This window comes from Sphingobacterium sp. UBA1897 (assembly GCF_002337775.1).
Lineage (GTDB): Bacteria > Bacteroidota > Bacteroidia > Sphingobacteriales > Sphingobacteriaceae > Sphingobacterium > Sphingobacterium siyangense.
The window spans coordinates 54,016-111,686 of the sequence record NZ_DDGR01000001.1; the positions used below are offsets into that span (position 1 = coordinate 54,016).

The 57,671-nt window shown below is 39.4% G+C and carries 41 protein-coding genes (1 of these 41 running past the window's edge); 29 read left to right on the top strand and 12 right to left on the bottom strand.

The window, feature by feature from the left end; translation table 11 throughout:
• Positions 1 to 556 precede the first annotated feature (556 nt).
• The 25 genes from B4N43_RS00165 (at position 557) to B4N43_RS00285 (ending at position 43,079) form a co-directional block, all read left to right on the top strand.
• On the top strand, positions 557 to 3,490 hold the full coding sequence (locus B4N43_RS00165; RefSeq protein WP_286732203.1) for a SusC/RagA family TonB-linked outer membrane protein: 2,934 nt from the start codon (positions 557 to 559) through the stop codon (positions 3,488 to 3,490).
• A gap of 10 nt (positions 3,491 to 3,500) precedes the next feature.
• Positions 3,501 to 5,015: a RagB/SusD family nutrient uptake outer membrane protein gene (locus B4N43_RS00170; protein ID WP_286732205.1), complete on the top strand. Its 1,515-nt coding sequence runs from the start codon at positions 3,501 to 3,503 to the stop codon at positions 5,013 to 5,015.
• 11 nt (positions 5,016 to 5,026) lie between these two features.
• Positions 5,027 to 6,133, top strand: a complete 1,107-nt coding sequence (locus tag B4N43_RS00175) for a fasciclin domain-containing protein (RefSeq protein WP_286732208.1) — start codon at positions 5,027 to 5,029, stop codon at positions 6,131 to 6,133.
• Positions 6,134 to 6,154: 21 nt separating this feature from the next.
• Positions 6,155 to 7,264 (top strand): DUF5007 domain-containing protein, encoded by a 1,110-nt coding sequence (locus B4N43_RS00180; protein WP_286732210.1) that lies wholly within the window; start codon positions 6,155 to 6,157, stop codon positions 7,262 to 7,264.
• A 41-nt stretch (positions 7,265 to 7,305) separates the two neighbouring features.
• A complete protein-coding gene (locus B4N43_RS00185) occupies positions 7,306 to 10,434 on the top strand; it encodes a SusC/RagA family TonB-linked outer membrane protein (protein WP_286732212.1) in 3,129 nt (1,042 codons plus the stop codon).
• A gap of 12 nt (positions 10,435 to 10,446) precedes the next feature.
• Positions 10,447 to 11,994 carry a RagB/SusD family nutrient uptake outer membrane protein gene (locus B4N43_RS00190; RefSeq protein ID WP_120333020.1) on the top strand — a complete coding sequence of 516 codons (1,548 nt, stop codon included), beginning with the start codon at positions 10,447 to 10,449 and terminating at the stop codon, positions 11,992 to 11,994.
• Positions 11,995 to 12,005: 11 nt separating this feature from the next.
• Complete coding sequence (locus B4N43_RS00195; RefSeq protein WP_201666718.1) at positions 12,006 to 12,767, top strand: fasciclin domain-containing protein; 762 nt, start codon at positions 12,006 to 12,008, stop codon at positions 12,765 to 12,767.
• Positions 12,768 to 12,803: 36 nt separating this feature from the next.
• Complete coding sequence (locus B4N43_RS00200; protein WP_286732218.1) at positions 12,804 to 14,420, top strand: DUF5008 domain-containing protein; 1,617 nt, start codon at positions 12,804 to 12,806, stop codon at positions 14,418 to 14,420.
• Between the two features lie 16 nt (positions 14,421 to 14,436).
• Positions 14,437 to 16,173, top strand: a complete 1,737-nt coding sequence (locus B4N43_RS00205; protein WP_286732219.1) for an alkaline phosphatase family protein — start codon at positions 14,437 to 14,439, stop codon at positions 16,171 to 16,173.
• A 16-nt stretch (positions 16,174 to 16,189) separates the two neighbouring features.
• Complete coding sequence (locus B4N43_RS00210; protein WP_120333024.1) at positions 16,190 to 17,560, top strand: discoidin domain-containing protein; 1,371 nt, start codon at positions 16,190 to 16,192, stop codon at positions 17,558 to 17,560.
• 36 nt (positions 17,561 to 17,596) lie between these two features.
• Complete coding sequence (locus tag B4N43_RS00215; protein WP_286732222.1) at positions 17,597 to 18,646, top strand: PKD domain-containing protein; 1,050 nt, start codon at positions 17,597 to 17,599, stop codon at positions 18,644 to 18,646.
• Between the two features lie 257 nt (positions 18,647 to 18,903).
• Complete coding sequence (locus B4N43_RS00220; protein ID WP_286732223.1) at positions 18,904 to 21,201, top strand: GH92 family glycosyl hydrolase; 2,298 nt, start codon at positions 18,904 to 18,906, stop codon at positions 21,199 to 21,201.
• 225 nt (positions 21,202 to 21,426) lie between these two features.
• Complete coding sequence (locus B4N43_RS00225; RefSeq protein WP_070561742.1) at positions 21,427 to 21,789, top strand: hypothetical protein; 363 nt, start codon at positions 21,427 to 21,429, stop codon at positions 21,787 to 21,789.
• A 184-nt stretch (positions 21,790 to 21,973) separates the two neighbouring features.
• A complete protein-coding gene (locus B4N43_RS00230) occupies positions 21,974 to 23,080 on the top strand; it encodes an efflux RND transporter periplasmic adaptor subunit (RefSeq protein WP_088159977.1) in 1,107 nt (368 codons plus the stop codon).
• Between the two features lie 13 nt (positions 23,081 to 23,093).
• Entirely contained in the window at positions 23,094 to 27,644 is a 4,551-nt protein-coding gene (locus B4N43_RS00235; RefSeq protein ID WP_088159978.1) for an efflux RND transporter permease subunit, read from the top strand.
• Between the two features lie 164 nt (positions 27,645 to 27,808).
• On the top strand, positions 27,809 to 29,437 hold the full coding sequence (locus B4N43_RS00240) for a DUF6377 domain-containing protein (RefSeq protein ID WP_088159979.1): 1,629 nt from the start codon (positions 27,809 to 27,811) through the stop codon (positions 29,435 to 29,437).
• Positions 29,438 to 29,726: 289 nt separating this feature from the next.
• Entirely contained in the window at positions 29,727 to 32,672 is a 2,946-nt protein-coding gene (locus B4N43_RS00245) for a SusC/RagA family TonB-linked outer membrane protein (protein ID WP_244294339.1), read from the top strand.
• 11 nt (positions 32,673 to 32,683) lie between these two features.
• A complete protein-coding gene (locus B4N43_RS00250) occupies positions 32,684 to 34,201 on the top strand; it encodes a RagB/SusD family nutrient uptake outer membrane protein (protein WP_286732228.1) in 1,518 nt (505 codons plus the stop codon).
• Between the two features lie 79 nt (positions 34,202 to 34,280).
• Positions 34,281 to 35,753: a glycoside hydrolase family 30 protein gene (locus B4N43_RS00255; RefSeq protein ID WP_232475660.1), complete on the top strand. Its 1,473-nt coding sequence runs from the start codon at positions 34,281 to 34,283 to the stop codon at positions 35,751 to 35,753.
• Positions 35,754 to 35,810: 57 nt separating this feature from the next.
• A complete protein-coding gene (locus tag B4N43_RS00260; RefSeq protein WP_286732230.1) occupies positions 35,811 to 37,148 on the top strand; it encodes a DUF5125 domain-containing protein in 1,338 nt (445 codons plus the stop codon).
• 197 nt (positions 37,149 to 37,345) lie between these two features.
• Positions 37,346 to 37,723 carry a hypothetical protein gene (locus tag B4N43_RS00265; protein ID WP_075990767.1) on the top strand — a complete coding sequence of 126 codons (378 nt, stop codon included), beginning with the start codon at positions 37,346 to 37,348 and terminating at the stop codon, positions 37,721 to 37,723.
• 438 nt (positions 37,724 to 38,161) lie between these two features.
• Positions 38,162 to 39,043, top strand: a complete 882-nt coding sequence (locus B4N43_RS00270; protein WP_286732231.1) for a hypothetical protein — start codon at positions 38,162 to 38,164, stop codon at positions 39,041 to 39,043.
• Between the two features lie 5 nt (positions 39,044 to 39,048).
• Positions 39,049 to 41,037: a TonB-dependent receptor plug domain-containing protein gene (locus B4N43_RS00275; protein WP_286732232.1), complete on the top strand. Its 1,989-nt coding sequence runs from the start codon at positions 39,049 to 39,051 to the stop codon at positions 41,035 to 41,037.
• A 22-nt stretch (positions 41,038 to 41,059) separates the two neighbouring features.
• Positions 41,060 to 41,908: an MbnP family protein gene (locus B4N43_RS00280; protein ID WP_286732233.1), complete on the top strand. Its 849-nt coding sequence runs from the start codon at positions 41,060 to 41,062 to the stop codon at positions 41,906 to 41,908.
• Positions 41,909 to 42,056: 148 nt separating this feature from the next.
• Positions 42,057 to 43,079, top strand: coding sequence for a cytochrome-c peroxidase (locus B4N43_RS00285; RefSeq protein WP_286732235.1), 1,023 nt, complete (start codon positions 42,057 to 42,059; stop codon positions 43,077 to 43,079).
• A gap of 7 nt (positions 43,080 to 43,086) precedes the next feature.
• On the opposite strand, the gene folP is transcribed toward B4N43_RS00285, so the two are convergent.
• Genes folP through B4N43_RS00305 form a run of 4 tightly spaced genes read right to left on the bottom strand, consistent with a single transcriptional unit; the run spans position 43,087 to position 45,864 of the window.
• Complete coding sequence (folP, locus tag B4N43_RS00290) at positions 43,087 to 43,929, bottom strand: dihydropteroate synthase (protein ID WP_286732236.1); 843 nt, start codon at positions 43,927 to 43,929, stop codon at positions 43,087 to 43,089.
• A gap of 32 nt (positions 43,930 to 43,961) precedes the next feature.
• The gene (locus B4N43_RS00295; protein ID WP_286732237.1) at positions 43,962 to 44,441 is read right to left on the bottom strand and encodes a DUF4920 domain-containing protein; all 480 of its coding nucleotides are present in this window, start codon (positions 44,439 to 44,441) and stop codon (positions 43,962 to 43,964) included.
• Position 44,442: 1 nt separating this feature from the next.
• On the bottom strand, positions 44,443 to 45,021 hold the full coding sequence (locus tag B4N43_RS00300) for an L-threonylcarbamoyladenylate synthase (protein WP_088159989.1): 579 nt from the start codon (positions 45,019 to 45,021) through the stop codon (positions 44,443 to 44,445).
• 24 nt (positions 45,022 to 45,045) lie between these two features.
• The gene (locus B4N43_RS00305; RefSeq protein WP_075990775.1) at positions 45,046 to 45,864 is read right to left on the bottom strand and encodes a 2,3,4,5-tetrahydropyridine-2,6-dicarboxylate N-succinyltransferase; all 819 of its coding nucleotides are present in this window, start codon (positions 45,862 to 45,864) and stop codon (positions 45,046 to 45,048) included.
• Between the two features lie 399 nt (positions 45,865 to 46,263).
• Between B4N43_RS00305 and B4N43_RS00310 the strand changes: the two genes are divergently transcribed.
• Together B4N43_RS00310 and B4N43_RS00315 are read left to right on the top strand one after the other, a co-directional pair.
• Positions 46,264 to 46,674: an RNA-binding S4 domain-containing protein gene (locus tag B4N43_RS00310; RefSeq protein WP_088159990.1), complete on the top strand. Its 411-nt coding sequence runs from the start codon at positions 46,264 to 46,266 to the stop codon at positions 46,672 to 46,674.
• Positions 46,631 to 47,716 (top strand): isoaspartyl peptidase/L-asparaginase family protein, encoded by a 1,086-nt coding sequence (locus tag B4N43_RS00315; RefSeq protein ID WP_286732240.1) that lies wholly within the window; start codon positions 46,631 to 46,633, stop codon positions 47,714 to 47,716. The genes B4N43_RS00310 and B4N43_RS00315 overlap by 44 nt, the downstream gene beginning before the upstream one ends.
• Positions 47,717 to 47,837: 121 nt before the next feature.
• Here B4N43_RS00315 and ytxJ read toward each other — a convergent pair whose 3' ends face one another.
• From ytxJ to B4N43_RS00340, 5 genes are all read right to left on the bottom strand, one after another.
• Positions 47,838 to 48,176 carry a bacillithiol system redox-active protein YtxJ gene (ytxJ, locus tag B4N43_RS00320; protein WP_198386024.1) on the bottom strand — a complete coding sequence of 113 codons (339 nt, stop codon included), beginning with the start codon at positions 48,174 to 48,176 and terminating at the stop codon, positions 47,838 to 47,840.
• A 1-nt stretch (position 48,177) separates the two neighbouring features.
• On the bottom strand, positions 48,178 to 48,918 hold the full coding sequence (locus B4N43_RS00325) for a hypothetical protein (protein ID WP_201666682.1): 741 nt from the start codon (positions 48,916 to 48,918) through the stop codon (positions 48,178 to 48,180).
• A 287-nt stretch (positions 48,919 to 49,205) separates the two neighbouring features.
• A complete protein-coding gene (gene ribH / locus B4N43_RS00330) occupies positions 49,206 to 49,694 on the bottom strand; it encodes a 6,7-dimethyl-8-ribityllumazine synthase (RefSeq protein ID WP_075990779.1) in 489 nt (162 codons plus the stop codon).
• 88 nt (positions 49,695 to 49,782) lie between these two features.
• The gene (locus B4N43_RS00335) at positions 49,783 to 50,454 is read right to left on the bottom strand and encodes a tetratricopeptide repeat protein (protein ID WP_088159993.1); all 672 of its coding nucleotides are present in this window, start codon (positions 50,452 to 50,454) and stop codon (positions 49,783 to 49,785) included.
• A gap of 78 nt (positions 50,455 to 50,532) precedes the next feature.
• Complete coding sequence (locus B4N43_RS00340) at positions 50,533 to 52,458, bottom strand: polysaccharide biosynthesis protein (RefSeq protein ID WP_286732408.1); 1,926 nt, start codon at positions 52,456 to 52,458, stop codon at positions 50,533 to 50,535.
• Between the two features lie 133 nt (positions 52,459 to 52,591).
• Here B4N43_RS00340 and B4N43_RS00345 point away from each other — a divergent pair, with 133 nt between their 5' ends.
• Together B4N43_RS00345 and B4N43_RS00350 are read left to right on the top strand one after the other, a co-directional pair.
• A complete protein-coding gene (locus B4N43_RS00345) occupies positions 52,592 to 53,803 on the top strand; it encodes an alanine dehydrogenase (protein ID WP_286732249.1) in 1,212 nt (403 codons plus the stop codon).
• Positions 53,804 to 53,882: 79 nt separating this feature from the next.
• Positions 53,883 to 54,734, top strand: coding sequence for an alpha/beta hydrolase (locus B4N43_RS00350; protein WP_286732252.1), 852 nt, complete (start codon positions 53,883 to 53,885; stop codon positions 54,732 to 54,734).
• A gap of 9 nt (positions 54,735 to 54,743) precedes the next feature.
• Here B4N43_RS00350 and B4N43_RS00355 read toward each other — a convergent pair whose 3' ends face one another.
• The 3 genes in view from B4N43_RS00355 to B4N43_RS00365 are tightly spaced (at most 16 nt apart) and all read right to left on the bottom strand, a layout consistent with a single transcriptional unit that may run on beyond the window.
• The gene (locus tag B4N43_RS00355; RefSeq protein WP_286732254.1) at positions 54,744 to 55,790 is read right to left on the bottom strand and encodes an ABC transporter ATP-binding protein; all 1,047 of its coding nucleotides are present in this window, start codon (positions 55,788 to 55,790) and stop codon (positions 54,744 to 54,746) included.
• A gap of 16 nt (positions 55,791 to 55,806) precedes the next feature.
• On the bottom strand, positions 55,807 to 56,217 hold the full coding sequence (gene tsaE / locus B4N43_RS00360) for a tRNA (adenosine(37)-N6)-threonylcarbamoyltransferase complex ATPase subunit type 1 TsaE (RefSeq protein WP_286732256.1): 411 nt from the start codon (positions 56,215 to 56,217) through the stop codon (positions 55,807 to 55,809).
• Between the two features lie 12 nt (positions 56,218 to 56,229).
• Positions 56,230 to 57,671, bottom strand: the 3' portion of a protein-coding gene (locus B4N43_RS00365; protein ID WP_075990785.1) for a bifunctional response regulator/alkaline phosphatase family protein. Its footprint extends 112 nt past the window's final position; the window shows 1,442 of its 1,554 coding nt (coding positions 113-1,554); the start codon falls outside the window, past its right edge — the gene reads right to left on this strand; the stop codon is at positions 56,230 to 56,232.

Consider the following 57,671-nt stretch of genomic DNA (forward strand, 5'->3'; position numbering starts at 1 on the left):
TTTTCTTTTTATGTCTTGACCCTGAAGGGATAATTCTATCAGCTTGGTATTCAATTAATAGCTAGGTTATCAATTCGTTTATAGTTGTCAATCGGCGAGAAAGTTACAATTGGAAAAAAAATTAATTCAGTGTAGTATTTTAGCAAAATCATATTTTTTCTACGTAAAAAACCAGTTTTTAAGCCATAAATTGCTTAATGTTAATAACTAAACCAGTTTAGCAAATAAAGAAAATTTCACTGATAATTTTTTTTTCTCATTTTTCTATATATCTTCAATATAACCAAGAGAGATTAGTGCTGACCAATTAAGCAAACCGAATCGTTTTGACATTTCATTATGTTGTGTTATGCTAAAACGTTTTTATATTTTAAACTTAAAACCTTAAATTATGATGTTAATCCTATTTGATACTGCATAATATCAATTTTGGATGGGAATCGACCAATTTTCCTATCCCGAAAAATCAATGAATTATCATCTCTTTTTTGAGGTGATTTTAACCAGTTATAGTAGAAAAGTAAAAATAACCTAATTATATATCATTCATATGCACATGATAAAAAAAAGGTATTTGGATAGGCTTATTCTTTTAGGGTGGTCCTGTGCCTGTTATTCTTTTGCTTTTGGTCAAGATAAGGTGTTATCACCATCCGATAGTCTTAAGCTTCAGATTGGAACTTCAAAATTGGATTCAATATTTCAGATTAAGACTAGCCAAGTAAATCCAATAGAAATAAAAAAACAGGCGTTATTACCTTACTCTTCCTTAGCACAATACCTAAAAGGAAATAATACTGGGCTTTATGTAACTGAACCCTCCGGGGAATCGGGTACCAAGCAGCCAATGTATTTTCGTGGTATTTCGAGGCCATTGTTCTCTGATATCGACGTATTTCAGAATCAGCCATTAGTTGTTGTGGACGAAGTTCCTTTGGTTGGAGAACACCCCTTTGCTTATGCCGTTCAAACCTATAACCTAGAGCGTATTGGCCCAGCTACCAATTTATTAGCGAATATTAATATAGATATGGTTAAGTCTATTGAAGTATTAAAAGATGTTGCCGCGATTGCGATGTATGGTCCTAACGCTGCAAACGGAGCTATAGTTGTTCGTACGAAAGAGTATAAAGCGGATAAAAGCAACCGGATAGCGGTCAATATGTATACAGGTTTGGCCGAGCGTCCACATGTCACAACAATTAATGGTGAATACGAAAATAAATTCAGAAAGCAGTTTTATGATCTGTATACCTCCAATGGCAAATATAATGACGGCGATTCATACCCTGTGTATTTAAGCGACTCGCTCAACATGAATTATTTTGGAAAATCCGATTGGACGGACTCTTATTACAATAGTGGTTTAGTTTACAATTTGAATGCAAATTTATCAGGTGGTGGGCCACGTGCAAATTTTCAATTTGCAGCGGGCTCAACACAGGATAAAGGCGTGGCTGATCAGGTTAAATTGAATAAATATTATGCTTTGTTTGGGTTGAATATGCGGCCGATGACTTGGCTGACGTTCTCCATGCAGGCAAATATAGTTCGGCTCGATCGTAATCGTAACCTGAATCTGCGGGATAGGTTTGCCCAGTTAGCCTATTTTCCGGATCTGTCGGCCCCCTTGTCGCCCAATAAGGAGGTCTATAATGAGTATTTAAGTTATTATAAAAAAGGTTTTGATAACAACAAGACGAACGTTGTTCAGGGGTACGGAAAGCTGCAGTTTGATTTTGGAAATTTTCATTTTCTTTCGACAGGAATGCTCGATTATAATGAGGGCTATAGGGACCAATTCTATCATAGTAAGCTGTTGGAATCCAATAATTTTGCTTCTAACTACTATGGCTATAATCAGCGGGCTGTATTTGACAATAAGGCTTTTTATGATTGGAATATTAATGAAAAGAATAAGGTAAATCTATTGGTCGGCAATAGTTTGCAATGGGATACCTATCGCTACAACTATGCTTATGCTTATAAGGGCGTGAATGATTTCATTAAGGTGAATCTGTTGGAAGATGATGCGCTTAAATCAAATTATCTCGAAGCTACTGCATATCCTAAGGCACTTATATTTAAGTTTTTAGATCGAATTCGTCATAACCTGGTCTCATTTTATGGAAAAGCGACCTATAACTATGGCGATAAGGTTGAGACGTCGCTCTTACTGCGTTCTGATGGATCTTCCAATGCACAACCGGATGCTCGCTGGATTTTTACGCCTTCAATGTCTATAAATTGGAATATCAAGAATAGTTATTTTAATACCAATACTAGTCTGAAAGACCTTACTGCTCGTTTCAGTGTTGGACGTATTGGCTTGAACAATGTGTTTGATGATTTTGCACAAGGTCCCAATTATGTCGCTCAAATGGGCTTTACGGGTAATCAGCTTATCGCTGGTTATAATGCGATTGCAGGGTTGGTAAGACCCTATGAGTCGGGATGGGTTGGGTACAATATTCCTTGGGCCTACATAGACCAAGGCAATCTGGGCCTGGATTATGCCACTCAGAAGAAAAATTTTCATGTTTCACTTGATGTCTATGTGAAACAGACAAAAAACCAGTTGATTAACATCCCATCTTACAGCGAATATGGCTATAAATCAAGCTATGCAGCAGGAATGAATGTGCAGAATATAGGTGCTGAATTGACTGTTGGGCTTGATCCGGTTCAATCCGATAATTTTAAATGGTCTACGGCGCTGAATGTATCCCATAATCAAAATAAATTAAAGGCATTGCCTAATGGTCTAGATCGACTCGTGATAGGGAATAATCTTTTGGAGGTCGGCAAGCCATTAGACCAGTATTGGCTACTTGCTAATGAAGGTATTTACAGGACTGATGCAGAGGTCCCTCAGGGAATGACCTACAATGCGATCCAGTTACGTGCGGGTGATCCGATTTGGACAGATCGAAATGGCGACAATACGATCAATGATGAGGATCGGAAATTGCAAGGCCATCGGTTACCTGCTGTATTTGGTAATTGGTATAACAATTTTGTGTTTGGAAAATGGGACCTGGGGATCAATATGTACTACAATATTGGTCGACAACTCATTAACCAAGAAATGGCCAATCGGTTTGATTTTATCAATAATGAAGGGGCGAAAAATCTAGATGCTATCAAAGAGATTACGTATTGGGAAAAAAGGGGTGATTACAGTAAATATCCACTATATAACCCCTGGAGTACTGTTATAGCTTATCAGGCCGATCAAGATCTTTTCTTAGAGAATGCTTCATTTGTTAAAATAAGAGCGATCACTTTGGGCTATAACTTAACTTCTCTTTTGGCGGGACGAACTCAGGCCATTAAAAACGCGTATGCCTATGTGTCTGCTAACAATGTTGCTACGATTACATCTTATAGTGGTGTTGATCCTGAGATCGTAGATTATACAGGTTATGATATTGGGTCAAAGATGAGGATCCCACGAATTTATACGCTAGGAATAAAAGTTGACTTTTAAACGTAAAGAAATGAAAAGATATCACCTCATACTGAGTGTTTTATTACTTTTCTTATTGCTTCTGGGAGGCTGTAAGAAAATGCTGGATATAGACTCCTCTCGTACGGTCAAGGAAGAGAACATGTGGAATACTTTGGAGGATACGCGTGCAGGTTTGATGGGAATTTATGGTTTAACCAAAGCGGCTTTGGACGACAATAATGCTTATTGGCTTTATGGAGAAGTTCGGTCAGGAGATTTCGAAAGCCCTAATCGGCAGGATCTCAAAGCAATTATTAAGAATGACCTCAAAGCGAATTATGAATCGCTGAATGCATTATCGAATTGGAGAAGGTGGTTTGCGGTAGTTAATGCCGCTAATATTTTTATGGAGCGTGCATCGGGAGTAAGAGAAAAAGACATGCGCTACACCGAAAATAATTTGGTAGTAGATGTTGCTCAGGCTCGATTTCTACGTGCTTACGCTTATTTTAATATGGTCCGTATTTGGGGGGATGTACCCCTAATACTAACTTCCCATGACGGAAATTTTGAGAATAAGCCCAAGGAAGATCGGTTAAAACTGTATGCTTGGATTGAAAAAGAAATGTATGATGCCGCGCAATTATTGCCTTATTCCTATAGTACCGGTGATGAACAGCAAATTGGCAACTATTACAATGAGGCCTCTTCACGATGGAATGGTGCTTTGGTTAGGAAACTTTCTGTCTATGCTATTCTCGCACATTTGGCGGCATGGCAAGCCAATTATGCTGATGCGGCTTCTTATTCACAATTTGTGATGGATAATTATAGTAAAGGAGGTGCCTATTATTTGTCTACTTCGTTTTTAACGGAGGGCAATGGATTTTTCTTTGAGAAACGGTCCGAGCAGATGTTCTCATTTCCTTACATATGGGCCCATGTGGAGGCATCGTTTACAGGGCATATTGAAGAATTGACACTGGCTGCTCCTGTTGTCAACAAGTCGGTGCCAGATATTTATATGCCTAAAGAAACGATTTTAAAAACTTTTAATGAGAAGAAGGATCAGCGCTTTAGTATTGATACATTAGGTAGCCCCACTACTGAAGTGTATTTCAGAAACTTCAATGGTAAGTATCCAATCTTTAGTAAAATCAAGTGTATCATGGGAGGTTCTTCCGATCCTACTTTTCGCATTTTTACCAGTGCGACAGTGCTCACTCGTTTGGAAGATATTACGCTTTTGCGGGCGGAATCTTTAGCCGTGTTGGGTGAAAAATCTACGGCCATTGAACTTCTAAATGAGATTAGGGAACGAAGGGGGCTTAAAGTTTATAGTGAAACGACAAATGGAGATCTGGTAGATGCCATTTTTTTAGAACGAAAGAGAGAATTGATGGGTGAAGGGCACCGCTGGTATGATATGATTCGGCGGGAGAAGATAAAACATGATAATCCTCAGTTGGCACAGTTGATAGCCAATGATGGAATCTATTGGCCAATTGCTCGAGAGATTCTAACACAAAATAAGTTGATAGAACAAAATGCTTATTGGAAGTAAAGGAGTTAATTATGAGAAATAACCTATTTGTACGTGGTGTATATGCACTCTTAATGACAGCCCTGCTGTATGCTTGTGCCAAGGATAAAGGCTATTATTCGCCCATATCCCAGGAGCCGGTGTTTAAAGGCAATTTATATAGCTACCTTAAAAGTAAACCTGGTGTGTATGACTCTTTGGTTAAGGTCATCGATAGAATCGGTCTCCAAAAGAAACTGGAAGATAGTACAGTAACACTGTTTGCGCTAACGAATGCCAATTTTCAATTGGCTATTCAAAACCTGAATAATACATTGAGTGTGTCTGACAAGCCTGCACAATACCTGAATTCGGTCAAGTATGAAATACTGGATTCTTTGTTATGCCAATATATTATCCAAGGAAAAATTGCGAGTGATTCCCTTAATAGTCAGGATGGAAAGGATGTATTGGGAATTCGCTATGGCTATCCAATGCATATTGGGCTGAATAAACAACCTTCATCTGGCTATATGAATGGCGGCCCTACGATTGTTGACCTGTCCGATACAAGAAGATCTGTTTTCAATCGTAACTGGGTAACGACTGAAACCAGTTCGTTAAATATCCAGACAGATAATGCCGTTGTTCATGTGTTGAACCCAGACCATGTATTTGGATTTAACAAATTTGTTAGTCAGATCATTTACATCCCACCGCCAGAAAATCTTTTCATAAAATTCAAAGGACAGGGCTCTGCATCGAAAGAAACTTCAGGTGGGCCCAATGCAGTAGAAGCATCAAAATATGTATTCGATGGTAATCCAGAAACAAAATTCTTTTTATCAAGTCCTGGGCAGTTCTATCTGCAATGGGATTTTCCTGTCGAAGTACTTGCCAACAGTTACACACTCCGCTCAGCTAATGATATTCAAGACCGAGATCCAACAGACTGGACTTTACAGGGACTTGATGGAGAAAGTGGGAAATGGATCTTATTGGACTCTCGACAAGGGGAGGAGTTTGACGAGAGGTTTCAATTGCGCGTATTCTTTTTTACAAATACGAAGACGTACAAAGCTTATCGTTTGAATATTGCACGTATGTACGGTGGTAACGATTTCCAGCTGGCAGATTGGACAATGAATCGTAATCAATAACCAATTTAAGAATGTATGGACATGAAAATTGCTAGAAAATTTAACACAATAAATAAGACATGCAACTTGGGACTGCTCATCTTGATGTGCGTCGGCTTAAATGGATGTAAAAAGCTTTACAATTTACCTGATGAAAAGGAATTTTTAAGTGTCAACTTGACTTACGACGGAAAATCTTTTTATCCCATCTTGGGAAGAACCTCACTGATGGGGAATATTAATACCGATCATTCGACCACACCGCTACGATTTGAGATTGTTAATCCCCGTTATGGTGATGGACGCCCCTACAAGGACCTTTTCGAAGTAAAACCTGTCTATCGGTGGATATCCCGCTACGATGGTACTGAAAAGAACCTGGAAGAAATTGAGGCCAAGCGCCAGTTGGTGTATCGACCTCTTTTTGAGGTAGATTCTACAGGTAGCTTTATTTTGTGGAATTCTTCGACAAACGAGCTGATCGAGCCGCGCTCAAAAGACAGTATAGATCTGGTGCAGAATATACGATATTTTGATCTAAAGGTCTCCAATTCGGGTGGGTCTACAGTGATCAAGGATTTTATGATCCTGCCATGGCGTGTTCAGGACTATGAACCTTATTCGGATAAAAATCCATATAATGGCGAAACTGCACCTGATCCAAATGACCCTAAAAATCCAAACAAGAAAAGCTATATATGGCCTTCCTACATGAATGGGGTGTATGGGGAATCTTCCAATCAGTTATTACGCACGGATGATCAGTTTAAAGATCTGGTTGTCTATATCCGCAGATTTACTGGAGGAAATGGACATAATTTGCGCTTTGTCTTTTTGAATAAAAATGGAGAACCGATAAATCCGGATAGTTTTAATGAAACAAAGTGGAATGAACTGGTACATGGTTTCAACATGAAAAAAACGTCTGCTTATGTGCAATATGATGTAGCTTATCCAATTCCCTTAACAAGTTTCCCAACAAAGTATAGCAATGGGAACAGTGCAAAGGTCGATTTTTCCTATTCCAGAAAGGGATTTGGCGGCGGTTTAATTACGGCCAATTTTGGGTTGAATTTTAAAATTTTTACCAAAGGAGATTGGGAGATTGTTTTCCATTTTCAAAGGGAGAATCCACGTTTTGATAATGAATAATTGAAAAAGTTATGCAATTTAAGATATTTTATAACAGCTGCATGCTGTTGATATTGTGTGTGTTTCTTTCTACAAAGGTTTTTGCGCAGACGGTCATTATGTCTGGTAAGGTAACAGATAATAAAGGGAGGCCGCTGGCGGGTGTAACAGTACGTTTTGGCAAATCTGGAAAGGAAGCAACTTCGACAAATTCCTCGGGGGCATTTAGCTTAACAACGGCAACCGGAACTTCCGTTGCCTTTAGATTAATTGGTTATGATGGAACTACGATGACTGTGAAGGCCGACAGAAATGTAGTCGTTCAATTGAAGGAGATCGATAATCAAATGGATGAAGTTGTTGTTAGGGGGTATGTGAAGCGTCCAAGAGAGACAACTACAGGGTCCTCGACTAAGATCAGTGGAAAAGAAATTCAAGATATTCCATCGGCGAATGTAGAAAATTTGCTTCAAGGCAAGGTCGCAGGGTTAAATATACAGGTAAATACCGGAGCACCGGGATTTAGAGGATCCACACAGATCCGTGGACTTTCGACAATCAGTGTGACAGGTAGCGGTGATCAGTCATTTCTGACCCCCACCTCACCGTTATATGTGATCGATGGCGTACCAATGGATGCGGATAGAGCCAATGAACTTGGATTAAGCCAGCAGGGGCCAGGAATCAGTCCATTGTCATTAATTCCTCCTGAGGATATAGAAAGTATAGAGGTGCTTAAAGATGCGCAGGCTACATCGCTATATGGATCGTTGGCTGCCTATGGTGTGATCATTATCAATACGAAACGTGGTAATTCTGAGGTTCCCAGAGTAAGGTATACGGGAAATTTCTTCCTGAAAACCCCACCCCAGTTACGTCCAACTTTGGGAGGAAATCTAGAACGCCGTTTAAAACTATTGCAGATCTACGGAAATGCGTTGTCGCAGGATGACCTGGACCGAATTTCACAAACACCCATGTTATCGGATAGTTTGAACGCTTATTATAATAATTCAACCAATTGGCAGGACCTATTTTATGCGACAACCTACAACCAAACGCATAATGTCGCAATTGATGGTGGGAACCAGAAGTTAAACTATAAGGCGAACCTGAATTATTATAATGAAAATGGTATCATCAAAAATACGGGTTTTGATCGCTATATGACCAATATGCGATTTGAATATTATCCCAACGAGAAATTTAAGTTTACAGCGCAGATAAGTGCTTCACTTGGCTCAAAAAGTAAGGGGAACGGGTTAGGTATTTTACAATCTGGTGTGGCAACAAACGGGATGGCATCAACGTTGTTGCCTGGTCCGTCTTTTTATCTGGCATCCTCAGGATATAATTCAGCATTGAAGACCCGAAATGATAATTCGTCTAAATCGATCAAGCCTTTCATTGAAGCATCTTATGAAATTATTCCGGGTTTGCGGGCAACAACAACAATGAGTTATGAGTCTACTTCCGATAATGAAAACACGTTTACACCGGCGGCAGCAAATGGTCAATTTGCACAAGTTTATGCTTATTATGGTCGATACAATTCATTGTATAATAGGAACTCTATCAATTATAGTCACACGTTTAATGAAAAGCATACCGTATTTTTCAATCTATTCAATGAGATTCGGACCTTGGAAAAACAAGCGAATGCAACCTTACAGGCCCGTACACCAAATGATCAATTTGAAGGACCGCTTGGATTTGATGGCTATTTTTCCAAAGGAGGAGGATTATTGCGCCGTGGATTCGGAAAAGAAAGAGGATTATCTTTTGCAATCGCTGGGACTTACGATTACATGAAGAAGTATGTGGTAGACCTCTCTTACAGAATGGATGGGTCGTCACAGAATGGATTTGGAAACCTGTATACCAAAAATCCTGCTGTTGGTCTTCGATGGAATGCCTATCATGAGAATTTCTTGAGAGATGTGGACTGGATTAATTTGCTCTCCATTCGAACCAGCTGGGGGGTGAATGTTATGCCGAATAGTACCTTGGAGCGCGTTTACGGAAAATACGATATTGCAGGAAGCTATAATGATAAGATAGGCATCGGAATCAATTATGAGCAAATTCCAAATCCTGATCTAAAACCGACAACAACAAGCCAGTATAACTTAGGTTTGGACCTCGCTTTCTTTCAAAATAGATTTGAATTGACTTATGATACGTATTATAAGAAAGTAAACAATATTCTATTTGAAGAACTACTTTCTTCGTCGCTCGGCTTTGAAAAGGTAAATAGCAACTCGGCTGCCATTGCCAATTATGGACATGAGTTATCTGTTATGTTAAGGCCTTTGACCGAAGGTCGTTTTACCATGTCCATAGGGGTAAACGGAGCCTATAACCGAGATGTTTTGTTAAAACTACCTGAGCACTATGGTGGGCAATTTGTTCGTTGGGAAAATAATGACAAATATAAGCAACACGTTGTTTTTAGAGTGGGAACCTCAACGATGTCCAACTACATGTTATTAAATAGAGGCGTATACAGCACAGATGCAGATGTACCGGTTGATCCAGCGACTGGACGACGTTATCGAATGGCCAATGGTACAGAATTTCAGGCGGGTGATCCCATTTTTGCAGATTTAGATGGTAACTATGTTTTAGATGAAAATGACTATGCCCGCACCGGGAATTCTCAACCATTGATTACTGGCGGTATGCAATTTAATTTTAATTACAATCATGAAACTCTCGGATCATTTGGTTTGAACTTATATGCGTCCTATACGGCAAAACGCACCATCTTGAACAATGCACTTGCCGAGCGACTGCAATTGATGAGCGATCCCTATGGTGATAGAGCAGTGGTTCCATTAGATGATGTTAATATGTGGATGAAACCCGGCGATATTGCGAAGTATCCTTATGCTTACGATTTCAGAAGATACTCAAGTGTTAACCCGTTTCGGATGGATCAAGATCTTTGGGCTGAAGATGGGTCTTATTTTAAGTTAAATAGTGTTACGCTGTCTTACATGTTTACAAAAAATGCTATCAGAAGATATGGACTTGAGCGTCTACGGGTATATGTTTCGGCTGAAAATATAAACACATTCTCCAGGTACAGTGGACCTAATCCCGAAAATGTAAGCACGATGGGTAGGGATGCTTCTGGTGGTTACCCTGTACCTAGGCAATATAATGTTGGTGTCAATATTGATTTCTAATCGAGCTGTATTATGAAAATAAAAAGAAATATAGGAAGAATAGCGTTTGTCATATGTCTATGTACAACCGTAATGATGGGCTGTAAGAAATTTCTGACGGTGGAGCCGATCGACAGGCTTACGGGCAACAATTTCTATCAGTCAAAGGAGGATGTAGAAGCAAATATAGCACGTATCTACAGTCAATTTTTTGAAAAACTGAACGAGTCATGGGTAATCGGTGCCATTGGCGAGGCGAGGTCGGGAGAAATTTTTCCCTCCCCTACAGCTGGAACGGATCGCATGATACTTCGCGACTTAGGAACAAATAACATGAATGCCGTGTATAACAATACACTGAGTGGCGGTCGTTCCCAAGGTTATGCCATGTATAAGGTTTCTATTTGGGATACTTATTATAAGGTAATTCAGAGTTGTAATATTTTAATCTCCAAATTGGAAGAGGGAATTCCAGGCTTATCTGCTTCGGATAAAGATCGCTATAAAGCTGAAGCCACTTTTATGCGTTGTTTAAGTTACTTTTGGATGGTTCGTCTATATGGCGATGTGGTTTATTATACCGATGCATACTTCGCAAAGCAACTTCCACGCGAGGATATGGTTTCTGTAATTAGCAAAAGTATTGCCGACTTAGAATCTGTTAAAGATATTATGCCATGGACTTTTGGGGAGTCATCACAGCGCGGGGCCCGAGCAAGCCGGGGAAGCATTATCGCTTTGTTGATGCACATGAAGATGTGGAATGCGAATTTTGATTCTTCAAATGCAACGAAGTATTATGAAAGTGTGGCTAGCTTAGGTAAAGAGTTGCGTGCTAGTGGCGTTCACCATCTGTACAAACTAACCCCCGAGGAGTGGGCTAAAGTCTCAAAAGGACGTACGGAGGAGTCGCTGTTCGAATTCTACCGGACGATCAATTACGATGATCAGAACAATGCATATGCGCCTTTATGGGATCATTTTTTACGTTGGCCATATAAGTTTCCTCGTTATAACCAGCAATTCAGCATTGCTTATTATTCCTCCATTTTCATGTACAGGATTTATCCGCTAAATGGTCCTGCAGATAAGCGAAAAGAGCTTTGGTATGAGGATATGTATGCGAATGATGGATTATTTGTTTTGAAGAAATTTGCAGCCAATGTCTTTGCGTCGGGAAATGAAGACTCTAATCCGGATAATACATTTATGATATTTCGTTATGCTGATGCGCTGCTATTAGAAGCGGAGGCGCTAGCTAATTTAGGTGCTGCACGTGAGGCTGAGGCAATCACAGTACTTAATATTGTTCGGGATCGGGCTGAAGCCCCTCGCTATGCTGGTGGTGGTACAGATCTTAAGAATTTTATTTTCGAAGAGCGTTGTCGTGAATTGATTGGAGAAGGGGCAAGATACTTTGATCTGATCCGGACCCGAAGAATACTAAATCCACAATGGACCATGAATCCCATGACAATTGATCAGTATAACCGTCGTGCGTGGACTTGGCCTTTGGATGCTTCAGCTAAAAATTTTAATTCAAAAATCGTGTTGAACGATTATTGGACAGGAGGAAATTAAATCAGTTTATTATGAGACAAGCTAAGATTATAGGATATGCCTTCATAACGATGTTACTGTTTGGCCTGGGATCATGCAAAAAGGATGCATATTACAAAGATGGCGGATTGGCGCAGGCAAAATTTGATGGCTCCATTATAGATTACCTGGATTCAAAACCAAGGGAATTTGATTCGATCGCCAAAATTATTAGGCTGGCAGGTCTGGAAGAAGATTTTAAGACCAAGGAATTTACTTTTTTTGCACCGAGGGATGAAAATATAAAGAGGTTGATTGGTCGAGCGAAATCAAATTCCAGTATCGATCAGTCAAGTGTTAATTGGTTACTTTATAATTTAGGGCGAGATACCATCAAAACATTGGCAGATGTAGATAGTGCGATTTGGCGTAAGTATTTACTGCGTTATATGTTTAATGGAAAACGAAAATTAATGGACTATCCCCAGATCGATTTTGATTTACTAAATGTCTATAAAGGACAAAATTACACCTCATTTGCAAATACAGTTTCCAATATTGGAGTTGTCTATAACGATGCAATAAATGATTCTGATAAAAACAATATCACCCGGTTGAAATATATGGGGTACCGACAATTGTATATCTCCTATATTCCAGATATCAGTAGGCCAAATGAATGGCGGTCATGTCCGGTCGCTTCATCAGATATTCAACCGGATAATGGCGTTGTTCATGTAATCGATTATACCAAAGCTCAGTTTGGGTTCAATCAGAGCGATATTCTATGGGATATATTAGAAAGTAAGCGTTAATAACAATAACCAGTTGTAGTTTAAATTATGAAAGTTATGTACAATACGATTTGGAAATTTACAGCCCTGTTGTTTGTTATTGCTCTTTTTTTGGGATGCAATAAGAATAATAAGATGTTTTCAGCTCCTTATGAGGAAGGGCTACCGCCTTTGGATATAGAAATCAATCCAACCGATAAAATGCAACCAGAATCGGGTAAAACGGGAGTTGAGACCATCATGCGGATTAAGGGGTTAGATAAATATAAAGATAAAGCTATCATCCGATTTAACGGCGAGAAAGCACAGATTGTCGAGTTAACAGCAGATTACGTAAAGCTTAAGGTTCCGCCTTTTGCTAGTACGGGAGTGCTTTCTGTTGCAATTGACGATATTGTATTTTTTGGACCACAATTTACGGTTTTAGGAAATGTATCTATAGATCCAACTTTTCAAGTGGGGGTAGGAACAAATAATACCGTGTCTGATGTTCTTTTTTTGGAAGATGGTAAAATGATCTTTACAGGGTCCTTTACAAATTATAATAATAAAGGATCGATCCGGCCAATTAATCGTCTCGTCAGAACTTTTGCAGATGGAACGTATGATGCAAGCTTTCGTATAGGTACTGGCGCCAATAATTCGCTAAATAGCATCTTAAAATTGGGGAATTACTATTTTTTGGCAGGTTCTTTTTCGGGGTATGGGCAGCGTAATTCAGATATCAGCAATCTGACACGAATTTATACAACAGGAGCTATCGATACAATGGGCATTAAACCATTCCGACGCCCTGGGCAAACAGATACACTAAAGTATTATCCGACATTTAATGGCGGGTTTGATGGAAATATTGGAAATATTTATGAGTCTGAAGGAAAAATCTTAGCGACAGGAAATTTTAGATATTACATTCATCGCACCTATGATAAACCAAATCGGCTTGAGACAAGAGATACCGTTATTTTGGATAGTACAGAAATCAGGCATATCGCCCGATTGAATCTCGATGGTTCACTGGATAAGTCTTTTAGGTTTGGGACAGATGGCAAAGCAATGGCTGGTGGAAATGGATCTGTAGCAACTGTTTATCATAATAGTGGGGCTTTAAAGGGGAAAATTTTAGCTTATGGTTCTTTCAATAGATTTGATGGACAATCCGCAGGATATATAACACGGTTAAATGCTGATGGAACATTAGATGCTACATTTAACCCTGGTGGAGTTGGAGCGGACTACAATGTGTCTTCGGTTACTTACAATAATGTCACGAATAAATATATGGTTGTTGGAGATTTTAGTAAATACAACGGTGTAGCTGCAATAAAAGTTGTTATGTTGAATGCAAATGGAACAGTGGACCAAAGTTTCCAGGCCAAAACTTTTGAAGGAGGAAGTCCTTTCTATGCGATGCAATTAAATGATGGTTTAGTTGTCGTTTCGGGAGATTTTGCACGCTACAGTAATATTGCCCGAAATGGCTTTATGATCCTGAATTCCAATGGAGAATTGAATGGAGATTATAATACTTCTGGTTATTTCTCTGGCTTTATCAATAAAGTTGTCGAGACAAAAACAGAAGATGGAAAACGCGCATTACTTTTGATGGGCTTTTTTAGCCGATTTAATAATGAAGAAGTACATAATCTGATTCGAATTAAATTGGAACAGTAACTTAAATTTTAAACTGATGAGATCTCAAGCTAATTTTCAAAATATAAGCCGCTGGCTAATGTCTTTGGTCATGTTATCGATGTTCATGTCCTGTAAAGATGAATTCGGTCGCTTGCTGCCGGATAATGAGGGTAAACAAGATACCGTGGACCTGGTGTATGGTAAACCTAAAGTGCTCATGCTCATTGTGGATGGAGCAAGAGGAGAATCGGTTCGAACGGCAAATATTCCAACAATGAACGGTTTGCTCAGCCATTCGATTTATTCATGGGTTTCGTTAAGCGAAGAACATGACGATGCAACTGCTACTGGCGCTGATTTATCCAGTATTATTACCGGGGTAAGCCAAAATAAACATTTGGTCATTGGTGATAATTTTAAGAACAATAATTTTCAGACCTTTCCGACTGTCTATACGAGGGTCGCTTCAAATATGAAAAACCCCGAATTTAAGGTGTATAGCAGTTCTAAACTATTTGTTGATAATCTAACTCCAGTTGCGGTAGCTAAATTGGAGAGTACAGACGAAGAGGTTGTCAATGGTGTTAAGGAGGGATTAAAGCAACCCGAGTTGACAATGCTAACTGCACATTTTACAGCGGTTGATAAAGCGGGAAAGGCTAGTGCCTATGACAATAGCAGTACTTTTTATAAAGCTGCCATAGAAAATTTCGATAAGCAGGTAGGGGAAGTTATTAAAGCGTTGGAGCAACGTCCCGCTTTTAAAAAAGAGAATTGGTTGGTAATCATCACTTCGAGTAAAGGCGGCCCGTTTGAAATTCCTCCCACGCAGAATGACAATACAATCTTTAGCAACCCAAATGTTAATACCTTTACTATTTTCTACTCGCCGAAATATAATTCAAGGTATATCAATAAACCTTATTTGGGCAGTCGCTTTTCGGGAGATTTTTTAAGGTTTAAAGGCGGTATTTACGCAGAGTTGACCGAAGGGGATAATCCTGTTTTTGATCTCGGCGATAATGAGGAGTTTACCATTGAATTAAAAGTTAAGAAGAATAAAGGACCAAATAATACCTATAAATTTCCCAATTATCCATCTTTTATTGGTAAACGAGAGAAATGGGAATCAGGCGCGCCGACAAATGGATGGATTATGGCTTTCAAAGACGATTATTGGATGTTCAATGGTCGCGGTCCGAATGGAAGTGGTGAGGTGAATGGTCCGAAATTGAACAATGCAACATGGAATAATGTAACAATAGTCGGAGCGTTGACAAGCGACGGTAAACGCATAGTGAAAACCTATACAAATGGTCTCCCGGGCAATGAGATGGACATTAGTTCATGGGGTTCAATCAGTAGTCCAGCAAAATTTAGGTTGGGACTGTTAAATGGGGGAAGCAATTGGAATGAAGGCGATTACTACTTGGCGGATGTTCGGTTTTGGAAAGTAGCATTGCCCTTGGCAGTTATTACGCAATATAATTGCCAAGTAGGAGTAAGTGAAGAACATCCCTATTATCCAAATCTTGCAGCAAATTGGCCTATTGTGGGAACTGTTACTGATGGTGTACTTTATGATGATGGCCCCTATGGAAATACATTGAAGATTGGGAATTCCGCCTATGAAATTTCTAAGCTGAATGATTTCCTTTGCGCTCCTTCTGTTGAAACAATAAGTACGCTAGTGCCGAAAAATACCGATATAACTGCCCAGATATTTAGCTGGTTGCAGATCGCTAGACAGGAGAATTGGCAACTAGATGGACGAGTTTGGGTAGACAAATAATCTTAAAAAAGCTAATATGAAAAGACTATTTTATTATATAACGATAATTTTGGGCTGTAGTCAATTTTTGGCTTGTTCAAAAGATAATCTAGAAGTGTTTAATTTACAAGGAGGGGCTCCTGTTCAGGTTATCGCAGAAGGTGAGGGAAAAGATCTGATCAAAACAAATGATTATGTACAAGTTCCGATGAAAGTGAAATTGAGTAGTCCAGCGTCCCAGACTTTTGATGTTGAGCTTCAATTGAATACCGATACAGTTACTAAATTAATCGAATCGGGAACACTAAAAGATGTGGTTACACTTCCGAATTCGGCATTTTCTTTTCCCAATGTAGTGAAGTTTCAATATGGTGCTGATACCACCTCTTTTTTGTTAACGATTTCGCGAACAGAAATTGAACGTGTTTACGGTAAGAAGTTTGCACTGTCGTATAAGTTGTCTAATCCAGGAAAAGGTAATCAGTTGGGAAATCCAAATAGCATAATTGTAACGATGGACTCAAAGGATCTTCTGACTGCGCAAGATATCCATTATCTTTCGATAACAAATTCACCTGGCAATATTATCCTGGCAAGCGATCATAATAATTACAATACAACACCTTCTGGAATTGAAATACCGATCGGTGTTTCGTTAGCATCCTTTCCTAGTAAATTTTTTTATGTTGAAGTGCGAGGAACAACTGATTCAATTTCAAATTGGATAACCAAGAAAAAGGTACCTGTTAACACGATCGGTTTAAAGGAGAATGAATATTCCATTCCTTCACGCGTGCAGGTTTTGGGTAATAAATCTGCAGCGGCGTTCAATATATCAATTCCTTGGGATGTTATAACCAAGAATAAAGATAAGTTTCTCGCTGTAACGGTCTACTTGAAGGATCCTACGCTGCATGTGATCAATCCTCAGAAAAATTATACTACGATTTTAATTGATTGTGCAAAGGTTGTCGAATTCGATGTAACTGGGGAAGCAACTCTAACGGTAAATCGTGATAATAATGGCGGCGCAAATGCAGGTGAGGGAAGTCTCAAGCTGGTGGATGATCTAACGAACACAAAATTCTTGCAGAGCGCATTTACAGGTGATCTGAAGTGCACACTTACATTTACCAGAACGCTGAAGATTGGAGCATATACGCTTACATCTGGAAATGACGCGATAGAACGTGATCCAAAAAGTTGGTTTCTTGAGGGATCATTAGATGGTATAAATTGGGTCACTATTGATACCAGAGTAAATGAAAGTTTCCCAAATAGAATTCAAACAAGAAGATTTAATATCCAAAAACCAGGTAATTATAAATTTTATCGCCTAAATATTACAGAAAACGTGGGAAGTAGTTTATTCCAGTGTTCTGAATGGAGGATGATCGAATTTTTATAGACAGACGGTAACTTATGGTATTACAACGATGAATTTATGAAGATGAAATTAGTAAGATATAACTTTTATATACTTTTACTGGTTACCTTATTAGGTTGCAGTAAAGAAAAGGAAGTGGTTGTTGACAAACCTCAGCTTCCCAATCCCGTTTCTGCTTTTTCTATTAAGCAGGTTGCGAAGGATGACCCATTTACTTTTGAATTTACAAATCAGTCTAAAGATTATACTGAAACGCGATGGAGCTTTGGTGACGATAGCACCTCTTCGAAAACTTCGCCGCAACATACTTTTTTAGGGACGGGTGATTTCACTGTTAGACTTAAAGTGCTCAATGAAAATGGCGATTGGGCTCAACGGGAGGAGGTCATTAAAATTGATGCGGAGAAGCTAATTCGATTCAATGCGACAAAGAACGGAACAGGAAAGTTGATCCTAAGTTATGCTAGTGATATTGCAGTTAAAGGAGTCATTTGGTCAAAGATGACTGATAAAGATAAATATGAGCAAGTTTCTGATAAGGAGAAAGCCGATATTTCGATTGAGGTGGGAAAATTCGAAACCTACCAGCTAAATGTAAAAACTCCTAAAGGATCTCAAATCGTCGTTACCAAGATGCTTACAGATCTAGGCATTATAAAAGACTGGACAAATATTGATAATACCTTTCGAATCTCTCAGGACAACTCGAGCGGCCCTGATGCAGGTGAAGGATCGAAGAAGTTAATAGATGGTGATACCAAGACGAAATTATTTATTGGAGGGTATCAGCCGGGAATGTATTGGCAATTTGTATTCTATCAACCACAAATCATTAATGGTTATACCATAACAACCGGAAATGATTCTCCTGAAAGGGATCCTAAAGATTGGGAAATACAGGCCTCGGAAGATGGTGTGGCCTGGACAACGTTGCACGAAATGAAAGGAATTGGTTTTGGTACTATGCCGGCAGATAGAAATAAATCGGTCAATTTCACCTTTACGAATTCAAAACCTTACACCCATTATCGGTATGTTGTGAAATCAGTCTCCTCTGGATCAAATTTCCAAATGAGCGAATTTAGGCTTTTGGAACTACCTCAGTAGATACTAAAGAACGACATCAGCACGCTAGTTAGCGACAAGAGGGTGATTGGCTCAAAAGTAGCCGTAAGGTATTCGCTTGAAAGAGGAATACTCTACGGCTATTTTTATGTTGGGTAGGGATACGATCTACTCTTTTTTTGTAACCATCTTGTGAAAAAGACCTAGGCAATCGACTATATTTAAATTTCTTACCTATATTTACTAATACGTTTTAGCTTTTTTGCTAATAATTTTAAGCTTAACCAAACGCTTCATTTATGTTTAATATTAAAAAACTAACAGGTAGTATTCTTTTTCTATTCGCGGCGCATGCTGGAATGGCGCAACAAACCTCGCCTGTTGATTTCGTTAACCCTTTGATCGGTACTGAATCGAAGTATGAATTGTCTAATGGCAATACTTATCCTGCGATCGCTCGGCCTTGGGGTATGAATTTTTGGACCCCACAGACTGGAAATATGGGCGATGGCTGGGTATATACTTACACGGCAGATAAAATTAAAGGATTTAAGCAAACCCACCAGCCAAGCCCCTGGAACAATGATTATGGTCAGTTTTCAATCATGCCAATAACAGGCACACCGCAATTTGATCAGGAAAAGCGGGCGAGCTGGTTTTCGCATAAAGCGGAAATTGCAAAACCTTATTATTATAGCGTCTACCTTGCGGATCACGATGTGACAACAGAATTGTCTCCATCACAACGGGCAGCAATCTTTCAGTTCACATTCCCCAAAACAGACAGTGCTTATGTTATTATTGATGCATTTGATAAAGGGTCTTATATTAAAGTAATCCCGCAGGAAAATAAGATTATCGGGTATTCAACAAAAAATAGCGGTGGTGTTCCAGAGAATTTCAAGAATTACTTCGTCATTACTTTCGATAGACCATTTTCTTACAAAGCTGCTGTTAAAAGTGGAGCGATAAGTAAAGACGAATTGGAAATTCAGGATAATCACGCCGGAGCAGTCGTTGGTTTCTCTTCCTTGAAAAGAGGGGAAAAGGTCACCGCCCGTATTGCTTCTTCCTTTATAAGTTTTGAGCAGGCAGAACTTAATTTAAAAGAAGTGAAGTCCAAAACATTTCAACAGGTTGTTGACGAAGGTAAAGCACAGTGGAACGAAATCCTCGGACGTGTACAGGTTGAAGACCATAATATTGACCGGTTACGTACATTTTATTCCAGCCTCTATCGTTCAACACTTTTTCCAAGGGATTTTTCTGAAATTGATGGAACAGGCAAGCGTATGCATTATAGCCCCTACAATGGGCAGGTCCTACCTGGTGAAATGTTTACAGATACAGGTTTTTGGGACACCTTTAGAAGTTTGTTTCCGCTGTTGAATTTATTATATCCATCCATGAACGATCGCATGCAAGAAGGTTTGGTGAATGCGTATAAAGAGAGTGGTTACCTTCCGGAGTGGGCTTCGCCAGGACATCGTGCATCGATGATTGGAAACAATTCTGCTTCTATTGTCGCAGATGCCTTGATGACTGATCGGAAAGGCTATGATAAAGACCTGTTATGGGAAGCGCTCAAGCATGGGGCCAATAGTGCCTATCCGAAACACTCTTCGACGGGACGCTTCGGTTATGAATATTATAATAAATTGGGCTATATACCTGCTGATGTAAAAGTAGACCAAAATGTAGCACGTTCATTGGAATATGCATACAATGACTGGTGTATTTATCAATTTGGCAAAGCACTGGGCAAACCGGAAGCTGAAACAGCTATTTATGCAACACGCGCGATGAACTATAAAAATCTGTTTGACCCAAGTACAAAACTTATGCGTGGAAAAAAAGCAGACGGATCGTTCGTCTCAGATTTTGATCCAAGTGCCTGGTCAAGAGAATATACGGAGGGAAATGCTTGGCATTGGAGTTTTTGTGTGTTCCATGACCCTCAGGGTTTAATTAATTTGATGGGTGGTAATAAATCATTTGTGTCCATGTTGGATACGGTGTTTGTTATTCCGAGTTATGAGGGCATGAAAAGTCGCGGAATGATCCATGAAATGCGTGAAATGCAGGTGATGAATATGGGGCAGTATGCGCATGGAAATCAGCCTATCCAACATATGCCCTATCTGTATAATTATGCTGCAGAGCCCTGGAAAGCACAATATTGGGTACGCAAAATAATGGATAAACTTTATTTGCCTACACCAGACGGCTATTGTGGTGATGAAGATAATGGGCAGACTTCAGCCTGGTATGTCTTCTCTTCGCTGGGATTTTATCCTGTTTCTCCTGCCTCGGGCGAATACGTGATTGGTTCACCACAATTCGATAAGGTGACACTAAATCTCGAAAATGGGAAAAAAGTGAATATCCAAGCTAAACAACAGGGAGCAAATCAGGTCTACGTAGATCAACTAACTTGGAATGGAAAGCCTTATAGTCATAATTATATCCGTTATAAAGATTTATTGCAGGGTGCCAAACTTGATTTCAAAATGAGCGAAGCACCGAATAAAAATAGAGGTACAAAAAAAGAAGATGCTCCATATTCCTTTAGTAACGAGAAAATAAAAGGAAAATAAAGATTGAGTTCTGATAGACAATAATGAATTCAATGATGATACTTTAGTTCTAAGTAATTGTGTCGACTGTTTAATTGATCTTTTAAGGTTTGTAGCTGAAACCATGAACATTACTTGTTTTTTGAAAACCATGACTGCTAATTTTTTAGGCTGTCATGGTTTTTTTACACGAATAAAATAATCTTAGCTATTTAAAGTCATACCTTTGTGATTCGAAATTTCGATATGTTAGGCAAAATATTTCATTTTTTAACACTCTTTGCATACCTTAATCTGTTGACCTATGAGTCTTTCTCCTCGGCAACCGGACAGGTGCTGCATGCAGGTGAGACCATTGTGGAGTATTTTCTGGATGACGTATTGGATTTGGAACCCATTCATTCTTCCCAAGAAGAAAAAGTACTATTGCAAGATGATTATCGTATATTTTCACTCAATAGTCAAGTACTACCAATTTTTATTTTTGTTTTTGGAATCGTCTTTACTGCATTATGTTTTGCAAAAGATGATGAACATCCTTTTTACCGATCTAAAACCCTATGCTTACCAGGGTATTATCGCTTCCTATCCCGTTTTAGGCCATTCTAGTTACGCTCCTCTAATTTTCTAGCGGAGGCTGCAACAATTTAGTTTTATTTCTATATATGGTATGGAAGGCTTTGGGCCGCTCTTTACGCTATAGAATTGCTGTAGCTCCCATCTAACACATTCTCCTAACGACTGATTTTAAAATACCGTAGGAGGGTTTAACATTTTACATTTTTTATCGTTTATGAAGAAATTACTTTTACTGTGCCTTTTCGTGGGTATGGTTGGGATGCTGGCTTCATGCCATTCATCCAACGCTAACGCTGATTCGAAAGAAGAACTCAAAAATATACCTGTAGTACCTTTAATGGTAATGGATACGACTGTTTATCAGGAGTATATTGCGGATGTTCAAGCCCTAAAAAACGTCGAAATTCGTTCCAAATTGAATGGCTTTTTGGATAAAATTTATGTAGACGAGGGGGCTTGGGTAAAGAAAGGCCAAATGCTGTTTAAGTATAATAATGAGGAATATCGTTCGGAATTAGCCAAGGCCAAAGCACAGTATGATAATGCCATTGCCGAAGCGCAAAAGATTAAGCTGGAAATGGAACGAACTCAAAAATTGGTTGACAAGAATATTGTAAGCTCTTCCGAATATAATTTATTAAAAATTCAATTAAAAGCGGCCAATTCTAAGATAGAAGAAGCCCGAGCTTTGGTTAATCAGGCACAGACAAGATTGGACTATACTGTTATACAGGCTCCTTTTGACGGCCGTATAGACCGTATCTTATTGAGAGAAGGCTCTTTATTGACCGAGGGTAGCTTAATTACGACGATCTCCGATTTAAGCAAAGTGAACGTTTATTTTGATATTTCTGAAAGAGAGTATCTGACACTTATGCGTGATAAACTGGACGGTAAGGAAACGCAAAAATCGGTCAAGTTAATTTTGGCCAATGGTGAGCTGTATCCACACGAGGGAATTGCCCATTTGGTAGAAAGTGAATTTGAAGCCAATACGGGATCCATTGCCCTTCGGGTTCAATTTCCCAATGCCGAGCATATCTTAAAGCATGGCGCAACAGGTAAGATTGCGGTGCCAATGCAGACAGGGGAACATACCTTTGTACACCAAAAATCAGTATTTGAAATTCAGGATAAGACATACGTTTATACAGTACAGGCAGATAGTACCGTAAAAATGACACCTTTTACAGCGGGCCCGCGTGTGGGGCATTATTACATTGTGGATGGAGGTTTAGATCCCAACGCCAAGATTGTCTATGAGGGAGTACAGGGACTGCGGAGTGGAATGAAGATTAATCCAAAAATGAGGAAACTGTAGGGGAGGATAAATTATGTTTGAAACATTTATAAAACGACCCATATTGTCGTTGGTTATTTCGGTGTTTATTACACTTTTAGGGTTGTTGGCCTTATTTACATTGCCCATCACACAATTTCCGGACATTGTACCACCTTCGGTAGTCGTCAATGCCAATTATACAGGTGCCAATGCTGAGGTGAGTACAAATGCTGTCGCTATTCCTTTGGAAAAAGCAATCAACGGTGTAGCTGGGATGACTTACATGAATTCAGTGTCTACCAATAACGGCAGCACGGTTATTCAAATCTTTTTTGAAGTTGGTACAGATCCAGATATTGCGGCTGTAAACGTACAGAATAGGGTAACTACTGTATTGGATGAACTCCCTGAAGAGGTCATCAAAGCAGGGGTAACCACCGAAAAAGAGGTCAACTCCATGCTGATGTATCTGAATGTTTTTACCGATGATGAAACTGCGGATGAAAGATTCATTTACAATTTCGCAGATATCAACATTCTAAAGGAACTGAAACGGATCGAAGGTGTCGGTCTCGCTCAGATTATGGGAATGCGTGATTATGCAATGCGTGTATGGGTTAAACCTGACCGTATGGCAGCTTATAATATCTCTACGGAGGATGTGGTGGCCGCATTACGAAAACAGAATATCGAGGCTGCGCCAGGACAAACCGGTATCAGTTCCGATAAAATGCGTAACATGCAACAATATGTATTGCGTTATCCAGGTAAATTCACTGAAATTGAGGAATATGCCAATATACCTATTCGAGCTACTTCAAATGGTTCTATTATCCGTATAAAAGACGTAGCAGATGTTGAATTTGGTTCATTGGATTATGAAATGGTATCCAAAACTGATGGACGTCCATCCGCATCCATCATGCTAAAGCAATTGCCGGGATCAAATGCACAAGAGGTTATTCAGCGTGTAAAAGACCGCATGGCAGAATTGAAAGAAACGCAATTCCCGACTGGCATGACCTATACCATGGGGTATGATGTGTCGCGGTTTTTGGATGCCTCAATTTCTTCTGTCATCAAAACCTTATTGGAGGCTTTTCTTTTAGTTTTTATCGTTGTATTTATCTTTTTACAGGATTTTAGGGCGACTATTATACCAATTTTGGCTGTACCAGTGTGTTTGATTGGGGCATTATTTTTTATGCAGATGTTAGGTTTCTCAATCAACCTACTGACCTTGTTTGCCTTGGTACTGGCCATAGGTATTGTAGTAGACAATGGAATTGTCGTTGTCGAGGCTGTATATGCAAAAATGGAAGAAGAACATCTTCAACCTATGGAAGCGACATTGGAGGCAATGAAAGAAGTCGGTGGCGCTGTTGTGGCCATTACGTTGGTAATGTCTGCCGTGTTTGTTCCTGTTGCCTTTCTTTCAGGGCCGGTGGGGATATTTTATCGTCAATTTTCATTGACGCTCGCGGCTGCCATTGTTATTTCAGGTATCAACGCGTTGACATTGACACCCGCTTTATGTGCGCTTTTCCTAAAATCGCCCCATGACCGTAAACCTTCGAATAACTGGTTGGACCGTTTCTTTAAAAAATTCAATGCCATTTATGACAAGACTGCCTTCGGCTATAAGGGAATTTTGGTAAAAACCAGTGCGCGACGTGGACTGACTCTCCTTCTACTTGGAGGATTCTTTCTAGCGACCTGGGGAAGTAGTGCCATCTTACCCTCAGGTTTTATTCCAACCGAGGATCAAGGAATGATCTATGTAGCTGTAACAACCCCACCGGGAGCAACCGTAGACCGTACAGAACGTGTTTTGGATAAAATTGACTCCGTATCACGGAAACTCGATATTGTTGAAACGGTGTCTACATTGTCGGGGTATAGTATCATAACTGAAGTATCTGGTGCTTCTTATGGGATGGGGATGATCAATCTTAAACCTTGGAAAGAGCGAGATCAAACGGTAAATGATGTCATTAAAGAATTGCGGGATAAAACAAAGGATTTTGCTGATGGAGAGATTGAATTCTTTCCGCCGCCAACAGTCCCCGGTTTTGGTAACTCTTCGGGTTTTGAATTACGTTTATTGGACCGTAGCGGTAATGAGGATCTCAACAAGACGGCCGAGGTATTACAGAAGTTTATGGACGATATGGAAAAAAGTGATGTTCTTCAGGACATCAACTCCAGTTTTGATGTGAACTTTCCACAGTATATGCTGAAGGTGGACTACGATATGGCTGCAAAAAAAGGAATATCGGTGGAGAATGCCATGAATACGCTGCAGACCTTAATGGGAAGTCTTTACGCGACAAATTTCATCCGTTACGGACAGATGTATAAAGTCATGGTACAGGCTGGTCCCGAATATCGCCAAAGACCAGAAGATGTATTACGCTTATATGTGAAGAATGAGACGGGTGAGATGGTACCATACAATGCCTTTATTTCGATGGAAAGAATTTATGGTCCTGAACAAATTACCCGTTACAATATGTTTAGTTCAGCAATGATTACTGGACAGTCTTCAGCTGGTTTCAGCTCCGGGCAAGCTATCGAAGAAGTCGAGAAAATTGCATCATCTTTGCCGCAAGGGTATAGTATCGAATGGTCGGGGATGACTCGTGAACAGAAAATCTCCGGAAATCAGGCCTTGTATATTTTTGCACTCTGTCTTCTGTTTGTTTATCTGTTGTTATGTGCACAGTATGAAAGCTTTCTGTTGCCTTTACCTGTTCTGCTCTGTCTTCCGGCAGGGATCTTTGGTGCATTTATCTTCTTGAAAGTCTTTGGATTGGAAAACAATATCTATGCGCAGGTCGCATTGGTCATGCTGATTGGTTTGCTAGGTAAGAATGCGATCCTGATTGTGGAATATGCCAATTTGAAATATAAGCAGGGAATGGATATCGTGACCGCTTCAATCGAAGGAGCTGTTGCCCGTTTGCGTCCGATATTAATGACTTCCTTTGCATTTATTGCAGGTCTAATTCCCTTGATGATGGCCAGTGGAGCAGGAGCATTGGGTAACCGAAGTATCGGTACCGCTGCGGTGGGAGGAATGCTTATCGGAACCATACTCGGGGTAATTGTCATCCCGGGATTAGTGATCTTATTTTCAAAAAAAGACAACAAGAAACAGGTCGTTAAAAAAGCTTCTTTAGTCATAGCTGCACTTATTTTATTTGGTAGTTGCTCGGTTCCCAAAAAAACGCTTCAACCGGAGAAATTAAATGTACCGACTTCTTTTTCCAAACATCTTTCTCCAGATAGTTTAAATGTAGGAAGCCGGTCTTGGAAGGAAATTTTTAAAGATCCGAAGTTGGTTTCTCTAATTGATTCTGCGCTGCAGAACAATTTAGATATACGTCAATCCATTTTGCGGTTGGAATCTGCACAAGCGTATTTTAAACAACGGAAGGCGGCCTTGGGGCCAACTGTAGAGGCTGCAGTAGAAGGAGGAATTCGGAAATATGGGCATTATACAGAATCAGGAATAGGTAATTATGATTCAAATTTTTCGGAGAACTTGAAAAGTGATGAAAAATTGCCCGAACCATTTATCCCAGATTATTTTATAGGACTTCGTTCGTCCTGGGAGATTGATCTTTGGGGAAAGTTGAAGAGTCAAAAGCAGGCCGCTTATTTTAGCTTTTTAGCTGAGCAGGAAGGCAAGCGTCTATTAGAAACGGAATTGGTATCCAATATTGCGACAGCTTATTATGAACTAATTGCTTTGGATCAAAAGATAAAAGTTTACAATCGGAATATTGAATTACATAAAAATGCACTGGAGGTTGTTGAGGTGAAAAAAGATGCCGGTTATGCGACTGAACTTTCTGTGCAACAATTTAAAGCACTATTAGCCAACTCGAAAGCTGCCAAAGAACAATTGAGTCAGGAAATAGCACTTTGGGAACACCATATCAACGGCCTGTTGGGGCGTTTTTATCAACCTATTGTAAGAAGTACATATACCGAAAATGCAGATTTGTATCATGCAATGCGTTTTGGTACGCCAGATGATCTCGTGAACCAACGCCCAGATATTAAAGCCGCTTATTTGAAAGTCATTGCATCTTCGAATAATCAGGAAGCGTCACGTTTGGCTTTTTTGCCTTCTGTTGCAATAAGTCCATTTATCGGATTACAGAGCTTTAGCTTTAACAAGTTATTTAATTTGGATAAATCTATTGCGTATAATTTATTTGGCGGTATTACACTGCCGATATTTAATCAAAGACAGCTTAAAACGCAGTATGAGATCGCGAAAGCAGATTATGGAATTGCGTTTGTAGACTATGAAAAAGCAGTTGTAAACGCTTATAACGAAGTTTCCAATGTTGTCATGACGCAAGAGGCGATCGTCAAACGACGTAGCTTTGTCGATGAACATGTTCAAGCGTTAAACCTCTCTATTGAAGCGGCACAGGAACTATTTATTGCTGGGCGGGTGACTTCTCTCGATGTCGTTACAGCACAAAAAGAGTCTCTGGAAGCCCAAATCGGAAAAGTAGAATTGGAGAAAGAGAATACTTTAAATCAGATTCTACTTTACAAAGCCTTGGGAGGAGGTTGGAAATAGGTGATTAAGGATTAAAAAGAAAACTATTTTTCATGCGATAAAGAATTAACTTGTTAATTCTTGGACCCTTAACTGGGTCAGGGGAAGAGGCCGTCGTGAGACGTCCTCTTTTTTGTTGTTATTTTTATGTAGTTTAGTCTACACTATCTTGAACCGATTTTATTATGTTGCAGCGCATTTTTCTTTTTATTCTTTTCGCACATTTTAGTCTTTACCTATCTGCACAAGTGGCTTCCGATAGCACCCGGGTTTTGCAACGATTGGAATATCTGATGGAAAATCAGAAAATTTACATCAAGAACCGTGAAGATAAATTGGAGAAATTAAAACAGGAGGCAAAAGCATTAGAAGGCAATCCCGCTCAATTTTTGAAGAAGAACTACGAAATCTTTGAAAATTATAAGAAGTTTGATTCTGACGCAGCGCTTACTTATATTTTACTGTGTCAAAAGCTCGCTCCACCGCTTAATGACTCCCTACAGGCAGTGATTCATCTCGATTTGGCCTGGGTGTATTCCACCATCGGACGGTATATAGAAGCTTCACAATTGTTGAAGCAAGTCGATCCCGCTCATCTAGGTAGGGAGCTTCTTGCCAAGTATTACGATACCTACAGCTCCTTTTATAGTCATTACGGTCAGAGCAATAATCGGTCAGAATATTACCAGGCAAGTGAAAAATATCGTGATTCTTTGTTAACGGTACTACCGAAGTCTTCCTTGGAATATCGTACCACCATTGCGATAAAAACGCTGTTTAACGGTAACCGGGAGGACGCTAAAAAGCAATTGTTAATCCTATGGAATGAGAATAAAAAGGATATTGAGCAGCGCGCGCTGATCGCCTATTTTATGGGGCTCATTTATAAATATGAAAAGGATACGAAAAGCCAAATTTACTACCTTTCAATATCGGCCAGTGCAGATATTGAAATGGCAAATCGTGATAACGCATCTTTTCATGATCTGGCGTTAACGTATTACGACCAACAGGATTTTGATCGGGCTTTTCAGTTTATTGAAAAAGCAATCGACGATGCGATGTTATGTAAAGTACGGTATCGCATTATTGAGGGGACCTCTTCTTATCCCATTATCAATGCCGCCTATCAGCAGAAAATCAGTAGTCAAAATCGACAATTGGTTGGACTGGTCATTATCGTTAGTATTTTATTGATCGGTGTCATTATTGGACTTGTCATTATCTATAGACAGGTGCAACATTTGAGAAGGATACGATCAGAATTGTCTGCCACAAATCAGCAGCTTCGATCATTGAATAACGAAATCAACCAGACTAACCTTAAATTGTCGGAATCCAACCATATTAAAGAAGAATATATCGCCCAATTTTTTGACATGTGTTCGAGTTACATCGATAAAATGGAAGATATCAGAAAGGCATTACTGAAAAAAGCGACGAATCAGCAATGGGATGCGCTGCGGGAACAGTTAAAGTCAACGCAAATGGAGGAAAGGGAAGTGCAGCAGCTTTATGTTAATTTTGATCGTATCTTCTTAAATCTATATCCAACCTTTGTTGATGAATTCAATGCACTCCTTCAGGAAGAGGAGAAGATCTATCCCAAAAAGACAGAATTGTTAAATACCGAACTTCGGATATTCGCATTGATTCGATTAGGGATCGATGATTCCGTGAAGATTGCAAGTTTCCTGCGATACTCGCTTCGAACGGTTTATAATTACAGAACAAAAGTACGGAATAAAGCCGCGGGAAATCGTGATGCTTTCGAGGCGGCTGTATGTCAGATTGCGGTGATCGACCGGGCATAAAATGTGCTATAATACCCGAAAATTAGCTATGTTAAAGACAATTGTACGCTCCTTTAGGTACTTTTTAAGGGTGTGTATTTTTTATAGGTATCTTGTTTTTAGTTATTTATGTTTTTTCTTCGGTACTTTTTAAGTACTAGCTCTTTTTTCTCCGTCAAGCTGATCTTAGTTTTGTTTTGAGCAATGAAGCAGGGGAAACTCATTGCCATTTTGGAATAACCAAAAGATTAAACAATAACCAATTTTTTTATTTCATATGATTTACTTTACACGAAAAGTTGCCTTTTCAATGGGGTTAGCTTTCTTGTTTACTTTGGTGAATTTGGTGTTTGCCCAAGACCGGATTCAAGTTAGTGGACGTGTCTTGGATGCCCAAGATCAGAAACCACTCTCAGGAGTAACCATTACACAAAAAGGAAGTAATAACGCAGTCTCCAGTAACGGAGATGGACGTTTTCAAATTTCAGCTAGCACGGGCAGTATACTCCAATTTACTTTTGTTGGCTACGACAGTAAAGAACTACCTGCCAACAGTACCATGATTGTCCAATTAAATTCCTCAACCAATTTGCTGGAGGATGTTATTGTAATCGGTTATGGTAGCGTGAAAAGAAAAGATGTCACGACTGCAATCTCTTCAGTTTCCACCAAAGACTTAGAAAAGAGACCCGTTACTAATTTTGGGCAAGCCATTCAGGGTAAAGCTGCCGGGGTCACTGTTATTCAGCCGAGTGGTCAGCCAGGTGCAGCACCTCAGATACAAATTCGCGGAATAACGTCTTTTAATAGTAATACCACTCCTTTGTATGTTGTTGATGGAGTTCCTGTGGAAGATATTAAGTTCTTGTCTCCTAATGATATCACGGATATTCAAATTCTAAAGGACGCGTCATCGGCAGCGATTTACGGCTCGCGTGGTTCGAACGGTGTTATCTTGGTTACGACAAAATCAGGAAAAGCCGGGGAAGCAAAAATTACACTGGGAACACAATGGACAGCCAATGTTGTCAATAACACGGTTAAAGTTTTAAATACCAGTCAATACAAAGATTTACAGGATGAAATAGGCATGATAAATCTGCCAGAGGGATTGTTGGATCAAACAGATTGGTTTAAAGAAACCTATAAGACGGGGATCCAACAAAATCATCAAATATCCGTTTCGGATGGCAATGAGAAGCTCCGTTATTATTTAGGAGGGGGATATTTGAACGAAAAAGGAACACTACAGGGATCCTTCTTTAGACGATATAATTTTCGTGCTAATATTGATAATCAAGTCCGAAAATGGCTAAAGGTAAATGCGAATATCAATTATTCCGATAACAATGATAATGGAATTACCTCAGGATTGGGTTCTAATCGTGGGGGCGTAGTTACATCGGTGATTACAACACCAACCTACGCGCCTGTATGGGATCCAACCAATCCGGATCGATTCTATAATAATTTCTATGGGATCAACAACATCACCAGTCCTTTGGAAAACCTAGCCCGGACAAGAAATAATAATAACCGCGAAAACCGACTTGTTGCCACAGGAAGTGCACTGATTTCTTTTATGCCTAATTTAACTTGGAAGACTGCGTTTTCATTGGATAGAAGATCAGGTGTGATGACCACCTTTTTGGACCCTTGGACAACAGCTTGGGGAAGAAACCAATTCGGGGAGGCTTCAGATATTCGTAATACAAATACCGTGTTGACTTGGGACAATTTCTTGACGTACACGAAGAGCTTTGGAAAGCATAATTTGGAAGTAATGGGCGGTTCGTCATGGACAGATTCCAAATACTCCAGAAGCTATATCTATGGTTCAAACTATGCAAATGGAATCATTGAGACACTTAATGCGGCAAACAAAATCTCTTGGGATAGAACAGGATCTACAGCATCCAACTGGGGGATTATGTCCTATTTCGCCCGCGCAATGTATAACTACGATGGCAAGTATTTATTGACCGCAAATATGCGTGCCGATGGTTCTTCGAAGCTGAGTCCGGAACGTCGCTGGGGGTATTTCCCATCGGTTTCAGCTGCATGGAGAATCTCTTCTGAAGACTTTATGAAAGATGTAACCTGGATAAACGACTTTAAAATCCGTGGCGGATGGGGACAGACAGGTAATCAATATGGATTAGGTGATTATGCGTACCTGCAATTGAGTGGGATCCAACGTCAACAGTGGTTCGTTGAGGGAAAAGACAATTCATTGCCAAATATCAATAAGCCAACAATCTTAAGGGCGAAAGACTTGACTTGGGAAACGACAAGTACAACCAGTATTGGTTTTGATATCACTATGTTGAATAATCGACTCAGCATCAGTGCAGATTATTACAACAAGGATACGAAAGATCTTTTAATGAATGCAAGTTTGCCCGCAGGACAGCAAGCAACCACAATCCAAAGAAATGGTGGCAGGTTGAATAACCATGGTTTTGAATTTGCGGTAAATTCAAAAAATCTGACCGGAAACTTGACTTGGAATACCGATTTTAATATTTCTTTTAACAGAAATAAACTGAAACAACTGGATCTACAACAAGTGTACTACGATGTAAAGACAAACGATTATGTCAATGATTTTGTCGTGAAGAATGAGCCAGGAAGATCACTTGCAGGATTCTTCGGTTATATCTCTGATGGTGTAAACCCTGAAACCGGCGAGCTCATTTACCGCGACTTGAATGGCGATGGAAAGATTTCATCGAGCGACCGTACATATATCGGTAATCCTCTTCCAAAGTTTGTCTATGGTATGACAAACAGCTTCTCCTGGAAAAATTTCGACCTCAGTATATTTATTCAGGGAACTTACGGAAACGATATCTTCAATGCGAGCCGCATGGAAACAGAGGGGATGTATGATGGCCGAAATCAAACTACTGTTGTATTGGATCGTTGGCGTGTACCGGGACAGATTACCAACGTTCCGAAAGCTGGGTTTGACATGAAAAATTCAACTTATTTTGTTGAAGATGGTAGTTATTTGCGGATGAAAAATGTTTCCCTAGGCTATTCCATTTCTCCCGAGAGACTGAAACGTATTGGTATCCATAAAATTCAGCCTTATCTATCTGTAAGTAATCTATTTACCTTGACTAAATATTCCGGTATGGATCCCGAAGTAAACCAATATTCCGGCGGATCTGATTCCAGAATCCAGGGTATTGATTGGGGAACCTATCCACAGAATCGTTCATTTGTTTTAGGTCTTAATATTGAGTTTTAATTGTCTGTATCATGAAAAAATATATAAGTAACGCTCTTTCTTTGCTAACCGGCTCTTTGTTTTTATTTTCTTGCTCTTTGAACCGTGATCCACTTTCAGATTATTCGGATGTTAGTCAAGGAAAGACAGAGACAGGAACGCAGATTGTTTTCAAGAACAAAGCCGAAGTTGAAACTTATTTGGCCGGAATTTACCAGCAGATGAAAGATCGGCAGGAACATTGGTATCTCGACCTCCTCTTGATTGGCGATTCGCACGCCGATAATTCCTATGCGGGAACAACAGGCGCGGAAGTTGTACCTTTTGAAAATAATTCTATTGAAGGGTCTAATTCTGTGGTTGACCGGGATTGGGGAAGATATCTGGAAGATGTTGGACGTGCAAATCGATTGATCATTTATGTGGATAGTGTCGCCGATAAATCGGTGAGCGATACAGAAATTAGGACTTATAAAGCACAAGCTAAACTATTCAGAGCATTGGCGATGTTTGATATGGTCCGTATATTCGGATCTATCCCTGTCATCACCACAATTGCACCCGATATTACCGGTGATAATGTCAATGAAGTTTATCCGCAATATTTTCCAAAACAAGCTACCGAAGAAGAAGCCTATAAGCAGATCGAAAAAGATTTGATGGATGGATTGGCAGATGCGCCAGCCAACAATAGCGGAAATAAAACTTTATTTACTAAATCCGTAGCGCGAGCTATGCTGGCAAAGATCTATGCCGAAAAACCAATTCGCGATTATGCTAAAGTCATCCAATTTGTTGATGCATTGACTGCGGATGGTTTTGATCTGACTACCAATTACTCGGATTTATATGCAATGAATGCAAGCAACACCGATCTTGCGCAACGGAATACGAAAGAATCGATTTTGGAGGCACAGTTTACTTCAGGTGGAGGTAACTGGGCGACTTGGATGTTTGGACGGGATTTGTCCAATTATGATAATAACTTCACATGGGCAAAATGGATAACCCCATCACGGGATTTGATACAAGCATATACGAATGAAGGGGATCAGATTCGTTTGGGGCAATCTATTGTCTATTATTCCACTACTTGGAGCAACTATTATCCTTCCAATCATTATCCATTCATGTTTAAACTGCGGTCTGCATTTAATAGTATTGTCAAGCTTCGTTACGCAGATCTTTTATTGCTTAAGGCAGAAGCTTTAATTCAACAGGGATCAGATTTATCCGGCGCAGCAGACATTATTGACAAAATTCGCACACGTGTTAAATTACCAAAATTGTCAGCTGCGATACGTTCAAATAAGGATGCTTTATTAGATGCTTATTTGAAAGAACGTCGTTTGGAATTAGCCTTCGAAGGACAACGCTGGTTCGATCTCGTGCGCTTGGACAAGGTGGAATCTGTCATGAATGCGGTCTATGCAAAAGACGCTGGAAGAAAGCCACAGGTGTATCCCTTCACGAAGAACTCTTACCGTTTACCGATTCCGCAACCAAAAATTGATCAGAATCCTAATTTAGTTCAGAATCCGGGGTATTAATTGATTTAACAAGTGGAATCTCCCATCTGATGGATGGAGACAAATATATTAACAGATGAAACGTAATAATAAAAAAACTATGATATATACATTCTTGTTGTCCTGTCTAGTGACGGCAACATCTTGTAACCGTGACAGCTATACACCTTCGCAAGGTGATGAAATTAAAAAAAGTGGAGATGTTACCATTTATACGACGACAGGCAGTCGGTCTTTGGATTTTGGAAAGCGCTTTGTTGATTTCAGCTCCAAATTTAATATGTCGCCCAATACAATTACGCTAGATCCTACTAAGAAATTCCAGACGATGGACGGCTTCGGTGCAGCCATCACAGGCTCAACATGTTATAATTTAATGAAAATGAGTAAGGAAGATCGGACAAAATTCCTTACAGAGACTTTTTCAGATAAAGATGGAATGGGAATGAACTATATCCGTATTGCTATTGGATGTTCCGACTTCTCTTTGAGTGAATATACCTGTTGGGACAAAGAAGGAAAGGAAAATTTTGGATTGCAGTCTGAAGAGACCCAATATATCATTCCGGTGCTTAAAGAAATACTTGCTATCAATCCATCCATAAAAATCATGGGCTCCCCATGGACTCCACCGAAATGGATGAAGGTTAACAACCTAACTGATTTAAAGCCCTTTGATTCATGGACCAGTGGTCAGTTAAATCCAAAATATTATCAGGACTATGGTTGGTATTTCGTTCAATGGATCCAGGCACTGAAGAAAGAAGGCATTAATGTTTATTCGATTACTGTTCAAAATGAACCATTGAATAGAAAAAATTCCGCTTCGCTTTATATGTCATGGCAGGAACAACAGGCTTTTGTCAAACAAGCTTTGGGCCCGCAATTAAAAGCGGCTAACTTATCAACAAAGATCTATGCATTTGATCATAATTATAACTATGATAATATTGCCGATCAGTCTGATTACCCAGTAAAGATTTATAACGATGCCGGAGCAGCTTCATTCTTCGCCGGAGCGGCGTACCATAATTATGGTGGGGATAAAGCTGAACTTATTGATATTCATAATCAACGCCCAGACAAGGAATTGGTATTTACGGAAACATCCATTGGGGAATGGAATGATGGACGCAATCTTGAAAAACGTTTGATGGAGGATATGCGTGAAGTGGCTCTCGGTACAGTGAACAATTGGAGTAAGGGGGTTATTGTATGGAACCTGATGCTTGATACTGACAAAGGGCCAAATCGCGAAGGTGGCTGTCAGACATGTTATGGCGCCGTGGATATTAGTAAGGCAAATTATAAGAATATAACGCGCAATTCGCATTACTATATTGTTGGTCATCTTTCTTCGGTTGTCAAATCAGGAGCCTCGCGGATTGGTACTTCTGGGTATACAGCAGAAGGGCTAGTTTATACAGCCTTTCAAAATACAGATGGGACCTACGCTATTGTTCTGTTAAACGAGTCGGAAGATAGCCGTAAAATTACCGTCGCAGACGGTAAACATCATTTTAGCTATGATGTGCCAGCTAAATCGGTTGTTTCTTACCGTTGGACCTATTAACTGGAGGATGATAAACCCTAAGCGCTATCACATTGATAGCGCATAAATTATGAACAAATGAAAAGATATCTCATCAATATACTATTGGGAACTGCTGCTATTACTGCAGTTAGTTCCTGTAAAAAGGATGAAAAATATACCTATCAAATAGGGGATCCTAAAATCGAATTGAAATCGCCTATCTCGGCTGCAAATTTTGGGGATAGTCTCGAGTTTCAGGTCCATGTGTCGGATAGTGAAGTTGCGCTGTCTACTGTTAAAGCACAATTGTATTTTACAGACGACAAGGTAACAGAAACCGTCATCCGTACCAAACAAAATGGAGACTATGCTGGAAAAATTTATGTTCCGTTCTTGAAAGATATTCCCGATGGAAAAGCAACCCTTAAGTTTGTCTTACAGAATATTAGCCAAAAAATAACGGAACAATCTTTTGATATTAATCTGAGCAGACCCGACTTTCCATATTTAACTTTAGTCACAGAATCCAAATCCTATCGCATGGAAAAGGTAGGACGTAATCAATATGCGGCAAAAGAAAATTTTGCAGCTGAGGTAAAAGGCTATATTCAAGCGCCAAAAGTAGGTACACAGGGCAATGCGATGAATTTTGGTTGGGTCAATAATATTATTAACTTGGGGTCTACCGCTGAAATTCCTTTTTCAAATTCAACCTCTGGTGTATATCCAATTCAATTTAATACATTGACATTTCAGGCATCTCCATTTATTGTTGTACTGCTAAATGGATCGCAGTTCAGTCGACTGGATGATAAACATGCTAAAGTTGAAATCGAGCTGGCTCAAGGGAAAACGACGACTTTTGAAGGGATTGCGGATCTGCAAGATTGGTGGATCGATCCAGATTTCTTTACCAAAGCGGCCGACGGAGCCCTATCGTTTAAAGGATCAACTGGAAAATACCGTGTTACAGCAGACTTTAACTTAAAATACTTTGTAGTTGAGGCGATGACAGGCAATGATTTGGCAAAACTACAAGATGATGGATCTGGTGCTGTGTGGATTATCGGTGAAGGAATTGGAAAGCCTAAAGTATCCAGTAACCAGGTGGGCTGGAACACGGATAAAGCGCTTTGTCTGGTTCCACTAGGTAACAAGAAATACCAGATAACTGTTAAGGCAGGAGAGTCTATAAATTCTGATAACATCAACTTCAAATTTTTTCATCAAAAAGGATGGGGAGGTGAATTTGGGGGTACAGATGTGACAACCTCAAATGATATCGTCTTTGTGGGGGATGGCAAGAATGGTCGTGATTCAGGCAATCTGGGTATCAAAACGGGTAAAGTTTTAGAGGCAGGTAAAACCTATGTTTTTACATTGGATTTAACTGCCGGCAATAAGAAAGCGGTTTTGACGGTTGAATCAAAATAATTGAAATTGAGTTTTATAAGTCCTAGGTAGTAGTCTGCCTAGGACTTTTTCTTTTAAATAGCATTTGTTTATTCCAAAATTCATTTGTTATATTTGCCCAAACTCAAGATGAATCATCATGAGCTCGATTTGGTAAGTTTACAAGATAAAGAAACAATCTTAACGATGTAAGCTGCTATTGAGAATAAAATATTCGAATGAAAATTAGACTGTTTATATGGATTCTATTACCCTTGATGCTCCTGCAGAGCTTCTCAACGGTATGGCTATGGACAGTTTTCGAGTTGAATCGAGATTATATCGCACGTTACGAATGTATCAATCGCTTTAACGATAATGCGCTTGCCTGTCGAGGCCAGTGTATTTTGATGAAGAAAATGCGCGAGCATGAGGAAAAGGAACAAAAAAATCTTGAATTACGTATTATTGATGTCGTTTTTATAAATAATACGCAAGATTTTACTTTTAAAAACACGGCTCTTTATGAAGACACTGTGGAGCGCCTGCTTCCAGTATATAAAGAAGATTATTCCTATAATCCCATTTTTACAATATTTCACCCCCCTTTGGTTTAAATCCAGTTAATAATTTATTTGATTAAGTAGTCGATCACTGACGATGGATTACAAGGTATGCTAAGATTTCCTTCGCGTTATAATTTCGCTGTGAAACTGCTTTTAGTGATGCTTTGTCCATAAAATCGATCTTTCGGTTAAGCTATTTATTCAATAACTATTTATTTCAATGAAACCTTCCTAATTATTTGGGCTACATCGCGGTGTGGATCCGAATCATTTGAATATTGATAATAGCTAATAATCTGTTTAATATCAGTATGATGGTTTCATTTCGCTAGAAGTTGAATGGAGCGCATCTATTACGATGAAATATATCCGTTCGTCACAATAGGATATCATTTTGATTTATTGCGTGAGTTCCGGAGCTCACGCAATAAATCGGATAGCTTCCTAACAAATGAAAAATTATAGATGAGAGATTTATTTATAAAAAAAATGGTTTTTTATATCGCGATTATATCCTTTCTCCTAATTGCTTGTACAAAGGAGAAAACAGACTATGAGGCAGAGCGGGGAAATACTGTGGCAGAGAATACAGAGTTTAAAGAGGTTACAAGCCTTGTTTCGTCAGGCTATAGTATTCGTGTTGAGGCCTTAGGTGGGGTATTGTATCGCGGTTATAATGATATCCGCGTGATAATCAATAAGCAGCAAAATAATGAACCTGTAGTCGTTTCCTCAGTCAAATTGCTGCCAGTCCAAACCAATGTGCAAGGAATGAAAATTGTTTGTCCGCACCAGTCCGAAATGGCCTACACGTTGGATGGTCGCTACTTTTCGGGTTACAGTGTGTTTACAGATGAAAGCTCTGCAGCAGCAAACTGGAGTTTGGAAATCGATTTTACAATTGGTGGTCAGACCTTCACCGCTACACAGCATGTAACTGTGAAGCCGCAGGTAAATAAAAATCGTAACATAACCACTTTCACTGGGAAAGATGGCGAACAGTATTTAATCGCCTTGATTGCTCCTTGGAAACCAACTGTTTCTGAAAATAAACTGGTCGCCGGGATTTATAAGTTAGACGCTGCACAATTGTCTTATACGACAGTGAATGGATATACCTTACAATTGGATCCGCGTATGCCAGAACCTTCGATGGGCAACCATTCGTCGCCCAATAATAAGGACTTGGTACAACAGGCCGACGGGTTGTACCATGGTGTTGTGAATTACACAATGACAGGTAACTGGACATTGAATTTTATTTTGGTCAACCAAAATGGAAGGGTAATAGCAGGAACTGAGGTACCCAAGGACTTTACACCTGGAGTAGAAGGTCGTAAAAGTGAGTTATACATTGATATTCTATTCTAGCGGCTATGAGGAAGATAAGTATTATTCTCTTTATGTTGTCTTTGGGATGGAACGTACACGGACAAAACAATCCTGTTACCCGCGATACAACGAGACGTCTAGCCGAGGTTACAGTCAATGCAGCTGCCAAAAAGAGGATTGAAAACGATCTGAAGATGACAGTCTCCGTAGATGAATATTTGGCTTCTGCAAGTAATATCAGCTTCATAAAACGTGGTGCCTATGCTTGGGAACCCCTGCTCAATAATATGAGTAGCGAGCGTTCGACAATTACGATCGATGGGATGCATGTCTTTGGAGCATGTACGGATAAAATGGACCCGATAACCTCGTATGTAGAAAGTAATAACCTTGCTGCGATAGATATTAAATCGGGGCAGGAAGGTAATCTGCATGGTGCTACGGTCGCTGGCAGTATAGATCTAAAAAGAAGGAATACCGCGTTTGGCCTGCAGAAAAAAATTGGCGGAGCCTATCAGACAGGTTTTGAATTCAATAATAAGCAGACTTTCAATCTTGGGAATTTATATTACTCAAGTGACAAATTTGTGGCAGATGGAAGTATTGCCTTCCGGAAGGCTGGAAATTATTACGATGGAAATGACGATGAAGTACGGCATTCGCAATATAATAAATTCAATGCGTCGTTGGGCTTGGCCTATAAAACAAGTCCGCTTTCTGCTGTTCGGGTTGATGCTATTTTTGATCGCGCAAAAGATGTGGGATTTCCTGCTTTGCCAATGGACTTATCCTTATCCAGAGCGATTATCACTTCCGCTGCATACAAACAGTTGTTTGAAGAGGGTTTGGTAAAGGTATGGGACACCAAAGTTTATTTTAATGCAGTTGAGCACTATATGGATGATACGACCCGTCCGGAAAATTTGGTCCATATGGATATGCCAGGCTGGAGTACGACCTATGGTCTTTTATCTAAAATTAATCTGCAGAAAGACCGCTATTCTTCGGAAATACAGGTAAATGCTTACGATAATCTATCGATAGCTGAGATGCGCATGTATCCGCAGGATCGATCCAAACAGACCATGTTTGCCTATAGCTGGCCATGGGTGACCACCCGTTTTGCGAGTGTAGCCATTAATAACTCGTTAGATCTTTCTGATATCAGTAGACTTGTCTTTGGAGGTTCATTGGGTTTGAACTATAACTATTCGAAATACGTTGAATTCAATTGGATCTTCCATCCTGGTTCTCCTCAGAAGAAAAATAGAATTCTTCCGAGCCTACATGCTAGCTATCAGTTAAATATTGGTCAGTTTGACTTTTCCTTAGGAACAGGGTTTGGGCATCGTGCTCCTTCTGTTTCGGAAGCGTATGGTTATTACATTTACAACAGTTTCGATCGTTATGACTATATCGGAAATCCGGATTTAAAAAATGAAGTCTCTTATGAAGCCAATGCCAGTGCCGGATTTAAGACCGAAAAGTTAAGCATTGGGGCCAAGGCCAATTATTTCTTTATCCAAGACTACATTATTGGCCGGATTTTGAGTTTGGGTAGCCCGATGAACTATCAATCGGTAGGCGTGAAAGGCTATACCTCTTTAGATCATGCGACTCTGTTTAATCTTGCACTCAATGCGCAATATCAAGTTTTGCCAGGTCTAGATTGGAAAGTCGTACTTACCTATGCCAGAGGGCAAGACAATATGGGCGGAAACCTGCCTTTTATACGTCCCTTAAGTTATCAAGCATCACTGCATTACCGATACAAAATGATCGGTGTGCAAACTTCAATGAACGGGGACTTTAGCCAGGTCAATTTTAGCCCTGAATACGGAGAGGACCAAACTGCATCCTATAAGATATGGAATGTTTCGGCAGACTATACCTTCACTATTGGAAAATTGAATGCAATGTTTCAGGTCGGTGCGGAGAACCTCTTCAATGAATACTATAGTACCTATGCAGATTGGGGAAATATACCACGCATGGGTAGGAATATTTTTACATCCTTAAAAATCAATTTTTAAATACCTTAAAACTTAGAATAAAATGATGAACAATGCAATTAAGCTCCTGATGATTTCTTTGGTTATGGTTTCTTGTAGCAAAAGTGAAGATGTCGCCAACAGTGTTAACTTACATTTCAACAATACATTTAAAAATACAACAATTGTGCTGGGTAATGCAGATTCACCAGCTGCCTCGACAAATACATCAGCCAGTGGACAACTGCATCAGTTTTCTGAACTGAAGTATGTAATTAGCAATATCAGGCTTATTAAAGCCGATGGATCTGAAATCCCTTATAATGTAAATGATCTGGATAAAGGGGCTGCAGTAATTGATCAGGCGAAAGCGGCAACTTTAAATTATGTACTGAGTAATATACCTGTTGGCGAGTATAAACAGATCAAATTCGGTTTGGGGGTAAAACAGGAAATAAATACATTGGATCAGTTAAGATTCCCAGTGTTTTATGCAACAGCTGGGGCCAACGATACTAAAATGCACTGGGAATGGGGGACAGGTTACCGATTTACGAAATTGGAAGGCTTTTATGATGCAGATCATAAAGAGTTATCTATTCACACTGGAAGTACGATCAACGGAACAAATGGTGATGAATCCACTTATAAACAGGGGGTCGATGCTTATCGGGATATTACGTTGAATTTACCTTCCTTAGTTACTGTTGGAAAAAGTGTACCACAGATTAATATCAGGGCGGATTTCGATAAGCTCTTAAGCGGAAAAACGAATACCATCACACTGGGTGCCAACAATGCTGTGCCTAGTATTCATTCGGCAGTCGAAATGGTCAAATTTGTTGATAATCTTGGCGGTAACGGTAGCAGCGATACAGCTGGAATGTTCACTGTTGAGAGTGTTTCTAATTAAATATTACGTAAATGGCTATGATCTTGAATGAGGTTGTAGCCATTTGCTGAAAATACGTTATGCATAAACAAAAGAACGCCATCTGATTGTACCATGACTTTCGAATGTGCATTCTGAATATTCATCAGCCATTGATAAAAATAAAAGGATGAAAAAAGTCATCTTAATCCTGACAGTTATAGTGATTGCTTTATCCTGTAGTAGGGATGATATCGTTGAATTTACGCAGCAAGACAACCCAACAGTCAATTTCAGTATTCCTGCGGATTTTCCGAGTCTGAATAATGCATTTAATAGCAATAAGCCAACAAAGTTTGGTGTTGAATTGGGTGAAAAACTATTTCATGAGAAAAGATTCAGTGGAAATAATACGATATCATGTGCCAGTTGCCATAATCCCTCATTGGCTTTTTCCGATGGAAAAATGCAGGCAGTGGGTATAGATGATCGCATCGGATTTCGGAACACTCCACCTTTGCAGAATTTGGCTTTTATGAAATTTTATAATTGGGATGGCAATATACTTGAACTGGAAAAGCAACCTTTAGTGCCAATTATCACGCATGAGGAGATGAACTCTTCTATTCTGGAGGTTATCGGTAAAATTAATGGGGATTTTGACTACAAAGTATTGTTCAAGAAGGCTTTTGGCGACGAGAATATTACACCTGAACGAATTTATAAAAGTATTGCGCAATATGAGTATACCTTAATTTCGGCCGACAGTAAATATGATAAGGTAAAACGAGGTGAAGGGGAGCAATTCACGATTGAGGAAGAACGGGGGTATCAGCTGTTTAAGTTGAAATGTGAAAGCTGCCATGCAACAGAATTATTTACCGATCAGAGTTTTAGAAATGTAGGGTTTCCTTTAAATAAACATCCAGACGAGGCCGGGCGAGCACGTATCACAGGTATTGAAATGGACTATATGGCTTTTCGGGTACCTTCTTTAAGAAATGCGGAATATACAGCGCCTTATGGAAGTTTTGGGCAGTTCCCAACGTTAAAATCTGTCCTGGATTATTTTGACAAAGGTGTTTTGGATGCAGCTAACCTTGATCCGATTCTTAAAGAAAATGGCAAAAAAATTCCTATGACAGAAGAAGAAAAGGAAGCTATCATAGCTTTTATTAAGACATTAAGTGATCCCAAATTTGTAGGTAAATAATGCTGATTTATGAATAGAAGAGATCAACCAATTGTTTCGCTTCTTTTACATCATGTACGCGGAGAATTTGTACGCCTCTTTCGAGAAGTAAGGTATTTAAAGCAGTGGTGCCATTTAAGGCTTCTTGAGCGGTGATTCCGATCTTTTTATAAATCATAGATTTACGGGATATTCCACCCAAAATTGGTAATTCGAAGTAGTGAAGTTCATTGACACGATAGAGCAACTCATAGTTCTGTTCGACTGTCTTTGCAAAACCAAATCCCGGATCAAGAATAATGTCTTTCACCCCCATACTTCTTAGCGTCGCAATGCGGTCACCTAAAAAAGTGGCTACGTCAGTTACAATATCTGTATAATCTGTTTTTTCCTGCATATTTTCGGGAATACCGCGCATATGCATGAGAATATAGGGAACTTGATATTTTGCTACCGTGGCGAACATGTTATCATCGAGCGTGCCTCCCGAAACATCATTTATGATGTGCACTCCCGCATCGATGGCAGCAGCAGCAACGTCTGCTCTGAAGGTATCTATTGATAAAATAGCGTCAGGAAATACATTTTTAATTGCTCGAATAGCGGGAAGAGCTCGATCCATTTCCTCCTGTGATGAAATTAATGGAGCACCCGGACGTGAGGAGTATGCGCCAATATCAAGAATTTGAGCACCTTCAAGCAATAGCTTCTTTGCTTTCTCTACCGCAAGTTCGACGGTTGTATTGTCGCCACCGTCATAAAAAGAATCTGGAGTCACATTGAGTATCCCCATAATAATGGGCTTTTCGAAGGTCATTAAGGTACCATCGACCAGTATGGAGTGACAGGCTGAAGTGTGGAATCTTTTCATCAGAACAATGCTAGGTTTGGTGTGAGAACGCCTTATTTGACAACCAAAACACCGTCAGCAATAATGCTAATATCTTTTTTAGCTTGTGTAATCTGGTCTATTTCAGACTGTGATTTACCAAGATCCTTTGCCGCATGTTGTAACGATGCTACAGAAACTTCCTTTTTCTTTGCGATACCCTCGACGACAACCGTTTTGCCGACAATGTTTGCTGGCATGAAGAATCCGTAGTCTTTAAAACGGACGGTAATAGGCTCTTCGCCTTCCCGTTGCAGGGTCATGAAACAGCCTTTTTTCTTACATACCTCAACGACCTTACCTGTCACCTTTCCGTTGAATGCGTTCTTTTGCGTGAGTTCTTTTTCAAGCTTTGCCACTGAAATCGCATTGGATGCAGAGATTTCTTTTCCATATTTTACACCAGGCTTGGCGGCGGGAATATCTTTTTGCTGTGCGAAAGATAAATTGGTAACAGCAAATGCTAATGCAAAAAATAAAACGATCTTTTTCATGCTATTTTCTAATAAATTCAAATTTACCACTTGGATCCAGCTTCATGACAGTAGATGATTTTCCATCTGTTGTTACGTCTCTGTCATAGGCGACAATATAGTCTACACCATCTTTGATGGCATCAGATATTTCATCAAAATCTTTCGCCGTTGGTTCACCACTGATATTTGCTGAAGTTGAAATTATCGGTTTGCGAAACCGTTGTAAAAGTTGTTCACAAAAAGGGTGCTTGACAATTCGAATGCCAATTGAACCGTCCTCAGCAATCGCATTGGGCGCAAGATTTTTGGCATTCGAATAGACAATTGTCAAGGGTTTTTCGGTGTATTCGATAAGTTGATAAGCCACATCCGGGATTTCATTTACATAACTTGCCAATTGATTGTCGTTGTGTAAAAGGACGATCAGACTTTTGGATTTATCTCTTCCTTTCAGCTGGAAAACTTTCTCCACGGCATCAGGATTGGTGGCATCACAACCTATCCCCCAAATGGTGTCGGTGGGGTATAGAATTAATCCGCCGTTTTTTAACGTCTCCAAGGCCTTATTTAAATCCTCACGATCTACGAATGCACTCATCTTATCTTTATACTAGTTTTAACTTTATACAGCTACATTATGATCACGTAGTGCATCATTTAATGAAGTCTTTTTGTCTGTAGACTCTTTACGTTGACCAATGATCAAAGCGCAAGGAACTTGATATTCCCCTGCCGCAAATTTTTTGGTGTAAGAACCCGGGATAACAACAGAGCGGGCAGGTACATAACCTTTATATTCTACTGGTTGGGGGCCCGTAACGTCGATAATTTTTGTTGACGCTGTCAATACGACATTAGCACCCAATACAGCCTCTTTTTCTACACGAATACCTTCAACTACAATCGCTCTTGAACCTATGAAAACATTGTCCTCAATAATAACTGGAGCTGCTTGTACGGGCTCTAATACGCCACCAATTCCGACGCCGCCACTTAAATGTACATGTTTACCAATTTGTGCACAAGAGCCAACAGTTGCCCAAGTATCCACCATGGTACCTTCGTCTACATAAGCACCGATGTTAACGTAAGAAGGCATCATAATCACTCCTTTAGCCAAATATGCACCTAAACGAGCAGAAGCCCCTGGTACAACACGTACTCCAGTGTGCTTGTAGTCTGTCTTTAATTTCATTTTATCATGAAACACAAAAGGACCTGCAGTCATTTCGCGCATATCATTGATTGGAAAATATAAAATAACAGCTTTCTTAATCCAGTCATTGACGTGCCATCTTGTACCGATCATTTCAGCGACGCGGATTTCACCGCTATCTAATTTCATGATAACAGCGCGGATGGCTTCTGTATATTCTTTATATTCTAATAATTGCCTATCTTCCCAAGCTTCCTCAATCAGTTTTTTAAGTGGCTCTACCATATTATTTATTTTCTTATTTGAATTAGTTTATTTTGATGTACAAACTTAGATAAAGTTGGACTTAAAAACAACTTTATCCATTGTTCCTTGCAATAGACTTTCCTGATAACAACAGCCTACCAAATTATGATCAACTTCTGACTCCAACCACAGTGTGTGCACAGTGAGTCCACGTTGAGTCCACCTTTTTAAGGTGCACTCATGCTACAGACATTGTTTTAACAACCCGCTTGCAGTCAGGAGTTGGTATGGATTTGATGACAACTTGTCCGCAATTAGCTATTAGACTCTTCCGGCGAACGGATGAAAGACGTTTTAATAATTGTACTCAGTTTAATAGGAATTTTCCATAATTGCTTTTGGTTATAATGGTTCTAAAAATATAATTATTTTTGTATTATGGCTGGAACATCAGAAAAATTGAGAATTGATAAATATTTGTGGTCAATTCGCTTATTTAAGACAAGAACTTTGGCAACAGAGGCCTGTAAGGCAGGTCGGGTGAAACTAAAAGGCCAAAATATAAAACCCTCTTATGAAGTTAAGATCGGAGATGTATACCATGTCCAAAAGGGAATTGAGAAAAAAGTGGTGATGGTGACAGGTCTTTTGGAACGTCGTGTTGACGCCAAGACTGCTGTTCAATTCTACGAGGATCAAACACCTGTTGAAGAAACTGTAGGGTTTAAATCCGTATTTCATGCTCCTGTCCTGAAACGCGACCGCGGTACAGGGCGCCCTACGAAAAAAGACCGTCGTGAGATAGATGATTTACAATCTTCAGAATGGTGGGAGAAGGAAGATGAATAACCTCAAGATATGCGCCATGATAATTGTGGGAAGCCTGTTGGCAATTTCCTGTAAATCGTATAAAAAACCTGTGGCCATGACGGAGGGAGAATTTGTTTTGGCGATCCATGGTGGAGCGGGGACGATCTTGAAAAAGAATATGACAGATTCGATGGAGCAAGCTTATAGGATCGTCTTGGAGCAAGCGCTTCGTATGGGCTATCAAAAGTTGCAAGAAGGTAAATCCAGTTTGGAAGCCGTCGAATCTGCTATCCATGTTATGGAAGACTCACCCTTGTTTAATGCAGGGAAAGGAGCGGTCTTTACACATGATGGACGCAACGAACTGGATGCCTCCATCATGGAAGGTAAATCCTTGGCAGCAGGCGCCGTTGCAGGAGTGACGACGATCAAAAATCCAATCTCGGCAGCCAAGGCGGTGATGGAAAAATCTGAGCATGTTATGATGGTGGGTAAAGGTGCCGAAGAGTTTGCGAAGCAAGTGGGATTGACCATCGTAGATCCTTCTTATTTTTGGACGGAAGCACGTTGGGAGGCTTTGCAGAAAGTGAGCAAGGATGACAGTACACGAACACAACTAGATCACGATCAAAAACAAAGCTCACGTTTAGGCATCATCAATAAAGACGCTAAATTTGGTACAGTAGGATGTGTTGCCTTAGATAAAGCAGGTAACTTGGCAGCGGGTACGTCTACAGGAGGGATGACAAACAAGAAGTTTGGGCGGGTCGGAGATTCACCAATTATTGGTGCTGGAACGTATGCGAACAATAATACCTGTGCTGTTTCCTGTACTGGATGGGGTGAATATTATATCCGCACCGTGGCTGCATATTCGGTGTCGGCTTTAATGGAATATAAAGGTGAACGTGTTGATCAAGCGAGCAGGCAAGTAATCGATCGGATTGGTGAAATGGGCGGTAATGGCGGCATGATAGCATTAGATAAAAATGGACATGTTGCTATGCCTTTTAATACCGCCGGCATGTATCGGGGTACGGTGACTAAAGACGGTAAAATAACAGTAGAAATTTATAAATAGCCAATTCAGCTGTTTTTAGCTTCATAAAATATCCCAAGTGATCAATACACTACATGTTGAAGATCGCTTGGGATATTTTATGCTAACTATTTTTATTGAACAGCTTTTATGGCCTATTATGTCAAATTGCCGTTAGGTATTGTTCTATCTCATCAAATTGGATATCACCATGTGAAGCGTCATATAAACTGTCTTTTCCTTCAACAATCAGTATTTGAGGTGATTGATGTTCTACATTCCAACGTTGGGCAATCTCATTCGATAGTGGGCGGTAACGCAAAAGGTCTAAAAGATAAATCGCATAATCATGGTCTGAAGTAGCAGACATACGCTCAAGACTACGCTTAGCCATATTGCTAATACCACAAGTCGTGCTATGTTTAAAGATGGCCGCAACTTTATCGGATTGATAAAGCTCCTGTAGCTGTTCTTCTGTATTTAATTCTATCCAATTAATCATATTATAGTTCTGTAAATTTTTTCTGTTCTACCTGTACAAAAGATGAAATAGAGGAGAATATACAACTCTTTTGGTCATTGCTTGTGGAATTGAAGAAACTGGGTAAACGTATCCCGTCGCCAATCTCCTTATATTTGCTCACTTCATAAGTGTTTTTTTCGCCTTTATCTGTGTATTCGTAACGCACAATCTCACCAGTATTTTGATCAATATAAAGCAAACCATCAATCTTTGAACCAAAGATAGGGCCTGACGAGCTGATATTTGCTATCGTTAATTTCTGTCCAGCACTGAAACTTTCCTTCTGGCTTTTCAGCTGCACATTCTTCTGTCCGATCAAGGTAGGCAAAAGTAGTAGATTGAGATCCGAAAATAGCTGATTTTTAATTGATTTCTTGAGCTCTGGCCCATCTGTAGATAAATTTCCTCCAATAAAGAGTTTGTCTGACCCTGGGTTTTTAAAATTAAACAGGTAGGTCACCTGATCCGTTCCCTTATAGCCATCAAATCGACATGCTCCAGTTGTTCTATTGAACAGGAACTTTCGTTCGTCGTTTGACAACTGGTCTGAGATGGTATTTCCCTTTGCTGAGAAAGCCAAAAACTGCAAAGAATCCCATTTTTCCTGGCCACCGATACTTTGCCAAATCTGCTTGTTTAGACTATCGTCTTGTGCCACTAGATCCAACTGACAAAATAACGTCAGTATAACGACCAAGAGTACATTCGATAATGTTTTCATAATCCTATTTTTTAAAGAAACAATCATCAAGTAATTCGTACCAAAATTGATCCCATGAAACTTCATCATTGCGTCATTGTCTATAAAACTACCGACTGTTGTATAACCGATTTACACTACAATCAAGACAATTCAATAACAATTTATTCTAGTGAAAAAATAAAAATCGATTAATAAGATAACTGAATATTTTATTAATCGATTTGTTTAAAATATAAGTGCCTGAGTAATAAGTCGTGCTCAGTAATACTTTTCATCATTGAATGGTAGGCAAAATTAATACCAAACTAGAATTTTTTGGCAATATGAGCCATTTGTATTGCTGTAATAGCAGCTTCTTCACCTTTATTACCATGTTTCCCTCCGGCACGATCCAATGCTTGCTGAAGGTTGTCAGTTGTTAATACGCCAAAAACAGCTGGTTTATTATATTTGAGCCCTACATTGGCAATGCCATTTGCAACTGCATCGCAGATAAAATCGAAGTGTCTGGTCTCACCCTGAATGACGCAACCTAAACAGATAACAGCGTCAAAACCCTGATTTCTGAATGCGAGGTCTGCTCCTGAAATTAACTCGAAACTTCCAGGAACCTCTATGACTTGGATATTGTTTTCCTTAGCGCCATGCTCTTCCAAGCCCTTTATTGCACCATTCAATAATGCACCTGTAATTTCTGCATTCCATTGTGCAACAACGATTGCAAATTTGAATGGACTTGCATCCGCAACCTGGATGTGCGAAAAGTCGGATAAATTTTTAATGCTACTTGCCATAATAGCAACAAAGATAGTGATTTTAGATGGTCACAAAAAAAGAGGCTATCAAATAGCCTCTTTTTATTATATTTTTATAATTATTCTCTTATAAATGTGCTTGTACACGCCCCAATAAACCATCAATTGTTGAAGCTTCTTGGCTCTCTGGAAAATCTGTTTTAATCTTCTTGTAAGCAGTCTCTGCACTTTTATAGTCATTTTGTGCTTCATATACAAGTCCTAGTTTTTTCAAAAAGAGTGGAGTTGTATACGAGTTGCTTGATTTTTCAGAAGCTTGCTTGTAGTAATCAGCGGCTTTTTTGTAGTCTTTTAACTCTGAAAAAGCATCACCTGTTAAACCAATTACGAGTGGGTCTAGAATTTGGCTTCCTGTTGGAGCATATTTTTCAAGCGCTTTCGCAGCTTCATCGAATTTACCTTGCCGCAAATATAAACCTCCTAAATAGGCGTTTGCAATATTTGCAGATTTTGTATTGGAATACTCGTCCGCAATTTGTTTAAATCCAAGAAACGCACCATCGCCCATGATTGCTTTACTTTGTAAAGAATCAATTGTAGCAAGCTGTTCTGCTTTGTACATACGGTTCGAAGCTTCTTCTGCTCTTGGATCTAGATACAGCTTTTGATATCCAAAATAAAGTAAGATCAATACAACGATACCACCTAAAATGAACACTACACTTTTTTGGTTATCTTGAAAAAAAGATCCTTTTGAAGGTTTGAAACCTTGATTTGTATTATTTGTGTTTTTAGACATTACTAATCAGTAAAATATGGATTGCAAAAATACACTTTTCGAGCAAATTTGCAAGTGTTTTGCAAATTTTAAAGTGAATTAACTTTGGTTTTCCGACTCATTCGATAGTTCAATTTCCTTGTCTAGCTGTTCGTAGATGGAATTTTTACTTTTGAATTCAGGTACAATAATTTTCATTTGATAGACAACTTCGTTTTTGTTTTGTGTCGCTAAACGCTGTTGCAATTCGCCAATTTTCATACACACGATATCATAATTATTTTCTCTGACTTTGGCGATCATGATTTTTTCGTGGTGAGTCGGTAAGGTATTCTCTAAATCATTCAGCAATTCCTCATACAGTTTTTCACCAGGTCTTAATCCAGTGAATTTTATTTCAATATCTTCATTCGGTTTAAATCCTGAAAGACGAATCATTTTTTTAGCTAACTCAACTATTTTTACAGATTTACCCATATCAAATACAAAAATTTCGCCACCTTGTCCCATTGTTCCAGCTTCAAGAACTAGACGACATGCTTCGGGAATGGTCATAAAATACCGCGTAATTTCTGGATGAGTAACTGTTACAGGGCCACCTTTTTGAATCTGGTCTCTGAATCGAGGGATAACTGATCCATTGGAGCCTAAGACATTGCCAAAGCGGGTTGTGATAAATTTGGTGTGCACAGTTGCCCCTAAGGAGTTTTCCAAATGATTGTTTAACGATTGTACATAGATTTCTGCGATACGCTTTGTCGCTCCCATGATATTAGTGGGGTTGACAGCTTTATCGGTAGAGACAAAAACAAATTTTTCAACTTGAAATTCCACGGCTAAATCAGCTAGATTCTTAGTACCCATGACATTGGTCTGTACTGCTTCCAAAGGATGGTTTTCCATCATTGGCACATGTTTGTATGCTGCCGCATGATATACATAATGCGGCTTGAAAGTATCAAAAAGTAATTGCATCCTTTTTGTACTTCGGACGTCTGCTATATAAGTATGATAAACTTGATTTGGAAATTCATCTTGAAGGTCAAGTTGGAGATTATGTAACGGAGACTCCGCCTGGTCACAAAGGATAATCATTTGGGGCTCGTATTTTCCCAATTGGGATGCAATCTCACTACCTATGGAGCCTGCTGCCCCAGTAACTAAGATTCTTTTACCTTTCGTTTGGCTTAGGATGTGATCGTCGTTAATCTTAATCGGCTCCCGTTCTAGTAAATCTTCAATTTTTATTTTTTGGATCTGATTGGGATTAAGATCACCATTCATGATCTTTTTAACAGGAGGGAGCGTTAATATGTTGACATTTTTTTCGAGCGCAACATCTGTAATTTCATTTTTACGGTCCGAAGGAATGTTGTGCGAAGCGATGATAACCTCCTCAACATTCAATGTATTGATCAGATGGCTGAACTTCTGCGAGGAATATATTTTGGTCCCATCAATTACCTTGTTGATTTTTTGTTCATTATCATCTAAGAATCCAACAATAGCATTTTTGGATCGTACATCATGGTCTAAGGTTCTTTTTACAGCAATCCCCAAATCACCGGCACCATAGATCAGTGTCTTTTTTCTGGAGCCGCTGACTTTTTTGGTGTATAGAAAGAAAATTTTGATAATCGTTCTATAGACGGTCAAAATAAGAAAGGAGAAGAGTGCAAAGAAGATAATGAGTGCAGTTGGAATGTTTCGCTCTATCTCGTTTGCCTGGATCACTAATTTTATAACCAGGAGAACGAAAACACTAAATGTTATTGTTGATAATATACGTATTGAATCGATAGCGCTCGTGTAACGAACTATACCAGTATACATCTTGAAGAGATAGAATGATAAAGAACATATGGCTATAAATAAAATGTAACGAATGCTAAAATCAATGTCGAGCAGAAAATCGAAGTTAAAATCATAGTAAATAACATTTGCGAAGAGATAAGCGATGGAAACACTAAAGATGTCCAATAAAAAAATGATCCATCGTGGCACTATATTGACTTTACTGAGCATGGTACTATATCTGATTAATTTAAACAAATGTAGATAAATTTGTTTCATTCCAAAGCCGTGCCAAACCAAATTTATCTTCGTTTGATAAGATTGATTTTTTATTGTAATTTTAGCTAACTATCAATTTTACAAGATGAATGAGTTAGGAAAGCTTGCGAGTCAGGCTATGATTTCTCCAAAAGAGATGCTGTTTGAGAAGAAAAAGAATGCAAAGAGTTTATTTATAGGCATTCCAAAGGAAATCTCGCTTCAGGAAAAGCGGATCTGCTTGACGCCATTAGCGGTTGCATTATTGGTAGAAAATGGACACGAAGTTATCATTGAGGCTGGAGCGGGTGCTGGAGCCAATTTTTTAGATCATCATTATAGTGAACAGGGGGCTCGTATCGTTTCATCTCGGGAAGAGGTGTACCAAGCAGATCTGATCATTAAAGTTGGTAGCCCTATCCTTAGTGAAGTGAAATTGATGAAAGAAAGGCAGCTGTTGTTATCGTCTCAACAACCTTCACTCATGAACCTGGAGGTACTAAAGGCGTTAATGCATAAAAAAATCACTGCAATTTCTTACGAATATTTAAGAGATGAGGGCGGTTGCCTAGCAGTGGTGCGTGCGATGAGCGAAATCGTGGGGGCAACGGCAACCTTAATTGCGGGAGAGTATCTGAGCAATGCATTTGGAGGGAAGGGACTGATGCTCGGTGGTGTGACAGGCGTAGCTTCCACAGAAGTCGTTATTATAGGTGCGGGTACGGTAGGTGAACAAGCTGCCCGAACGGCTTTGGCGTTAGGTGCACAGGTAAAGGTTTTTGATAATTCGATTTATAAACTTAGACGACTGCAAAACAATCTTGGTAGCCGTGTTTTCACTTCCGTTATACAACCTATTATTTTAAACAAGGCCGTGATCAGTTCGGATGTAGTTATTGGCGCCTTGCGAGCGCGTAATGGACGTTCGGCTTGTGTGATTTCGGAAGAAACCGTTTCTAAAATGAAACCCAATTCCGTTATTATAGATGTAAGCATTGATCAAGGAGGCAATTTTGAAACATCGGAGGTGACCTCTCACGATAAACCTATCTTTCGTAAATTTGATGTTATTCACTATTGTGTTCCCAATATAGCGTCTCGGGTAGCGCGAACAGCTACCTATGCAATGAGCAATATCTTCACTTCTATTTTGCTTGATTTTGCTGAACTCGGGGGACTGAAAAATGCAATTTGGAAGAATCCCGGTATTCGGAGTTCAATTTATTTGTACCAAGGAAACCTTACAAATGTTGACATGGCCTCAAGATTTAATATGACGGCGAAAGATTTAGATCTTTTAGTTGTTTCTTCCTTATAAACCATGGATATCCAGCTCATATTTGATTCGTTTTTTCTAGTATATGTAGTCTGGAGCTATCTTTTAAAATATCATTTTAATGAAAAGAATTTTTATGATTTTATGTTCGTTGATTTCTCTCGTTAAGGCGCAGGAAACAATCAACCTTTATGCAGATTCCATTCCAAATGCGACTGATAAAGAGCAGGTAAATTTAGAAAAGAATGTACCAAAGTTATTTGCATATATGGCAGATAAAAGTATAGATAAAAATATTGCCGTACTGGTTATTCCGGGAGGAGGGTATTCTCATATAGCAATGGATCATGAGGGGCATGCCGTTGCAAAAGAGCTGATAAAAAATGGCTATTCGGCATTTGTTTTACAATACCGATTGCCTTCACCAAATATCATGCGTGACAAATCAATAGGACCTCTTCAAGATGCCCAGCGGGCGATGCAATTGATCCGAACGTTGCACCCCGGAGTTCGAAAGGTTGGGGTTATAGGATTTTCCGCTGGCGGGCACCTGGCTTCCACTTTAATTACGAAGTTTAAGAAAGACTATATAGCGAATCCTTCCCATGTATCCCTAAGACCTGATTTTGCAGGATTGATTTATCCGGTAATCTCTATGGAAAATGATATAACACATAAAGGTTCGCGTATAAATCTCATTGGAGAAAACCCTTCGGAAGACCAAATCAAACTGTTTTCTTCCAATTTGCAGGTATCTTCTGAGGTTTGTCCGGTTTTCTTTGTGCATGCCAAAGACGATATGGCTGTGCCAATAGAAAATAGCTATAGAATGATGGCAGCTTTGGACAAGTCAAAAGTGCCCAACAAGCTTTATACCTTTGAGCAAGGGGGGCACGGCTTTGGGTTAATTAACAAAACCTCAGACAAGTTATGGTTTGACGCATTTTTATCTTGGCTAGACACACAAAACTAGGATATACAATTAATGGTCAAAAGATATCCAGTGAGATATTGTTAGATCGACAGCCTGTAGTTTTTGTGGAATTATTTGCGATGTTATAATCGCATGTAAGTTAATCTCATTATTACTGACTACGATTTCATAATAAAAACCTCTGAATCGCACATCTTTTACAAAAAAAGTAGACTGCTCAGAAGGACTTATTGAAATCCATTCTTGATGTATCGCGACTGGTTTTTCGCTTGTTATGCCTAAATTTTGAGCTTGCTCAACTTGTAATATATTGCTTTTTGCCAGTAATTGCGCCGTGTAAGGGTGCGATGGATTGCTATACAATACATGTGGATTGTTTTGATCTAGGATTTTACCAGATTTCATCACGATGAGGTTATCTGCTAAAGCAAGTACTTCCGTAGGATCGTGTGAAACTAAAATGACGGTCAGCCCAGTTTCTTTAACAATATCTTTTATGTCCTGTTGCAAGGTATCCCTAAAAGAGGCATCAACCTGATTGAAGGGTTCATCCATTAGTAAAACTTCAGGCTCGTTGATCAAAGCACGACAGATGGCGACACGTTGTTTTTCTCCGCCACTGATGTCTGCTACTCTTTTTTTAGCGAGGTGATCTATCCGTAGACGTTGTAATATTTCCGCAGTTTTGTCTTGTTTGCGTTTGATATCTGTGTTTGGCAACTGCGATGCAACATTATCCCATACATTGGCATAAGTATTCAAATCGTCAAAGCCTTGCGAGACTAATTTCATGGCATCATGTCCGGGGATTAGCTTGTCCTTGCGCGTTGGAACCTGCCAACCTTTATAGCGCACAATGCCCCCAGTTGGTTCCAAAAGACCGTAGATAAGTCGCAGTAATGTACTTTTTCCACTGCCAGATTCACCAATGATTGCTGTTATTTTTCCTTCATCGATATCGAAAGAACTATTTTCAACAGCAAACTGCATATTGTTCTCATGAAAGGAAAAGCTAAGGTGCTCGGCGTGTATAGCCGCTAGTCCGGGAACATGGATATCAGATGGAATATATTGACAAGATGATAAATGAGCCATAGTAGAGAAAAGGTAGTTAACGAATAGAAATTTTACGTGTTGTTGCATCTATGATGCTAATATGTATCTCTTTTGCTTCTTCAGGAAGTAAATTGGGGATTTTCTCCGGCCATTCAACAAAGCAATATGCACCTGAATAGAAATATTCCTCATAGCCAAAATCGAATGCCTCCTGCTCATCTTTAATGCGGTAAAAATCAAAGTGATATATGGGGCCTGCGGGAGACTCATATTCATTAACAATGGAGAATGTTGGACTAGATGTACTATCTTGTACATTTAATTGTTTACACAGGTATTTTACAAAAGTTGTTTTTCCTGCTCCCATTGAACCATATAATAGAAAAATCCGGTCCTTTGGAAAACTATTTAAAAGTGTCTGAGCCGCTTGAGATAGATCTGCTGTCGTATTTACAATAATTTCCATGTTGCAAAATTACTATTTCGGTAAGTATGTCGCAAAGGGGATAATCATTTCTTCCAAAGAGATTCCACCATGTTGGAATGTTCCATTAAAGTAATTGACAAATTGATTGTAGTTGTTGGGGTAAACAAAATACGAATCTTCTTTGGCAAAGACGTATGTTGAACTAACATGAAGTTTAGGCAACTGTGCCTCGTGGGGATTTTTGATAGCAAAAACATCTTTGTCAATATAGTTCAGATTTTTCCCTTGCTTATATCTCAAATTTGTATTTGTATTTCGATCACCAACAATTTTACTTGGCTTTTTTACACGGATCGTGCCATGGTCGGTTGTAATAATCACACGAACTTTCTTTTGTGAGAGCCATTTTAAAGCCTCCAATAGAGGTGAGTGTTCAAACCATGACAAAGTGAGGGAGCGATAAGCCGCTTCATCGTTTGCTAATTCACGAATCATAGAGCTGTCCGTACGTGCGTGCGAAAGCATGTCAACAAAGTTATACACCAATACATTCAGTTGATTGTGCATCAAATTGCCGAGATTGTCTAATACGTCTTTTCCTTGTTCCAGGGTCAAAATTTTCGTGTAGGAATGTTTTATGGACTTGCGATAAAGTCGCTTGATCTGATCTTCCAAAAATTTATCCTCATATAAATTCTTGCCGCCTTCATCTTCATCGTTTTGCCATAATTTCGGGAAGCGTTTTTCCATTTCCAGTGGAGTTAATCCACTAAAGATGGCATTTCTAGCATATTGTGTTGCTGTTGGTAAAATACTGTAATAGTTTATCTCCTCCTCAAGTCTAAAATAGTCGGTGATTACCTCATTGATAATTTTCCATTGATCGAAACGCAAATTGTCTATTAAAAAGAAAAATGTCGGTATATCATCTTCTATGGTCGGAAATACCTTCTTCTTAAATAGCTGGTGTGATAGAATGGGCGCGTTTTCGGGGCGATTAATCCACTGGATATAGTTGTTTTCTATAAATTTGGAGAATTGCATGTTTGCTTCGGATTTTTGCATCGTCAGAATTTCATGCATATTGTTATCTTCAAGCTTTTCGAGGGACAATTCCCAGTAGACAAGTTTTTTGTAAACTTCTGACCATTGGTTGAAATCCAGATTGTCATTCAGGATCATCCCCAAATTGCGGAAGTCTTGTTGATAAGCCATGGATGTTTTCTCATTGACAAGACGTTTGTTTTCCGTTAATTTTTTTATTGTCATCAAGATCTGCTTGGGGTTGACCGGCTTGATAAGATAATCATCTATTTTGGAGCCGATGGCATCTTCCATGACATGTTCTTCTTCATTTTTTGTGACCAGAACAACGGGGACAGTAGGGTTGATCGATTTGAGTATAGCAAGTGTTTCGAGCCCGGTTAGCCCAGGCATATTTTCGTCTAAGAAAACGAGGTGGAAAAAACCATTTTTAAAGGCTTCAACGGCAT

Excerpts from the sequence above, each read along its gene's own strand:
- tsaE (WP_286732256.1), bottom strand. The coding sequence starts at position 56,217 with ATGGAAATTATTGTAAATACGACAGCAGATCTATCTCAAGCGGCTCAG.
- B4N43_RS00295 (WP_286732237.1), bottom strand. The coding sequence starts at position 44,441 with ATGAAAAAGATCGTTTTATTTTTTGCATTAGCATTTGCTGTTACCAAT.
- B4N43_RS00300 (WP_088159989.1), bottom strand. The coding sequence starts at position 45,021 with ATGAGTGCATTCGTAGATCGTGAGGATTTAAATAAGGCCTTGGAGACG.
- B4N43_RS00175 (WP_286732208.1), top strand. The coding sequence starts at position 5,027 with ATGAGAAATAACCTATTTGTACGTGGTGTATATGCACTCTTAATGACA.
- B4N43_RS00310 (WP_088159990.1), top strand. The coding sequence starts at position 46,264 with ATGGCTGGAACATCAGAAAAATTGAGAATTGATAAATATTTGTGGTCA.
- B4N43_RS00265 (WP_075990767.1), top strand. The coding sequence starts at position 37,346 with ATGAAAATTAGACTGTTTATATGGATTCTATTACCCTTGATGCTCCTG.
- B4N43_RS00275 (WP_286732232.1), top strand. The coding sequence starts at position 39,049 with ATGAGGAAGATAAGTATTATTCTCTTTATGTTGTCTTTGGGATGGAAC.
- B4N43_RS00315 (WP_286732240.1), top strand. The coding sequence starts at position 46,631 with ATGATTTACAATCTTCAGAATGGTGGGAGAAGGAAGATGAATAACCTC.
- B4N43_RS00220 (WP_286732223.1), top strand. The coding sequence starts at position 18,904 with ATGTTTAATATTAAAAAACTAACAGGTAGTATTCTTTTTCTATTCGCG.
- B4N43_RS00185 (WP_286732212.1), top strand. The coding sequence starts at position 7,306 with ATGCTGTTGATATTGTGTGTGTTTCTTTCTACAAAGGTTTTTGCGCAG.
- B4N43_RS00235 (WP_088159978.1), top strand. The coding sequence starts at position 23,094 with ATGTTTGAAACATTTATAAAACGACCCATATTGTCGTTGGTTATTTCG.
- B4N43_RS00190 (WP_120333020.1), top strand. The coding sequence starts at position 10,447 with ATGAAAATAAAAAGAAATATAGGAAGAATAGCGTTTGTCATATGTCTA.
- B4N43_RS00215 (WP_286732222.1), top strand. The coding sequence starts at position 17,597 with ATGAAGATGAAATTAGTAAGATATAACTTTTATATACTTTTACTGGTT.
- B4N43_RS00210 (WP_120333024.1), top strand. The coding sequence starts at position 16,190 with ATGAAAAGACTATTTTATTATATAACGATAATTTTGGGCTGTAGTCAA.
- B4N43_RS00325 (WP_201666682.1), bottom strand. The coding sequence starts at position 48,918 with ATGAAAACATTATCGAATGTACTCTTGGTCGTTATACTGACGTTATTT.
- B4N43_RS00305 (WP_075990775.1), bottom strand. The coding sequence starts at position 45,864 with ATGGTAGAGCCACTTAAAAAACTGATTGAGGAAGCTTGGGAAGATAGG.
- folP (WP_286732236.1), bottom strand. The coding sequence starts at position 43,929 with ATGAAAAGATTCCACACTTCAGCCTGTCACTCCATACTGGTCGATGGT.
- B4N43_RS00205 (WP_286732219.1), top strand. The coding sequence starts at position 14,437 with ATGAGATCTCAAGCTAATTTTCAAAATATAAGCCGCTGGCTAATGTCT.
- B4N43_RS00250 (WP_286732228.1), top strand. The coding sequence starts at position 32,684 with ATGAAAAAATATATAAGTAACGCTCTTTCTTTGCTAACCGGCTCTTTG.
- B4N43_RS00165 (WP_286732203.1), top strand. The coding sequence starts at position 557 with ATGATAAAAAAAAGGTATTTGGATAGGCTTATTCTTTTAGGGTGGTCC.
- B4N43_RS00200 (WP_286732218.1), top strand. The coding sequence starts at position 12,804 with ATGTACAATACGATTTGGAAATTTACAGCCCTGTTGTTTGTTATTGCT.
- ytxJ (WP_198386024.1), bottom strand. The coding sequence starts at position 48,176 with ATGATTAATTGGATAGAATTAAATACAGAAGAACAGCTACAGGAGCTT.
- B4N43_RS00350 (WP_286732252.1), top strand. The coding sequence starts at position 53,883 with ATGAAAAGAATTTTTATGATTTTATGTTCGTTGATTTCTCTCGTTAAG.
- B4N43_RS00170 (WP_286732205.1), top strand. The coding sequence starts at position 3,501 with ATGAAAAGATATCACCTCATACTGAGTGTTTTATTACTTTTCTTATTG.
- B4N43_RS00260 (WP_286732230.1), top strand. The coding sequence starts at position 35,811 with ATGAAAAGATATCTCATCAATATACTATTGGGAACTGCTGCTATTACT.
- ribH (WP_075990779.1), bottom strand. The coding sequence starts at position 49,694 with ATGGCAAGTAGCATTAAAAATTTATCCGACTTTTCGCACATCCAGGTT.
- B4N43_RS00345 (WP_286732249.1), top strand. The coding sequence starts at position 52,592 with ATGAATGAGTTAGGAAAGCTTGCGAGTCAGGCTATGATTTCTCCAAAA.
- B4N43_RS00240 (WP_088159979.1), top strand. The coding sequence starts at position 27,809 with ATGTTGCAGCGCATTTTTCTTTTTATTCTTTTCGCACATTTTAGTCTT.
- B4N43_RS00335 (WP_088159993.1), bottom strand. The coding sequence starts at position 50,454 with ATGTCTAAAAACACAAATAATACAAATCAAGGTTTCAAACCTTCAAAA.
- B4N43_RS00270 (WP_286732231.1), top strand. The coding sequence starts at position 38,162 with ATGGTTTTTTATATCGCGATTATATCCTTTCTCCTAATTGCTTGTACA.
- B4N43_RS00355 (WP_286732254.1), bottom strand. The coding sequence starts at position 55,790 with ATGGCTCATTTATCATCTTGTCAATATATTCCATCTGATATCCATGTT.
- B4N43_RS00180 (WP_286732210.1), top strand. The coding sequence starts at position 6,155 with ATGAAAATTGCTAGAAAATTTAACACAATAAATAAGACATGCAACTTG.
- B4N43_RS00340 (WP_286732408.1), bottom strand. The coding sequence starts at position 52,458 with ATGCTCAGTAAAGTCAATATAGTGCCACGATGGATCATTTTTTTATTG.
- B4N43_RS00225 (WP_070561742.1), top strand. The coding sequence starts at position 21,427 with ATGTTAGGCAAAATATTTCATTTTTTAACACTCTTTGCATACCTTAAT.
- B4N43_RS00245 (WP_244294339.1), top strand. The coding sequence starts at position 29,727 with ATGGGGTTAGCTTTCTTGTTTACTTTGGTGAATTTGGTGTTTGCCCAA.
- B4N43_RS00255 (WP_232475660.1), top strand. The coding sequence starts at position 34,281 with ATGATATATACATTCTTGTTGTCCTGTCTAGTGACGGCAACATCTTGT.
- B4N43_RS00285 (WP_286732235.1), top strand. The coding sequence starts at position 42,057 with ATGAAAAAAGTCATCTTAATCCTGACAGTTATAGTGATTGCTTTATCC.
- B4N43_RS00280 (WP_286732233.1), top strand. The coding sequence starts at position 41,060 with ATGATGAACAATGCAATTAAGCTCCTGATGATTTCTTTGGTTATGGTT.
- B4N43_RS00195 (WP_201666718.1), top strand. The coding sequence starts at position 12,006 with ATGAGACAAGCTAAGATTATAGGATATGCCTTCATAACGATGTTACTG.
- B4N43_RS00230 (WP_088159977.1), top strand. The coding sequence starts at position 21,974 with ATGAAGAAATTACTTTTACTGTGCCTTTTCGTGGGTATGGTTGGGATG.